This is a genomic window from Patescibacteria group bacterium, from assembly GCA_018817715.1.
Lineage (GTDB): Bacteria > Patescibacteriota > Patescibacteriia > Veblenbacterales > UBA10138 > JAHITT01.
This window is the reverse complement of the sequence record JAHITT010000004.1, coordinates 115,344-173,014: the sequence shown is the minus strand read 5'-3', so window position 1 is coordinate 173,014 and position 57,671 is coordinate 115,344. Positions and strand designations below refer to the sequence as shown.

The window sequence follows — 57,671 nt, the reverse complement described above, 5'->3', positions numbered from 1 at the left end:
TTAAATGTTTACTAATAGTATTAACCCTTTTACCGTTTGATTACAGCGGTTTGTTCAAAAATAAAAGGCCGATTTTCCGACCGTTTCACCAAGCGGTTTAAAGTAAACAAGTGAACTATAACATAACATTTTTAAGGCTTTAGGTCAAAGTAACCAAACAAGAATTAGAATTAAAGGGTGCGAATTATTAATTGTCATCATAAGACGGTTTAACTCAATTTGTAATTTCTGATTTTATTTTTTTGTCTTGTCTTAAGTGGTTTTAAGATGCTAGCATTATATCAGCCTTAAGTAGTTAACAGCTTATAGTTTTTATGGCTAAGTATGATCATCAACTAGTTGAAGACAAGTGGCAGAAAATCTGGCAAACTAATAATTATTATCAGGCGGACAACAGTTCAGTTAAACCCAAAAAGTATATTTTGGATATGTTCCCTTATCCGTCTGGAGCCGGTTTGCATGTTGGGCACGTGGAAAGTTATACGGCGGCTGATATTATTAGCCGTTATTTTCGACTTAAAGGTTTTGAAGTCTTGCATCCGATGGGTTGGGATTCTTTTGGTTTGCCGGCCGAAAATTACGCTATTAAAAAAAAGATTCATCCTAAGTTAGTAACGGAACAAAATATTAATCGTTTTCGTCAGCAGTTAAAGCGTTTGGGTTGTTCTTATGATTGGTCCAGGGAAGTTGCTACTTCTGATCCTCAGTATTACCGCTGGACACAATGGATTTTTTTAAAACTTTTTGCCCAGCAATTAGCCTATCAGGCGGTCGTGCCGATTAATTGGTGTCCTTCTTGTCAGACTGGTTTGGCCAATGAGGAAGTAATTGATGGTGCTTGTGAACGTTGTCAGACAATTATTATAAAAAAACAAAAAAAACAGTGGCTGTTAAAAATTACCGATTATGCCGATCGCTTGTTGGCCGATTTAGATTCTTTGACCTGGCCAACAAAAATAAAAACTATGCAGGCCAATTGGATTGGTCGTTCAGTCGGGGCTTATATTAAATTTAAATTAGTAGATGATGATTTTTTTATTTCAGTTTTTTCTACTAGGTCAGATACTTTATTTGGAGTTACTTATTTGGTAGTAGCTCCGGAATATGCTCAATTGGATAAATTAATAAAATTGGAACAACGGAGTGAGGTTGGGCGTTATGTGGAAAAAGTAAAAACCGTTAGTGAGTATGATCGGGCTGATTTTAAAAGAAAAAAAACCGGAGTTTTTACGGGTAGTTATGCTATTAATCCAGCCACTAATGAACCAGTGCCTATTTGGGTAGCGGATTATGTTTTAGCTTCTTATGGTACTGGAGCAGTTATGGCTGTGCCGGCTCATGATGAAAGAGATTTTGCTTTTGCTCAAAAATTTGGTTTACCAGAAAGAGTAGTCATTGTGCCAGATTCTTCAGTGCGTCAAGCTGCCCGCAAGGCTTATTTAGGTGAGGGTCGCCTGGTTGACTCTGGACAATTTACTCGTTTATCTTCCGAGCAGGCTAGAAAGCAAATAACTGATTGGTTAAAAAAACAAAATTTAGGTCAACCAGCTGTTAATTATAAACTTAAAGATTGGTTATTTTCTCGTCAGCGTTATTGGGGTGAACCTATTCCTATAATTCATTGTTTATCTTGCGGAGCCGTACCAGTGCCAGTTGAGGATTTACCAGTAACTTTGCCCGAGGTAGAATTTTATCAGCCGTCGGGTACTGGCGAATCGCCTTTGGCCACAATTACTGACTGGGTTGAGACAGTTTGCCCTAAATGTGGTAAGTCAGCTAAACGGGAAACAGATACCATGCCGCAATGGGCGGGCTCTTCTTGGTATTGGTTAAGATTTTGTGATCCTAATAATTCTCAGGAGCTTTTTGATTCCCAAGCAGTTTCTAAGTGGGCGCCAGTTGATATTTATGTAGGTGGTGCTGAGCACGCCGTTTTGCATTTATTATATGCTAGGTTCTGGCATAAAGTTTTGTATGATCAGGGTTTGGTTAATCATCAAGAACCTTTTTTACGTCTAGTAAATCAAGGAATAATTTTAGCGGCTGATGGACGTAAAATGTCTAAAAGTTTTGATAATGTTGTTAACCCTGATGAAGTCATTGAACAATGGGGCGCTGATTGTTTACGTTTGTTTGAAATGTTTTTAGGTCCTTTGGAGGATGCTAAACCTTGGCAAGAACGGGGAATTGTTGGTTTAAGAAGATTTTTAGAAAAGATTTGGAACTTGGGCAATAATTTATTGCCTAAAGAAATAGTGCCAACAGATTTAGCGGATCAATCAGCCGAATTCAAGTGGCAATTGAATTTAACCATAAAGAAAACAACCGAAGATATAGAGTCGTTTCGTTTTAATACAGCTATTAGTGGTTTAATGGAGTTTACTAATTATTTAACAGAAGATAAAAATAATTTATTAAACAATCGTTTGGAAGGTTTTAAAAATCTTTTGATTTTGCTTTATCCGTTGGCACCGCATATTACCAGTGAATTATGGCAATTGAGTCAGAGTCAGTTTAAGTGGGTTGGTTCTTTGGCTGAGCAGGTGTGGCCAACCTATCAGGCAGCTGCTTTACAAACATTAACCACGGTTTTAGCCATTCAGGTTAATGGTAAATTAAGAGGGCAATTAAATTGTTCCGTTAGTTTATCTAAAGAAGAAATAATTAATCAGGCTAAGGTTTTGCCGGGTGTACAAAAATATTTAGCCAACCAAACAATCAAAAAAACAATTTATGTGGCTGATAAAATAGTAAATTTTGTAATTGATTAATGGTTGAGGGTTAAATTTATGGAATTTTTTTCCAAAACTGATTTAGATATACTTAAGCTGGTGAGTTTATTTAAAAAAGGGCAAGTGGTGGCTGGTCCAACAGAAACAGCTTACGGTTTATTGGCCGATGCCACCAATCAAGCAGCTCTTAAAAAAATTTTTTATATTAAAGGTCGTCCCGCCCATAAACCCTGTCCAGTGGTCGTGGCGACTTTGGCCATGGCCAAAAAATGGGCTGATTTTGATAGTTTGTCTTTAAAATTAGCTCAAGCTTTTTGGCCAGGACCTTTAACTTTGGTTTTACCCACCCAGCAGTCTTTTTGGCCAGCTCGGCTGTTAGCTGGTCAAGCAGAAATTGGTTTGCGTTTAACTAGTTCCTCTTGGTTACGTAAATTATCTGGAAGCTTAGGTCGTCCTGTAACCGCCACTTCAGCTAATTTGTCGGGACAACCTGTTTTATATGATTATAAGGAAGTAGCTAAACAGTTGGCGCCTAATAATTTAAAGTATTTAGTCGCTAGTCGACGTTTACCAATTAGGCCAGTTTCCACGGTAGTTAGAGTACGTAAAGGTCACTTACGAGTTTTAAGGAGGGGGGCTATTTCCTTAGCCAGAATAGAGGATGTGATAAGATATAAGTAACTAAAATTTTAATTCCCAATATTAAATTACAAATTTACAATCAATACTTAATAGCCAAATTAATTAATTTGGTAGTAAGTAGTTCGGGAATTTATTTATAGCTGTAGATTATTTAAGTTTTAAGGTTTAGGATTTTACTTTTATTATGCTTCATCAATTTGCTTTAAGTTTTGGTCGTTTATTTCCTAAACGTTTAGCCAGGCAGGTTAAGGAACTTTATTTGGCTACTATTTTACAATCATTGGCTTTGGCCATGATTATTATTTTTGAACCGATTTATTTGTGGCAACAAGGACTGGGGCTTAAAGGAATATTGATTTTTTATCTAGCGGTTTATGTTTTATATGTTTTGATTATGCCGCTGGGAGCCAAACTGGCCAATCGTTTTGGCTATGAAACATCAATTGCTTTATCAACTGTTAGTCAAGCAATTTATTTATTGACTTTGTTTCTGTCGGCTTGGTCTTGGTGGTGGTTGGTTATTACGGTGGTGGCTTATGCCGGACAAAAGAGTTTATATTGGCCGGCTTATCATGCAGATTTTGCCCATAATTCCGATTCTGCTGAACAAGGTAAGGAATTGAGTGGGTTGTCGGTTTGTATAGCCTTGGTTTATGTACTGGGTCCTTTATTGGCCGGTTTGTTGTTAACCTTTTTTTCTTGGTTGTGGCTTTTTATAATTGGTAGTTTTATTTTATTGTTGTCTAATTGGCCCCTGTTGCGTACTAAAGAGATTTTTAAACCAACGGATTTTTCTTATTGGGATACTTATAAACAAGTTTTTGGTCGGCAAAATTGGCGGCGTTTATTAGCTTATATTGGGTTTGGTGAAGAGCTTATTGTTATGGTGCTTTGGCCGGTTTTTATAGCTGTTGTTTTAGTTAATTATGCGGAAATCGGTGCGGTGGTAGCCGCTTCGACGTTAGTTATGGCTTTAGTTACTTTGTATATTGGTAAATTAAGTGACGAGCAAGATGCGGGAAAAGTTTTACGTTTATCGGTGTTAGTTTATTTTTTAAGCTGGTTGGGTCGACTGGCCACCCGTTTACCTTTTTCGGTTTTTGTGGTGGATGCTTGGTCGAGGGTGTCTAAAAATGCTGTGATTATTCCTTTAATGTCTATTACTTATCGTCGATCAAAACTGACTTCGGTTATGGCCGGAGGTGTTTTTTTTGAAATGAGTTTATCGGTTGGCAAAATCGTAGCCGCCTTAATACTTTTAGCGATTTTTAGTTTTGGTGAATCTTGGACAGCCGCTTGGTTAACTGGCGCCGCTATGTCATTACTTTATTTGCTGTTAAAGTAGTTTGTGTTTTAAATTTTTTATTCCATTATGTTACCTGATAATTTGTTAAAGTGGACTAAAGTTTTGATTGCTAAATATCAACTTAAACCTGGTCGTCGTTTGGGACAACATTTTTTAATTGATCGGTCGGTTATTGAAGAAGTTTTAACAGTGGCTGATTTAAAACCCAATCAAGCGGTTTTAGAAGTTGGTGGCGGTTTCGGCACTTTAACTTTATTTTTGTTAGAGAAGAAAGTTAATTTGACAGTTGTGGAATTAGATAAAAAATTAGCAAGCATTTTAGAGGGTTATAAAAAATTTAGTACTAACTTTAAGGTAGTAGAGGCTGATATATTAAAAATTAGTGATACTGAATTAAAACAAGCTCTTAATTTATCAATTAACCAGTCTTGGTTTTTATTGGCTAATTTACCTTACGAAATATCCGGTGCCTTTTTACGTCGATTTTTGTCAGGTAGTTTTAAACCCAGTAGGATGGTTTTGCTTTTACAAAAGGAAGTGGCGGATAGATTAGCAGCCAAACCTGGCCAATTAAGCTTGTTGGGTTTGCAAGCTCAACTTAATGCCCAGGTACAAGTGTTTAAGAAAGTTACCCCAGCCGCATTTTTACCGCCACCCAAAGTGGGATCAGCTGTGGTTAGGCTGGATATTAAATCTGCTGAGGACAAGACTAAATTATTAGCCGGTTTATCAGAAGATTTTTTTTGGCGAGTAGCTAAAACAGCTTTTACTACCAAACGTAAGCAATTAGTAGGTAGTTTAAGCGCTGGTTTAGCTTTAGATAGAGCTTTTATCACTCAAGCTCTTCATAAAGTTAATTTAAAAACAACTGCTCGCCCTCAAGAATTATCTTTGGAGCAGTGGATTGGGCTATCTAAGGAGTTAGTTATTCGGTTTTTATAAAACATTTTTTTACTCTTGAAGCTGGATTTTTGTTTTTGAAGGCTTTTGACATTTGGGTGTTGATGTGATATAATTCAGATATCTTTTAGAGTATTTTTTGTTTTGAGATTTAGCTAATTCCAAATCTTTTCAAAAAATTATTTTTTAAAACAATGGCCGAGCAAGATATTTCCGAAATAAACGGGCCGACTGGGCATAATTGGGGTTTGGCCACCATAGCTTTATTGGCAGTAGTTTTCGGAGTTTGGCAGATTAGTAATTCAATAAAATTGCCCTTTGCACCCAAAATTTACAATGACGATAGTCAAATGACAGTAGCTAATGAAACGGTTTTACGGGCTAGTGATACGGATGGTGATGGTTTGTCTGATTATGAGGAAATAAATTTTTACCGGACTAGTCTTTATTTAAAAGATACTGATTCAGATGGTTTAGATGACAAAGCGGAAGTGGATAATGGTAGTGATCCTAATTGTCCTCAAGGTCAGGATTGTTTAAAATTTGTGGCTCCAGTTAGCCAATCAGAAACCGCTGGTTATGATGTTGAAGCAGCGCCCAGTCCCGAGGAAATTAGGCAAATGCTTAAGAATAACGGCGCCACTGATGAAATGTTGGCTAAATATAATGACCAAACATTAATTAATATTTATCAGCAAGTGGCTGGTGAAAATAAAGCAACTACAGGGTCAGCCGGAGCTTTAGATACCAGTCTTCAGTTAACGGATCAAGAAAAAGAGCTTTTACAAAAAATGTCCGGTGCTGAATTAAGGCAGTTTTTAATAGCTGGCGGCGCCGATGCTAAGGAATTAGATATAATAGATGACACTACTTTGCAGGCTACGGTTAAACAGTTATTTGGTTTTTAATTAAATTAAACCATGTTTAAACACTCCCTTTGGGAAACACTCAAAAAAATAGCAACAATTTTTGCCATAATTTTTGTTTTGTTGGGAGGTTTTACCTTAACAGCTCGGCCTGCTCAGGCGATTCCAGTATCAGATATTTTGGGTGCCCCAATAAAATTAGCTAATTTTATTTGGGAAAAGGTTCAGTCAGCTGTTAGTTGGACTTTGGAACATGGGGCAGCTATTGGTTTTAGGAATGCTGCCCGGACTTTTACGCAAAAAATAGCTTATGATGCGGCTGTAATGTTGGCTTCGGGTGGTACTGGTCAAACTCCGCTTTTTACTTGGAAAAATTTAGGGCAATCAGTTAAGGATGCTGGTGATGCGGCGGCGGGAGATTTTTTAGATGGTATAACCAGTGGCGACGCCTGGGGTAATTTTAATGTTTGTCAGCCAAGTGGCCCGGGCGCTCCTTCGGTTAAGTTAATTATTGGCTTAACAGCTTTTCAAGAGCAAAAACCGCCAGTACCTAAGTGTACCTTAAGCCAATTAAGAAATAATTGGGACAAAGCTTTGAATGATCCAATAGAGCGTAAGAATTTTTTAAAGAATTTTAAAGTTTCTTTAGATCCCAAGCAACATGATTTGGGTGTATCCTTAAATATTCAGCAAAATTTAATTAAAGATGTTAATACTAAAAAAGAACTGGCTAAATTAGAGCAAACATCTAATCAGGGTTACAAAGATATAGTTCAATCTATTACTGGTTTTATTAAAACACCGGCTCGTAGTGTGGCTAATACTAAGGACTGGTCGTTTCAGCAAGCTTTGGCCGAGCCTTTAGTGTTTACTGGCGATATTATGGCTGATGCTTTGGGAACTTTTACTAATACCTTAGCCGCCCGTTTATTAAAAAGATTAATGGAAGGAGAAATACCTAATCCGGCTTCTATTGGTAAGGGTTCAATTTTTGCCGCTGAATTCGGTAGCGGTACTGATTACGCCACAAAAATTAATACTTTAATTGCTATGCCGCAGATAGTTGGTGGTGAAGCAATTGATGTCATAAGTGAATTTTCCAATTGTCCACAAAATCAGGATTATGCAGCGCTTAATAATTGTACAATTGATTCCAAGTTCGAAAGAGCCTTACGTCAGGCTCAAGAAGGTAAAGCAGTAACGGTTCAGGAAGCCGTGGACGCTGGATTGCTTAATGGTAATTGGGTGTTTAAATTGGACAGGCCGCGTAATATTAGAACACCGGATGCTTGGTATCTTTCAGATATTAAAAAATTACGTTTGGCCAGGATTTTGCCTTTGGGTTGGGAATTGGCTACGCAAAAAGTTGGCTCACGGGGTGTTACCTTGAATGAAGTCTTATCTAATTTTGGCCAACCTTATTTAAATAACGACGTTAATCAAACCAACCCTTATTATCATTTAATAGATCCTAATTGGATTATTAAAGCCCCTTTGGCCCAGTGTCGTTTGCAAGGCTCCGGGCAAATATTGGAACAACAGGGTTCTAATCGTCAGGATATTTGTGTGGATACGCAGAACTGTGTGGTGGAAAATCCTGATGGAACTTGCGCTTCTTGGGGTTATTGTACTAAAGAAAAAAATGTTTGGCGTTTAGGTGGCGACAGTTGTGAATTCCCCAGGGATTCTGGTCAGGCGCCTTTTGCTTCTTGCCAAACTTTTTCTTCTAGCGGTGGCGGTTCGGCTTCTTACTTAACTAATTCTTTAGCCAGTTTTAATGATGGTAATTGTACTGGTGCAACTGGTTGTAAGTGGTATTCCACGGCTTTTAATTCTTTGGATACTTCTTTAGGCCGGTATGATTTAAATAGTCGTTTGTATGCCAAGAATATAGATCGTTATTCTTGTTCGTCTAATGACGAAGGTTGTACGGCTTTACTTCGTTTAAGTAATATTTCAACTAGTTTAACTGCTGCCGGGGCTAATCCGGTGGAAAAAGTGGTTAATCAGGTGACAAGTCAGTCAGGTCAGGATTATTCAACCTATGCCACAACAGCTGAAGTTTATTTAAAACAGGCGCCCGATTATTTAAAGTGTTATGACAATGATTTAAAAAATGATTCCCCAGAGTGTGCTAAATATATAGGTTGGTGTGCGGCTGGTGAAGTTGGTTGTGAGCTTTATACACCGTTGGATGGCACACCGGCCGTGCCCGGTCAACCGCATCCGGATTATACTTGTCCGGGGGAGTGCGTGGGTTATCAGGCTTATGAACAACAGCCAACCAAGCTTAATCCGTCAGATAAATCAGTTAAATATTTTATAACAAAAACTGCTCAAACTTGTCCGGCTGAGGCGGTGGGTTGTAGTGAGTTTACTAATGTTGGTTTAGGTGAACAAAAAGAATATTTTACCGAACTTAGGCAGTGTGTTCAGCCGGGGGAGGGTGATAGGACATATTATACTTGGGTTGGTTCAGATTTAACTGGTTATCAACTTAAGGCTTGGCAATTAAAATTCGAGGCCACCGGCCCAGTAACTACGGATAATTCAGGAGATTGTCGGTTAAGTGGTAGTTGGCCAACCAGTAATCCAGATTGTAAACAATTATACGCTTCTGATGGCCAGGTTTATTATCGTTTGGCTTCTAAAACAGTTACCGCTTCCAGTAGTTGTACACGTTATCGAAAAACCGAAGGCAATCAAGTTGATTGTTTAGCCACAGGGGGTAATTGGGAAAATAACGCTTGTTATTATCGAGCTATACCACAGGAGGGTAAAAAATGTTCTGTGCAATATAATGGTTGCCGTGAGTATAAAGGCCCTAATGCTAATAGTGTAAAATTAGTTTTTCCTTTATCTACTTTTGGCGATAAGGATTCCACAGCTCGTGTAACTTATGATGCAGCACCTTCTAGTGGCTGGTATTCAGGTACGCCATCTAACGAGTCTACTTCAGCTTTTGGACATTCCTATGATTCGGGTACGGATGGAGCAATTTATAAAGATGTCGTTGGTTCGGCAGTTTTAGGCCAACAGTATTTAGTGTCTGTTTGGGCCAAAAAAAGCAGTTTGGGTTTGGCGGAGACTAGCAGTCAAGTTCCGGCAGTTACTTTAACAACCAACTTGCCGGCTAAAGTTAGCTGGTCTAACCAATTGGTTAATTCTTTAATTAAGGCCAATAAATTAGCTTGGCAAAATTTATTTGGCAATTGGACTTTTATTAGCGAAGCCATTGCTCAAACCGCCACCGTAGCTTTGCAGGCTAGTCCGTCGGTTTTTGATAATACTGGTTTTGCTAATGCTTTTTCTACCAATTTAAGCTGGTCAGCCTCCACTACAGCCACGGACGCTATTACTGTTAATATTCCTGGTGTTTTAAGTACTTCTTTTAAGGCCGACAGTCGTTGTTTTTATGCCGGTTCTAAGACCGATAATCCTTGTACTAATAATGATGCTTGTCGTGATTTAACGCCGGCTTGTGTGCCGCAGGATTTTAAATGTACTAGCGGTTTAAATATAAATAAAACTTGTTCGCCGACAGACAATAATTTTTGTCAGCAACCCACAGCTACTTGTAATTCTGTTGATTATAAATGTGTAGGTGGGCCTTATAACGATAGCGCTTGTAATATAGCTAATGGTAATAGTGACTGTCGGAATACCACCGCCACCTGTGTGGATAATAAGTGTTCCAATAATAATGCCATTGCTTGCGTAGGAACCGATACTACTCCTTGTCGTAGTACTACGGCTCTTTGTCAAGCAACTAAAAAGATTTGTTCTAACGAAAATACCAAAATTTGTTCTTTGGATAGCGACTGTCGTTATCCTAGTGCCCAATGTTTATCCACTGTTAGTAAATGTGATTCTGGTTTTAAGTCTGGTCAGGTTTGTGGTGTTAAAGATGATTGTATAGATAAGACACCGGTTTGTCAGTCAGCTCCCACTGGACCCAAATCAGGTACCATTAATGTTAATTTACCCACGCAAAGTTTTAGCGATGGTTATACTTTACCGATTTCTAAAACTTATGATTTAACAGTAGTTTATAATGGTACAACGACTGTTAATCGGCAGGCGCCAGTTCAAGTAAATAACCCACCAGGTAAATTTAATATTACAGTACCGGTCGACGGTTCTAGTAATCAGGTTTTAAGCCCAACTATTCAATGGACGAGTTCTTTACGGGCTAACAAGTATGATATTTCTATAACTGGTGGTACAGCTTATAGTACTACAACTACAGCTACCAGTTTTACTGTACCTGGTAATATTTTATCAGCCAATACTAATTATACAGTTAGGGTAATAGCTAAAAATGATAGTTCTAAAACAGAAGAAAAAACTATTACTTTTACTACCGGTTCTTTGGCTGCTAAACCGTTTGATATTTATTCACCAGCCGATGATCCAACCACACCTGAGGACGAAAAAAAGAGCATGCCCTTACCCTTTACTGTTGCTTGGGGAGCTTCCAGCGACGCTGTTAATTATTTAGTAATTATTGAACAACCTTATGGCACGCCAGTTATTTGGCGCGCTTTAGCCAAAACGGAATTGACTATGCCGGTTAATGTTGGAGCAATTAAATTAGGTCAGGCTACTAAAATTAGGGTGGTGGCTTACAATAGCGCTGGCACGCCAACGGAAAGAGCTATTGAATTTATTACTCAGGTGCCACCGCAGGCTTTTGCTACGGTAGATCCGCACGGCAGTCAGGACAATTACGCTAAAGTGAATACTAATAATCCGGTTTTGACTTGGCAGCGGGCCAATTATGCTGATAAGTATGATGTTCAATTGATGCACTATGACGATAAATCAACTTTAGCTGATGGTTGGCAAGAAATTGGCCGAAAAAATGATGTTGATAGATTTACTTTAAGTTTGCCCGTGGCTGGGTTAGCAGCAAGTGATTTTATCGGTTTAGAGCCAGGCCGTACTTATGCTTGGCGAGTAACGGCTAAAAATTTGGCTGGTCAAACAATTAGTGATGGGGGTAAATTTTCTTACTTTTTAGTAGATACTTTTGTTGCCCAGGCGGGTTCTGGCACTGGTTTCTTTTCTTTACCTAAAGATGTTGGTTCTAATAAAAATATTCAATTACCAATTGCGCCTACTGGTTTAACCGCCAGTTTAGCGATTTGTTCGGGCGATTGTCCTAGCGGTCAATATAAGGCTACTTTAAATTGGCAAGATAGTAGTGATAATGAAACTGGTTTTACTGTTTATCGGGGCGATAATGGTCGGGCCGTTAAACTTATTCAAGTATTGCCCAATGCCGGCGCGGTTAGTTTTCCGGATTTAGGAGTAGATCCTGTTGATGGTCAAAACAAAGGTTTAAGTTTGGATGGTCGGTTTGTTTATCAGGTTAGGGCTTATAATAGTGGTGGTGAATCCAAAGGTTTAACAACTGTTGTTAGTACCCCACGTACACCTACTACCCCCCCTGGCACTGGGTCGGGTGATCCTGTGGTCACCAACCAAGGCACGGTTTATTTAAAAATGACTTTGAATGGTCAGCCAGTGGCTGGTGGTGGAGCTTACAGTTTAAATAACAATACGGCTGGTAGTAATATTCCCATAACTGGTTTAGTAATACGTTCCAATCAGCCATCAGGAGATTTTAATTTTATTTGGCGTTCAGGTAATCCAGTAGGCACTAGTGGTGCCACAGTTTATTCCGTAGAAGCTAATCCCGGTGGTAGCCAGACTTGTATTGGTAATGATTGTGGACCAGTTAATGGTATTTTGACTGACAACGGATCTTTAACTTATACAGTTAATTATGTTAGTGCGGCCGAATCCAGTTTGAATCCTCAAGCAACTATTAATTTTAATTTACCAGCTTCCGAACTAACTAATGATTGGCAACTTTATACTATTGGACCAGTTACTTTACCAACCAGTGCCAATATTAGCCAAGGTGTCAGGGTGCAATTGGCCGCGGCCGGTGTAAGATTTGTGGCTGATAATATTGCTGTGCAAGAAGTTGGTGACCGGTTCTTTTTGAAAAAAGATTCTTGGACTACGCCGACAAGCTGTCAGCCTAACGGCGATCAATTAAAATATTTAGGTTGCCGATCTTATAAAGATAGGCAGAATCGAGCCTATTCTTTTACTGGTTTTTCTAAATTGTGCCGTCAAGAAGCTGTTGGTTGTGAAGCTTTGGTCGACACTAAAAATTCTCTAAGTCCTCAATTGCAAACAGTTACCGTAGGCGGGCAGACTGTCACCACAGCTAAAGATCAGGTGGTTTACCGTATTTATGATCGGACTAAACAGTGTTCGGCACAAATGCAATCTTGCCAAAGATTGGGTGAACCGAGTTTTACGGCTGCTGGATTTTTGCAGGGTTGGTCAGATAAATTTATGCGTTTAGATCCGGATAATTTTGCCGCTGGACCAACTTCACCTCTTTGTTCTAAAGAACAAGATCGTTGTCAGGAATATAAAGCTGGTAATAGTACTTATTATTTTAAAGATCCTGGTTCTAGAACTTGTGAATATAAACAACTTCGGGCTGGCCAATCTTATGATTGGTACAAGACTGGCACAACCGAGCCTTGTAATCTTTTGATTAATGGTAGTTTTGAAAATTTTGCCGGTATAAGTGGCCTGAAGGGTTCTGGTCAAATAAACGATAATACTCAAGATTATTTTGTCGGCTGGGAAAGAAATGGCGCCGGTCAAGAAGATGGTAAGGGTCAGTTATACGCTCAAGGATCCTTAAACGGTCAATATTGGGGTGGTAGTTTGCTTAAGGTTAAAGCCACTTCAGATCAGCAATATTCTGGCGTTTGGTCCTCCCATGTGACAGTGGAACCTAAAAACCAAGAAAGATTATTCTTAGTTTCCGCTCAAATTTATTTACCCAAGGAAGAAGTTCTGCAGGGTAGTTGGTCTTTGTCTAGGCACGCTTATCCCAAAGTCGGTACGGGTTGCGGTGGGGGTACTTGTCATCATTATGAGATGGTGGCTGGTAATCCAACAATTGTAGTCACTGATCCTAAAGGAGTTTGGCTCAATCGAACTTATATTATAAAAACTAAGCCTAATATTGATACCTTATCAGTTGGTTTAATAACTAACGAAGGTAGTTTACGTCAAACTAGCACTGTTTATGTGGATGATGTTCGTTTATTAGAATTGCCTAATAGTTTAACTAATGATCAAGCTAAGGAGTTTTTGGCTGTGCCTTATGCTTATACTTGTCCAGCTGAAGCTTCGTCTTGCAAAGCTTTCCAGGACAATACTTTAACCAACCGGACTTATTATTATTTGGATAATGGTAAATTGGATCGTTCCACTTGCGGTGGTAAAGTTGGTGAAAAAGATGGTTGTTTGTTAGTAACCGATTTGTCACTGGGTGGCGATTTAGCTTGGTCTGCTCCTTTAACTTATGAACAAAGTCGTAGCCAAGATAATGCTCAGGTAGCACCCTTAGCGCCTCGTGGGGTTTGTTCTAGTGAGCCTAGTCGTTCTTGTCAAAAAACTGCTGATTGTTTAGGTGACAATGTTTATTGTTCGTTTACTCAAGGTCAACAACCTAGTGCTAATACTATCTTAAAAGTTCAGCGTGATCGGGTTTGTGCTGAGTGGTTAAGTTGTCAGACTAGCACGACCATTACCGATTCGGCTGGCAAGCCTCGGGAATTATGTTATTCTTTGGGTCGTTGTAATCAGGCTAGTAGTGGCAATGCGGCTGGCGGTTGTGGTAATTGGTTAGAACCGCAGTCAGAACAGCATCCTTTGGATGAAGCGGATTATATCGGGCGGAACACCACTTGGGCTGGCCAGGATTACACTGGCTATTCTATACCAGGTTTGTGTTCTTTAGATGCTATTAATTCCAGTTCAGCTTGTGCAGTTTCTTTGGCTAGCACCAAAGCTTGTCGCTTATATCCCGAGCCCGACGCCCCCTTCCCAGCTAATGTGGCTACTTGGAATTCAGAAAGCAAAGAAGCTAAATTAATGAGCCGGGCGCCTGGTTATAAAGACGCTAATGTTTGTCAGCCAAGTACTGATCCAGATGAAAATTGTGAGTGCGCTTATCAACGGGCGGTTTATAAGAATGGTGAAACTAGGTTTTATAATTATCGTAGCCAGCCTACTGACCCGATTAATCCGGTAGGTGAGGTTTGTGCTGGTTCTTTATCTGGCAGCGAACCTTGTCTAGAAGCCAAGCAGGAGCAAAGCGCCTTAAAACAAATAACTTTTGCTCAAGGGTTAAAGGGTTATTGTTTAGAAAAAGATTCAGCTCGCAAAATAAATAACGGCGCCGATGACGCTTGTTTAACTTGGCTACCGATAGATGTGGTACAAGGTGAAGTTTCTATTTATGATGATAGGCCTAAAGCCGGTTTTGTGTCACCAGGTAATCAGGCTATGTATTATTGTGCCGCTGCTCGTGGTTTGGCTCAGACAACTTCTAAGCAGAGTCAGCTTTATTATTTGGATAATCCTCAGCCGATTACTTTTCTTCCCGAGAACGCTCGGTCGGTTCAGGGTGTACCATTAGCGCCTAGTGATGTGGTAACTGGCCCAACTACTGATTGTTTATATAGTCCGAATGCTAGCACGGCTTGGGATGGTAAAGATAAGGTGTGTCCCAATGTAGGTGGTCAGTCATTTAGCCTTTTCGGCTTAACGGGAATTTTTTCTCCAGCTAAGACTGGTCAACCTTTTGCACCATTAATAATTTCCGGTAAAGTGGATTATGAAATGTCTTTTGCTTTAAGTTTGGGCGGTTTGGAAAAACAACTGGGTGGTTTAGATGCCATTGAGAGTATAGAAATTGAAGGTCATTTTAGAAAATACGGTCAAACCGATAGTAATAATAAACGCTCACGTTTAATTGTTAGTCGTTATAAATTAAGCGATCAGGTAAATCGTTACAGTTGTGATAGTGATGGTAAGGGTTTGTGTTCTATGACTGCTGTTTTTAATCCTAATGATCCGGATAAGTATTTAACTTTGCGGATTAATGATAAAGATCCAGGTGGGGCGGCCGATTTTTATATAGTTCTTAAATATACCTTGCGAGAGTGGTGTGATGTGGTGGCCCAAGTAGTCAGTTCTAATCCTAATGATGTTATTAATAACAAGGCTCAAACTAATCGGGTTAATGAATTAAGTAATTATGTGGTGCCCCAGGTTGGTTATACTTATGCTACCGCCGGTAGTAAAGCTAATCATTATTTAAATGCACCTTTTGGCGCTTTTGTACCATCTTCCACTACTTTTGAATACACAGGACATTTAGGTCCGGAATTGGAACCGACCAGGGTAATACCAGTAGCTCAATATCAACCTTTAATTAGTAATGAAATTCAGCCTTATGCCCCGGGTGTTTATGGTTGTAGTGGCGCCGGTGGGGGCAGTTGTAGTGGTTGGATGTGTTTAGCTGGTGTGCCAGATAAAGATAATCCTAATATAACAATAAACAAAGATAAATCGTTGTGTGATCCAGCGGCCACTGGCGAAAACAGATTCTGTGGCTATTATGATCCAACGGTTCATTGTGATTCTTCGACTGGCCAACCTTGTCCCACTCAGAAAACTCCTTTTATGTGTACGGGTACCAGCCCAGCCTTAAGTTTGCCAACGAGTAGTATTGGCGGAGTTAATTTAATAAAGAATTTGTTTGTTAAGTTTTACAATACTTTTAATTGGGATACTGCCACAGCCAAATATAAAGCCTTGCCTAAAGATCCTATAACTTTTACTATTCCGATATTTAATATTCCCATAACTTTACCAGGTGGTAGTTTTGATTTAAGCAATCAGACTATTCCGGGCGTAGTGGAACCGCAAGCCCCTGTTATAGCGGGTGTGTCTTTTGATGCTAAAGGTAAAACCATGGGTCAAGATGCTGGTGCTAAAGTAACCGTGTCTTATTCTGGTACCAGTCATACTAGTGAGGATATTATGGGTCAAAGTCCTTTGCCGATTACTTTATCTTTTTATGGTTATAACCCCAATGGTAATCAAATGCCTATCAGATTTGTGGGTGTAGATTGGGGTATTAATGGTGCTTTGGGTAAATCTAGAAATATTGAAGTGGAAGCTTCTTTAAGAAATCATAAACCTATCTGTCAGTCACCCAAGGTTTGTATTGGTACACCCACACCTTGCACTACGGACAAACAATGTGCAAGCGGTAAGACTTGTCTTAACAATCCAGCTTTTAACTTTGGTGATAGTCCCGAAGCTTGTGTGGCCGATCAGGATAATCAAGTAGGTTATTTCTTTTATACTACTACTTATACTTGTAGTGGTAAAAATAATTTAAATTGGGATAGTACTTTGCAGGCTTGTGTTTATAAACCCGGTGTAGCTTTGCGGGACAACTGGGGTTGGTGGGCTAAGGATAATGGACAATATGAAGATAAATTGCCTAGCATTAATACTGGTTTTAATTGGTCAGCTCGGGCTGATTATTATCCTAAACGAATTATTGTTAAGCCCAAGAATTAGAAATTATTTAATTAGTTTCAAAAATAACGCCACTTAAGTGGCGTTATTTATTATTTAGTTTTACTTAGGACGTCTTTTTTGCACTGACGAGAAATGGTGTCCAAAAATAGGAGGGTCGGTTTTAAATATTTGCTTGGAGGAGTTGTTTTGTGGTCAGGGTATTTAGAGGAGTGTTTTTCTTGCTTAAAATATAAAATTATGGTATAATTAAGGTAATAGTGCCTGTCTTTTTTAGTTAAAACTGTGGTATGATAAAAGTGGTTAAGTTAGGCTTTTTAACTTAAAATTTAAGTTTAAAAACTTTAAACTAATTTATGAACCTAGCAAAGGTTTTTACTAAAATAAGCTTAAAAAAAACCGGTTTTTTGCTGGGTTTGGTTTTAATTTTGGGTTTAGGACTTTTTTTGCCAACAACTGCCTCAGCTAATTTTGGTAGCTGGTTAGGACAGAATTTAATACTGCCTTTGGCCGAATTTATTGGTGGTTTAACCGTTACTTTAATTGGCATTTTAATTGGCATAGTTCAATATAATGATTTTATAAATGCTCCGGCCGTAGCTAAGGGCTGGGTAATTATTAGGGATCTAGCCAACATGTTTGTTATCGTGGTGATGTTGGTTATAGCTTTTGCCACAGTTTTTCGCATAGAAGAGTATCAATATAAAAAACTATTAAGTAAACTTTTAATAATGTCGGTGCTGGTTAATTTTTCCAAAATGTTAACCGGTTTTTTTATTGATTTTGCTCAGGTGGTCATGTTGACTTTTGTTAATGGTTTTAAAGAAGCGGCCGCTGGCAATTTGGTGAATGGTTTTCATTTGTCGGAAATGTTTGAATTCTCTAAAAGCAAGACCATTGAAGGAGCTACTCCGAATGAAAACAGTTTTTTTGTGGCCAGTATTTTAGCTCTTATCAGTATAACTGTGGCTATGGTGGTGGTGGCTATTTATTTAGTGGTTTTTTTGGTGCGAATAGCTTTTTTGTGGCTGTTAACTATTATGTCTCCTTTGGCTTTTTTGTTAGCAGCTTTTCCTGGGCAAGCTAAAAAATATTCTTCAGAATGGTGGGAGTATTTTGGTAAATATTTGTCAGCTGGTCCGATTTTAGCTTTTTTTCTATGGTTGGCTTTGTCCATGATGCAAACCTCTAATAATGTTTTGGATTCTTTTGTCGGTCAGAGTGGAAGTGATTATTCTTTTAAAGATGTGCCAGGGGTGGCTATAACCGGCATTGGTCAATCAGAGATTTTACTGTCTTTTATAATTAATATTGTTATTTTGTTGGGTGGTTTGTGGATGACACAAAAATTAGGTGTGGCGGGTGGTAAATTAGCCGGTAGCGCCTTGGCTAAAATGCAGAGTATAGGTTCGTCTATAGTTAAATCGCCGTTTACAGTGGCTAAGGGGGTGGCTGGTTTAGCTGGTAAAGGAGCCAAGGAATTGGGTAGTTATTTGTGGTCAGAAGCTTCCGCTCGTTTAGGTGTACAAGGTTCAATTGAAAAATGGAAGCATGGTTGGGAAGCGGGTAAGCATAAGCGTGAAGAATCACGAGATACTATTCGTCAAAGTGTTTATTCTAAACGTCGGGAAAAAGGCAGTTTTTGGCAAGTATTGGGCTCGCCCGAGCATTTATTTGAACATCAGTGGAATTGGCGTACCTTGGGTAAGGTGGCTACGGGGCATATGGATGAAGTAACAGGTAAAAAAGCTGCTGAACATTATCAACAGCAACAAGAAAAATTGGAGCAAGCTAAGGCATTAGAAGAGCAGTTAAAAATGCGAGATAAAGGAGGTTCTTATAGGGGAGAATTATTAGGAGGTCAAAAATTATTTGAGGAAGAATTGAAGGTTTTTGATGATGATTATAAAATGATTGAGGATGGTCGAAATATTAAACAGGCTCACGTTCATCTCGAATCTTTAAAAAAGGAAATGGCTAATTTTCAAGGGCAAGGTAAGGTCAGTCAGGCTATGGAAAAACAAGAGGAGGCGGATGAGTTATCTAAGTTAATAGATATCATGAGTACTGATTCGGGAAAAGAAAAATTATTACAGAATAATAGGTTGAAATTTTCACAAGCACGAAAAAAATTAGATGATATAAATAAAAAATTGTTATTACCTAATAGTGAATTGGCTGATTTAAAAAACAATGAGCTAAAAGATGATATAGATAAATTATTAATTGAGGCTGATAATTTAGGTCCAGACAAATTAACAAAACAACAAAGACACAGTAGAAAAAAGGAAATTGATAAATTAGAGGAACAAAAAAAAGATGTTATTAAAGATAGAGAAAACCGTCGAACTCAAGAGAAGGTTAAAGGCAGAACACCGCAAGAAATTAATGAATTATTAAAAAAGGATAATGATTTATTAAGAAGAATTGATGAAGATTTGAAAAACTTGAGAAGAAATGACCAACTTACTAAAAAAGAAAAAGACGAGAATATTAAACAAGCATCTATATTAAGGAAAGAGGCGGAAAAGTTGCAAGAAAACTTTAAATCTTCGGCAGTTGGTGCGGGTGAATTAGATGAGCTTAATAGACAAATTAAACAATTAAAAGACGAAGCGGGTGTCTTAGGTAAAAGTGCAGAAAAATTTAGCCCATCAACTGATTATGGTATTAGGCGCGATCAACGTTTGGCTATTAATAAAGAAAAGGGTGATATGACGACAGATAACTGGGAAGAATTATTTAAAATATTTGAAGATGCTGTTCATGTGGGTGATTCTAATCGAGCGGCAGCAGCTGCCTTGAAAGCTACAGAATATGGAAATGAGAATGAATTTTTTAATATGTATGGTTATGATTCAGATGCTGGTGGGTTAAAACAATTTGTTGAGGATATATTTATTAAAAAATTAGGTATGGCTAGGGAGCAAGCTTTGTCCGTCGCTAGTGATATAGCTTATACCGGAGAAGGTGTACAGCACTGGGGTGTAGCTAGGGCTGTTAATGTAAAAAATGGTCGTTTAGAATGGGCTGATGAAGATGAGAGAATGATTGAATGTTTAGCTGAAGTTAGAAAACAGGATTTTGAAAACTTTAGCCGTCGAGCAAATCGTTTGGCTTATGGGCGTGAAGTAATTGAGTATGGTAATTTGCCAGCTGACGCTAGTCGCGAAGAAAAAGCCAAATATTATAGAGAACATCGTAATAGAAAATTCGAATTGAACGATTTTGGTAAAGCTTATATTTTAGAAAATTATTCAAAATATCCTGATATGATGGGTCGAGGTCGTTTTAATGTTAACCTAGCTACTAAAGTTGGTTCTAATAATAATTTAGAAAATTTAGATAATTTAGCCCAAAAAACAGGTATTATTGCTAGAAGTCAGTATGGTCAATTTAAATCAATTATGGGTCGTGTTCGAAATTATGGTACAGGTATGCATGACGAATTTGATGATATTAAAAAAATATTAAAAATCAAATAATACTGTACTAGACTATGGTTACACAAAATATTATAAAGAATATTCCCTTAAGAGACCAACAATTTTTTGAAAGATTGTCTGATTATGCTAACTGGTTGATTGTCCAAGACGATATTGGAACCTCTTATGAATTTTTAAAAAAAATAAAATCAGCTGTGGAACAAGATAAGTCGTTAGATCAATTAACCAAAAATAATTATAATAAAATTATTTGGTTATTGCATGGAGAGTGTTTACCTTTTTTGAATAATGATGAGGTACTAGAATTTTTTCGTCAGGGTTTATCAGTAGTATTAGGAAGTAATGAAATTGATTTATTGGCTAAATTAGAAGCCAAGCTTTTAAGAATTTTAATACACGAAGATAGAGATATTTTAAAGAAAAATTTAAAAGAGGTTTTAGTTAATAGTAGAGCTATTTTTGTGGAAAGTCACGGAGCAAGCGGTTCTTTGCGTACAGTTGGTGATTGGCTTAAAGATTATATTTCAGTGGTTGGTGTGGAGATATCGGATTCTCTTAAGAGGGAGCAATATATGTCCCAAAGAGAATCTTTAAAGAAATTAGACCCAGCTGTTAAAGAGGAGGTAAGAAAGTTATTAGTCTTGTTTGATTATTTAGGGCATTCTTCTTTGACCCCAGAAGGTTTAGAAGAAAAAGGTAGTTTTATAGAAAATGATAAAAAAATAATTTTAGACAAAGGTCAAGTTAGAGAAATACAAGAAGCTGATGCTGGTCCTATAATAAGTAAAATATTACCTAAGAAAGAGTTGAAAGAAGTAAAAATAGAAACATCTAATACTCCTCAAGTTTTAAAATCATCAGCTCCTGCTTTTTTGTTTGACGAGGCTGATGAAAAAGAAGCTGATAAATACCGAGATCAAACTAACGAAACAAAGCAGACCCCAAAAGTACCCCTAGAAGAGAGGCTAAGGGATTTTGCTAAGGAAGTAATAGTTAAGAATAATTTGAGTTTTAAAGATGAAGTAAATGCTCGGCGCTTTGAATTATTGTTTGTTTCTAGGCTTAAAGAGGTGCGTAATCAAGTAGAGGTTAAGGAATCATTAATGAAGTTGGTAACTGTTGGTGGGTTAGGTCTAAGTGAACCAGTAGCCGATAAAGTAGCCGGTATAATCGAAAAAGCTAAAAAGGATTTTGAATCGCCAATTGTTGATCGTCAATCGTTAAAGATAAATAATAAGCCGGCTAAAATTTCAACTGGCAAACAAGAGATAGATAAATTAATCGCCGCTGAATTGCCAGTAGTTTTACCAGCCAAGCCAGTAGCTTTACCTGTGGTTAAAAAGGTGGAGTCGCCTCAGGCTTCTATAGTTAGGCCGGAAATTACAGTAAAACCAAAAATAGAATTTGTTAAAAAAGAAGATGTTAAGTTAGATCGGCAAAAAGTTTTACAAGAATTAGCCAGGTCGGCTGCCGTTTCTGTTGGTTCGGCTAGTCCGGTTAGTAATAAAAATTCTTCTATTAAATCCGATCAGCCAGTTATTTTAACTAAACCTAAACCGCAACTTACTGATGTTAAAGCGCCGTCTAGACTTTTAGGTCCTTTAGAAGAATTAAAGACCTTGACCTTAGTGGATTTTCGGCGTTTGTCTGTTAAGCCTACAGAGGCTTTGCGTAAGATACAAACTAAAATAGAATTAATTGGTGAAACTTCCATAGCTAAAAAAATTGAAGCTATTCGTTCTTGGCAGGCCTCCGAGGTTTATCGTAATTATTTAGATTTAGGCCGTCTAAGTATTGAGCATGGTAAATCAATCAGTCAAATTATTTCCGAGCAATCGCTGGTTGGCCAAATTTATTTAACAGAAGAAGAGTTCCAGGCGGTAGTGGATTTTAATGAAAAATTAAGGTTCTAGAATTTATGAAACAGTTTGTGGTACCACAATTTATAGACATTGAGGACAAAATTTTTGGTCCGATAACCAGTCGACAATTTATTATATTAATGATTGGTGGTTTTTTGGTGTTTGCTGAATTTAAGCTATTTGATTTTGCTTTATTTTTATTGTTGGGAATTATAACAGCTGGTTTATCTATTATTTTCTCTTTTGTTAAAGTTAATGGTATGCCCGTTCATTATTTTTTATTGAATTTATTCCAAGGTATTAAACAACCCAAAGAGAGAATATGGCGGAAAGAAATAAATGAGGAAGATTTAAAAAAGGCTGTTCGTCGGCCAGTGGTTATGCCGGCTAAAGTTAGCCTTTCCAGCAAACAACCTTTTAATAAGTCGCGCTTACAGGAATTAGTTTTAATGGTAGATACCGGCGGGGCTTATAATCCGGAAGAAGATATTAATCAATAATTATTTATGGCTACTAAAAAAGAATTATCAGGTAAAAAATCCCAACTGGCTTCCACGGTTTCTCATTTAGCTATTCAAGAAATCAGAGAAGATGCCGTTGTTCTTAAAGATGGTACTTTAAGGGCGGTTTTGCTTTGCTCTTCAGTTAACTTTGTTTTAAAAAGTGAACAAGAGCAAGAGGCCATTATTCAAGGTTATGTTCAATTTTTAAATTCTTTAGAATTTCCTTTACAAATTGTTATCCAATCTCGCCGATTAAATATTGATGGTTATTTGGACAAATTAGGTGGCCTACTAAAACAACAAACTAATGAATTATTGCGTGTTCAAATGACAGATTATATTGGTTATATTAAAGAGTTGATTGGTTTGGGGGATATTATGACTAAGCGTTTTTATGTGGTGGTACCTTATAATCCAGGAGCTGATAAAAGTCGTGGTTTTTGGCAAAGATTGGTAGCAATATTTTCGGCGGCTAAATCCATCCAACTTTCTCGGGAGCGTTTTGTTCATTATTTAGAATCTTTAGAGCAAAGAGTTTATTCGGTGTCGGGTGGTTTGTCTTCTTTGGGACTTAAGAGCGTTCGTTTGGACACTCAAGGCTTAGTAGAACTTTATTATACTAGTTATAATCCAGAATTATCTCAACAGCAAAAATTGGTTAATATGGATAAATTGGAAGTGGAAGCAGAATAGAGTTTATTCATAATTTTTGACTCTGAATTTATTATTTTATGGCTATTTCTATACACCAAGCAAAAAAAGAATTACAAGACCAAGAGCAGTTGGAACAAGCTGGTTCGTCTATGACCGTATCTTCAGAAAAGGAATTGATTGAAGCGGAAAAAGTATTGCGCGAGGGTTCGGTTAAAATAAAAGAACTTATTGCTCCGGCAGCTTTTAAGGTAACGCCTAATCACATAGAGTTAAACGGACAGTTTTTACGTACCATTTTTGTAATGGCTTATCCTCGGTATATTTCTTTAGGTTGGTTTGTGCCGGTAGTTAATCTTAATGTTACTTTGGATGTGGGTATGTATTTTTATATGATACCGTCCGAAGTAATTTTAAAACAACTTAGGAATAAAGTTGGTGCCCTAGAAGCGCAAATGATGGCTGATCGGGAAAAAGGAGCGCCTAGGGATCCGGTTCGGGAGACAGCTTTACAGGATATTGAACAATTAAGGGATAATTTGACTCAAGGATCAGAAAGGTTTTTTCAATATGCTTTATATGTAACTTTGTATGCGTCTACCCTAAAAGAGTTAGACAAAATAACTCAACAAGTGGAAGGTTTGTTTGGTTCTAAGTTGGTTTATTCTCGGCGGGCTTTGTGGCAAGCGGAGCAGGGTTTTAATTCAACCTTGCCTTTGGGTATGGATGAATTGCAGGTTTATTTTAATATGAATTCTTCGCCGGTCGCTTCATCCTTTCCTTTTATGTCGGCCGAATTAACTAGCGACGATGGTATATTATATGGCATCAATCGGCATAATAATTCTTTGATTCTATTTGATCGTTTTAGTTTGCAAAACGCTAACTCAGTAGTTTTTGCCACTTCAGGTGCGGGTAAAAGTTATGCTGTTAAATTAGAAGTTTTGCGTTCTTTAATGATGGGCACGGATGTTATTATTATTGACCCAGAAATGGAATACAAACATTTATCAGCGGCCGTAGGTGGTAGTTATGTTAATATTTCTCTTAATTCTGAAGCCAAGATTAATCCTTTTGATTTACCTCGGCCGGTGGGTGATGTTAAGGCTGGTGATATTATTCGTTCGGCTGTTATAACCTTAAAAGGTTTAATGCGTTTAATGTTGGGTAATTTAACTCATCAAGAAGATTCTTTGATAGACCGAGCATTGCTGGAAACTTACGCTAAAAAAGATATTACCATTTCTTCTGATTTATCTCAGGTAGAACCGCCAGTTATGTCGGATTTTCAGGAAGTTTTGGCCGGTATGGAAGGTGGAGAAAGTTTAGTATTAAGAATTAAAAAATATACCGAAGGCACTTTTTCTGGATTATTTAATAGTCCGACCACTGTGGATATGAAGAACCAATTGGTGGTTTTTTCGGTCCGAGATTTGGAAGATGAGTTAAGACCGATCGCTATTTATACCATAGTTAATTATATTTGGAACGTGGTTCGTTCGGAAATGAAAAAGCGAGTTTTGGTAATTGATGAAGCTTGGTGGTTAATGCAGAACGAAGATAGCGCCAAGTTTATTTTTGCTTTAGTTAAACGTTGCCGTAAGTATTATTTGGGTGTTACAACTATTACCCAAGATGTTAATGACTTTTTAAATTCACCTTATGGTCAGGCCATAGTAACTAACTCTTCTTTACAGTTACTGCTTAAACAATCATCGGCGGCCATAGATAAAATCGCTTCTGTTTTCTTATTGACGGAAGGGGAAAAATATTTGCTTTTGGAGTGTGGTGTGGGTGAAGGAATATTTTTTGCTGGCGCTAAGCATGCCGCTATTAAAATAGTGGCTTCTTATACCGAAGATCAATTAATAACTTCCGATCCTAGGCAATTGTTGGAAATAGAGCAGGCTAAAAAAGATTTTGAACAAAGCCTGCAAGAACCGGAAATAGGATAGATAATTAGTTTGAAGATTTGATATTTATAATTTAGGATTTTTAATTAGCACCCTTACTATTTAGCCTTCAGTTTTATGTACCTCTCTCGCCGTCACCTAATCATCATCATAAGTTCAATTGTTGTTTTATTAATAGTGGTTGCTATTTTGTGGCAATTTAAGGGTCAAGAGTCCCCTAAAATGCCTGGTAACCAGGAAATTACCGAGTTAGACGATAGTCTTTCGGCCATTACTAATAATAATTCTACAATTGAACTACCTTTAGATAATTTAGAGGCAACGAGTTCAGCGGATAGTCAGCAGTATGCCAGACAAGCCAAGGCACGTTTATTTGTTGAGAAATTTGGTTCTTATTCAACTGACAACCCTTTTGCCAATTTAATTAGTGTGGCTGATTTAACTACCCCAGCTTATCAAAGTTATTTGAATTCTTTGCTTAACCAGGAGTTAACCGATGTTTTTTATAGTGTGGCTACTAGGGCTTTGGCAGTGGAAGTATTAGCTAGCCAAACAAATCAAGCTACAGTTTTGGTTAGTACTCAGCGTCAGGAAAGTAAAGCACGCGATGGTGAAGCAACTATAAAATATCAAGCTATTGAACTAAAAATGATTTTAATTAATAATGATTGGTTAGTAAATGGCGCCGAGTGGCAGTAAAAAATAAAAAGCACAAATTAAAACTAAAAATTGTGTCATTCGGAGCGAAACGAAGAATCAGGTAATTTCAGGATGACATAAAAGAATATTAAATTTAAGTTGTGGTTTTGAATTTTATTAGGATTTAGAAATTAGTAATTAGGGTTTTTATAAATTATGCCCGACCAACCAGAACAAAAAGAGCAAGAAATGCAACAACAATACCAGGAACAACTGGAAATGGCTAGGCGTCAACAAGTGTTAAAACAGGCACAAAATTTGGGCCAGCAAGCTGCTTTAGGTGAAGCTAAGACACAAGCAGTTCAGAAAATTAAGGCAAAGATTAAGAAGAGAATAATGATTTGGTTAATTAGTGTCGTGGCTTCTATATTAGGCAATCCTATAACTTGGGTGATTTTAGGGGTTTTAATTGTTATTATTGTGTCGGCTTGGTGTTTAGATAATACTTTTCAGTGCGTGTCCACTTTTGGTTTAAAGGCAGTATCAACTCCTTTTGTTGGTATGGAGGCGGCAATTGAGGCAATTGCTAAGTAGTTTTTATTTTATGATTATTTTACAAAGATTTTTTTTAATAAAGCCATCAAAAGTATTATTATTTTTCTTTTTTAGTTTGGTTTTATTTTTTATTTTTAGTTATAGCGCCAAAGCGGCGGCTGGAGATTTTGTTCAGCAACGTTGTTGGTTTGAAGATAATTGTAAAGAGGGCAAAGGCTTATGGGAAAAAGATCCTTCTGTTTTGCCGGGTGGTTGTGCCGCTAATCCGACTAATATCAGTTGTCAAAATTGTGATGAAGTTGGCGGTCAGGCCACGGCTCGTTGTTTTGCCCCCAGCCCCTCTATACCCTTACAAGTAGGTATACCGGGAGTTAGTGAAAAATTTTGTTCCAGTTATACTTTAGGCGAGGAGCCAACTTCTTGTTCTACTGATCAAGATTGTCAGCAAAAAGGTTTGGGTTTTTGCCGACCAGGGATTACTGGTGGTTTTCCTGGTTATTTGGCAGCCTTTTATAAATTTTTTATTGGTTTTTTGGCTGTAGCTGCTGTGGTTATGATAATGTGGGGCGGTTTTAAACGTATTGCCGCGGCCGGTAGTGCTGAAACCATAAAGAATGCCAATTCTACTATTATTAGTGCTATTGTCGGTTTAGTAATCGCTTTAATGTCTTATTCTTTACTGCAACTGGTTAACCCGGCTTTGGTTAAAAATACCTTGCCGGGCATAGAAATGGTTAAGCCGGAAATATTTGGTTTTTGCCCTGCATACCAAGAAGCCAAATCTTTGTATAATGCCGGGTACACTTATTATGAATGTGTCGGTGGTTCATTTGATAGACTACCTTGTTTTAAAGATGAAGATTGTAAGCCAGCGGCTGGTGAAACAAAAAATGGTACCTGTGTGGAACGGCAAGGCAAAAATTCCCCTAGTAGCAGTTGTGGTAAAAAATTGGTTTTGAGTACTGGTGAATGTACTGGTTTGGAATGTCAGGAAACAGGTCAGGGTTGTTTTAAAAATTCTTCTCGGGAGGGTTTTCCTTATGCTTGCAGTAGCTATATGTTAAAGGGTAAGTTAGTGGGTATAGAAGTAAACAGGTTAGATGCTTTATTAATCTGCAATAACGGTGATAAAGTAGGTTTTGATTGTGGCATGATGAAACCGAATGGTACTATTAGTGATACTATGGATGTGGAAAATAATGGTTATTATACTTTGACGGGTTGTTGGAGTGGTTTGACTTTAAAGAATACCAATCATTGTGCAGCAGCGGGCGGGGTTAAGGGTTTGGCTTTGTTGGTGGAAAGGGAATCGGACGGTTGTGATGATTGGTATGCTATAGATGCTTCAACTTGTGGTACTATAAGTAAGAAAATTTTGGACAATAACGGGATAGGTGTAACGCGTTGGCATAGTGGCTATCCGATTTGTGCTTTAGATTTATTAGCGGATGATATTGATTATACGAAGGTTAGTGCTGATAAATTATTCCAGCCGTTTGATAGTAATGGTAAAATGCAACCAATCGCTTGCGATTTAAATATTACAGACACAGAATTTCCTGATAGATAAAATATTATGTGGCAATTTTTAAAAAGTAAAAAATTTTGGATTGGTGTATTAATAGTTGTGGCTATTGGTTTAATAGTTTGGTTTTTGTATTTATTATGGCGGCCCAAAGTTCAACCATCGGTTATTACGCCAGGCGGTCAAACTAATTTTCCCATAACTGGACCGGGTAGCGGTACAACAACCGAGCCTGGTACCGGTACTTTGCCTGGAGCCGATACAGTAACTCCAGGTGGGCCAGGAACAGGTTTGGATCAAGGGGGTGCCGAAGCTTTACCTTTGGTTACGACTGATCCAGTGGTTAAACCAGACACAGCTTCTGGGCGCCTTAGGTATTATAATCCGCAGGATTGTAAATTTTATGAAATAGATGCCAGTGGTGTTAAAAGGGTGATTAATCAAACAGATTATTGTAGCGTGCAAAATGTTACTTGGTCTAAAGATAGCGATAAGGCTGTTTTAGAATTTCCCGATGGTGCTAATATTGTGTATGATTTTAAATCAAAAAAACAATATACCTTGCCTAAAGAAATGGCTGAATTTTCTTTTTCGCCAGATAGTGGCCAAATCGCCGGTAAATATTTGGCTGATAGCGTTAATGATCGTTGGGTGGTAAAAATAAACAGCGATGGATCCGGGTTAACTGGCATAGAACCTATGGGTGAAAACGCCAGCAAGGTAGAAGTTGCTTGGTCGCCCAATAATCAGGTGGTGGCTTTATCGAGAACCGGTACCGATAATACAGCCTTTTCTCAGCAAGTATTATTAATTGGTTTTAATCAGGAAAATTTTAAGGGTTTATATGTAGATGGTCGAGGTTTTAATTCTAAGTGGTCACCCGATGGTCAAAAATTATTATATTCTGTTTATAGTGATAAAACGGATTTTAAACCAGCTTTATGGTTAGTAAACGCTAGTACGGATAATGTGGGAACCAATAAACGTCAGTTAAATATTGCTACTTGGGCCGATAGGTGTACCTTGACTGGTTCAGCAGCTTATTGCACAGCTCCACAAGAAATGCCCCAGGGAGCCGGTTTGGTACCAGAATTAGCCACAGGTCAGCCAGATAATATTTGGCGAGTAGATTTGGGCACAGGTTCGGCCATTCTTTTAGCTAGTCCGGTAAACGAGCGGGGTGAGGGAATGAGTGTCGGTGAGGTAACTGTTTCTAAAGATGGTCAGTGGCTTTATTTTACGGATTCAGCTACTAGACAGTTAAGAAGTATTAAGTTGAACAATTAGTGTTATTTTAAATAGGTTAAATATTAACAAATAAACCTATGGAGGGGTTTAACAATTTAATAAAATCTCAAATCCTAATTTCTAAATCTTAAATAATACCCAAAATGCCAAGGTATGATTTAGAAAACAGGACAGCTGCCTTTGGTATAGCTGTGATAAAGTTTGTTAAAACTTTACCTAATAATACCGTTATTAAGCCGATTATAAGTCAATTAATAAGGTCAGCTCGCAAATTATGGCAAGAAGCTAAGGAATTAAACTTAATCTTTAACTCCATAATAATTAAGCTTAAAAACAAAGAGATGTTAAAAGATAAGTAAGTTTGGAAATTGTGATTTGGGATTTATTTAGGATTTAAGTTTTAATATTTTATGTTAAAAAAAATTTCTTTCTGGTTTGGTTTATTAGCGGTGGTTTTGTTGGTCGTGATTTTTTTTAATTTAAAAGAGCAATCAAAAATAATTAATCCAGTTTTGGAACAGCCGACAGAAAAAGTTCAACCTAAAAATCCTAGTGAGGTGACTATTTTTCCAGCTGACCCAGTAAGAGGAGTAAAAAATGGAGCCAAACTAACGATTGTTCAGTTTAGCGATTTTACTTGTCCTTATTGTGCTCAAATGGCTGTTTTATTGTCTGTGATGGTTGCCCAAAATAAAGATAGAGTTAGTTTAGTTTGGAAAGATTTTCCTTTGGCCGAACACGAGCAGTCTTTGCCGGCTGCTAAAGCGGCTCAGTGTGCCTCGCTGCAGGGTAAATTTTGGGATTATCATGATAAACTTTTTCAAAATCAATCTAGTTTAAGTGATTTCGTGTATGAATCAATCGCTAATGATTTAAAATTAAATATGCCTAAATTTTTAACTTGCTTGAGTAATAACGAAACTTTGCCATTAATTCAAAGGAATATTATGGAAGGTCGGTCGGTTGGTTTAGATGGTACACCTTATTATATAATTAATGGTCGGGTGCATAGTGGCATTTTAACACAAACGGAACTAAATGATTTGTTAAGTGGTTATTAATATGAAACAGAAAGTTGTTTATTTATTATTGATTGTCAGTTGGTTAGTTGCTTGGCCGACTTTTGTTTTAGCTCAATCGGATCCGACTTCTAAAGCTGTTCAGGCTTGTCAGGCAGAAGGTTATGAACTAGGTTTTAGCTCACCTGTTACCTCGGCTTGTCAAAAAAATGAAGCTGGTGTAGATGTTTGTGGTTATGGTTCGGCTAATGCCGTAGACTGTAATGGTTGTTCTATTTCAGCTATCTCTGGTAAAGCTTGTTGCCAAAAAGACATAGGTCAGGGTTCCAAAGTTTATAAATGTGTTAGTTTTAATACTTTTAATGAAACAGTGCCGGATGCTACAGCTGTTAGTACTAATATTGATTGTGTAAGTCCTGGAGAATTTAAATCTCCGTCACTTTGGGAGGGATTGTTAGGTCTAGTTGGGGCGGCTTGTAGTAATTTAAATTGTTGTAGTCCATCTACTTGTCAAGAGATATATGGTGATAATGGAGTAGTGTTGCAATTAGGTTGTGTGATGCCAGCTGACAGTTATAATACTACACAAAACCAAAGCCAAGAATCTAAAACAACAGAATTCGTTCCGCAAGTTACTATACCGGGTACGATTTTTACTGCTGGTAAACCTGTGGTAGTAACAGGGAATACTTTAGGTCAATATATAGCGGATTTTTATAAATTTTTTACTGGTTTAATAGCTGTTATAGCCGTGGTTATGATAATGTGGGGCGGTTTTAAACGTATTGCCGCGGCTGGTAGCGCCGAAACTATCAAAAACGCCAATTCTACTATTATTAGCGCTATTGTTGGTTTAGTAATTGCTTTAATGTCTTATTCTTTACTGCAATTAATTAATCCGGCTTTGGTTGAATTTAAGGATTTAAAATTGGAAACAATTACCAGAGAGGATACTATTATAGCCAAAACTGGTTCAGACAGTGATGCGGCGGCAAGCAATCAAAATAAATGCGCCAATGAAGATAATTTAACAGCTATAGAAACCAAAAAATTTGGCGCGGTTTATGCCAGCGACCCTAGGCTTAATAAGGAGGCTTATCAAAAATTATTGGAAGTACAAAACATATTAAAAACACAATATAATAAAACCTTACAAATCAATTCAGCACATCGAAGTTTGGCTACGCAAACTAAACTGTTTAATGAAGGTATAGCTAAACATGGTGCGGATAAGGTTCGAAGTTTTGTGGCCTATCCTAGTTGTGCCGCACCTCATTTAACCGGCGGGGCAGTGGATGTTTGTCTGCAAGGACAAAGTTGTCCTTATATTAGTTCGGCTTTTGCCCGGCCGTCTATTAATTTAGTACCCAATGATGTTTGGACTGATATATCTTTATTACAGCAAGTTATGTCAGAAGTTGGTTGGGTTAGATATTGTGGTGAATGGTGGCATTTTGAATGGGGTACAGCCCGCTGGCAGGCTGGTAAAGATAAACCAGCTGGCAGTGATAAATGTACATAATTTAAATAAATGGCGGCTAAAACAACGATTATTTATACTTGTTCTAATTGTGATGCCCAACAGGCTACCTGGTTGGGCCGTTGTTCTGAATGTGGCCAGTTCGGTACCATTGCCAGCCAACCAGAAACCATAATTAAATCTCAATCAATTTCCTCTCTTAAAACAACCAAAGCGGCCGGCGTAACTTCTTTAAGACTTGGTAGCAATTTATCTTTAAAGCGTTTTGTTTCTGGTTTAAATGAAGTGGATAGAGTTTTAGGTGGTGGTTTAGTGGAAGGAGGAGTTACTTTATTAACTGGTGAGCCGGGAGCGGGTAAATCTACTCTACTTTTAGCTTTGGCTGATAGTTGTAGCCAACCAGTTTTATATGCTTCGGGCGAAGAAGCTTTAGAACAAATTGAGCAAAGAGCTAGGCGGCTTAAAGTTAAAGGTGATAAATTAGGTTTTACTGCAGAAACAAATATTCAGGCTATTGCCCAAGCGGTTCGGCAAAATTCTGTAAAATTATTAATAATAGATTCTTTACAAACGGTGGTTTCGGAGGATTCATTAGTCGGTTCCAGTTCGCCTAATCAATTAAAAAGTATTTTGAGTGATTTAGTAGCTTTGGCCAAGGAAACCAAAACAGCTGTTATGGTAATTGGTCATGTTATAAAATCTGGCCAGGCGGCTGGGCCTAAAACAATTGAGCATTTGGTAGATGTGGTGTTAAGTTTAGAAAGTTTAGATAAGCAGTCGGTTAAAATTTTACGGGCGACTAAAAATAGATTTGGTTCCACTGATGAAGTAGGGGTTTTTCAAATGGAGGAAGGAGGCTTAATAGAAGTAAACAATCCCTCAGCTTTATTTTTAGACGATCGGCACGCTGGTGCTGGTTCTTGTATTACAGCCCTGCAGCAAGGTTCGCGCAGTTTGTTGGTGGAAGTGCAAGCTTTGGTGACTAGAGTAACTAAATTGAATTACCCCAAAAGAGCTACAACTGGTTATGATAGTGCCCGTTTACAATTGTTAATAGCTGTTTTAGAAGAAAAAGTTGGTCTTAAATTTGGTTATAATGATGTTTATGTTAATTTAGCTGGAGGTTTAAAAAGTCGAGAACCAGCTTTGGATTTAGCGGTTTGTTTAGCTGTTATATCAGCTCGGCAAAAAAAACCACTGGCTAAAGATTTAGTGGTTTTTGGCGAGGTGGGTTTAGGCGGGGAAATAAGAGCAGTTAATAATATGCCTAAAAGATTACAGGAGAGCGCTCGTTTGGGTTTTAAACAAGTTCTTTGTTCAAAATTGCCTAATAATATAAAGTTTCCCAAGGTATTAGAAATTTCCGTGGTTGGCAATTTGTTTGAGGTAATGGATTGGTTATAAAGGATAATAAATTAGAGTTAAGAATTACGAATTAAGAATCACGAATAAAAGCTTCGTTTTTATCCCGTGTCCGCCAACTGGCGGAGTGGGATGATGATTAAAGCAATCAGAGTCACGATTTTTAGCTAATACTTCCATACTTGCGAGTATGGAAGTATTAGTGGTTTATAAAAAAGAAAACCGGACACCTTACGGGGTGGCCGGCTGTGATTATGGGGGGTAATTTACGTAATTTAAAACTGATAAATTACTTAATTACTCACAATTTTAGGGGAGTGCTACTTGATAATGGATTATAGCTGAATCAACGTCTCCTTCAGCTATAAGATCTTTGGTTAATGCTAAACGTCTGATAGATTTTTCGATATGACATTTTTCGAGTAAAATACCATCTTTTGCTAATTTTTCCAGAATTCGTATGTCATCAATGATGAATTTATTTTTTTGTTTAACTTGTTTTTCAATAAATTCTTTCAAAGATATTTCTTTTTCTTCTGGTGTAATTATTAGAAGATTTTTATTTATGTTTATTGGTATTTCTTTGGGCCCACCATTCATTAAGTAGCCTATTCTAAATTTTTCCATTTTTTCTCCAGGTTTTACATTATAGTGATTGATTAAAATTGTGAGTAATGTTTTTTAACTTGAATTAAACATTTTTCCTCCATTTCGTTTGTGAATGTTGTTTATTTTGAAATACAAACAGGGTAAGCTGCGCAGCACGTTGGTGGAGGAAGCCACCGACACGTGTTTATACCCTGCTTGCACAAATTGTTAAAGAGTTTATTTATTTTAATATAACATTGTATCACAGTTTAAGCAATTTGTCAATAGTTGGATAGATTAGAATTAAGAATTAAGGGAAATTCTTTGATACTGGGAAGTATGGAAGTATTTGTAAAAAGTCATAATTCTAAGTATTAGACGTTAGGATTTTTAATTTTAAAAAATAATTTTTAGATTCTGGAATTATTCTAAATGGGTATTTTCTTGTTTAATTTTAAGTTTAAGTTCAGGCCAGGTTTGTAAAGTTGCATCTAAAGAAATAGTTTGTAAGACTGCTTGGCGGACTATTTTAATAATTTCACTGTTAACCAGTTCCCAGTATTTTAATTTAATAAAACCGGATTGAGTAGCCCCCAAAAGACTGCCCGGGCCTCGGGTTTTTAAATCAAATTCAGCCAAATCAAAACCATTGGGGTATTTAATCATGGCGGTTAGACGTTCATTTTTAGCATTATTAGTTATTAATAAGCAATGGCTGTCTAGGTTAGATCGGCCAATTCGACCGCGTAGTTGGTGTAGCTGGGCCAGGCCGAACCTTTCGGCGTTTTCTATGGCCATAACAGTAGCTTCGGGTATATCTAAACCAACCTCCACCACCGAGGTGGCCACCAATATAGGCGTGTGGCCGTTTTTAAAATTTGTTAAAGCTTGCTGTTTAGCAGCACTATTCAAACGGCCATGCAATAAGCCTAATTTTATATTAGGAAAAATTTCTTTTTGTAATCTGGTGTGTTCTTGATTAGCTGCCGTAGCGTTTAATAAATCACTTTCTTCCACCAAAGGACAAATAATAAAAACCTTGTTACCTAAGGCAATTTCTTTTTCAATCAGTTGGTAGGCTTCTTTTTTTTGTCGGTCGGTAATTATTTTGGTGATAATAGCCTTACGGCCGGGTGGTAATTTTTTTATTAAAGATATAGCTAAATCGCCATACAGCGCCAAACTTAAGGAGCGGGGAATTGGGGTGGCAGTTAAAGACAGGAAATGCGGGGCAAGTGTTTTGTTTTTAGTGGTTAAAATTTGTCTTTGGTTAACACCAAAACGGTGTTGTTCATCTACAATAACCAGGCCTAATTGCGGTATTTTTATAGCCGGTTTCAATAAAGTATGGGTGCCGATAATAATATTTATTTTTCCGTCAGCCAATAGTTTTTTTAGATTAACCTTACTTATTTTATTGTCATTATTTGTTAAACTTTGTCCTTGGGTTAGTAGAGCTAAAGAAATATCAAAATCAGCCAGCATTTTTTTTAAGGTGTTAAAATGTTGATTGGCTAATACCTCGGTCGGTGCTAATAAAGCAGTTTGGTAGTTGTTAAGGAAACAATTTAAAGCGGCTAAGCCGGCTACCACTGTTTTACCCGAGCCAACATCACCTTGTAATAAGCGGAACATGGGACTATCTTTTTCTAAATCTTTTATTATTTCCCAGGCAGCTATTTTTTGGTCACTAGTTAACTGGTAGGGTAATTTGTTAACGAAATTTTTTAAGGCTGGTTGAAAGGGCATAGGCGGCGCTTCTTTTTGCTCCCTTTTAATTTTGGCTAAATTATTTTGTAAACTGGTTAAATACAATTCATCAAAGACTAGCCGTCGCCTGGCTTGGCTTAAGGATATTTTGTCAGATGGAAAATGGAGCTCTGTAAGCATTTTAGAATGGTGGAGCAGCTTAAATTTATTTTTTATTTCTGTTGGTAGCCAATCTGTTAAACTCGGCGTATAAGGCAGGATTTGTTTTATTAATTGCCTAAAAGTATGGTGGGTTAGGCCATCGCTTAAAGGATAATAAGGTATTAAATGGTTTGCAGTAGTGGTTTTTTGAGAGGATGATTTTTCATAATGAGGTTGTTCTAATTGCTGGCCATAAGTGGTGGCTTTTAATTGGCCAGATAACCAAATTTCTTCACCTGGTTTTAAATTTTTAGCTAAATAAGGTTGATTAAACCAAATAGCTTTTATAGTGCCGCTACCGTCATTTAATAAGGCTTGGGTTAAAGTTAATCGTCGTGGCCAGAGCCGTTGGGTTTTTATGGTTTGAATTTTACCTTTAATAGTTATTTTTTCATTAGGTTTTAAATCTTTAATTTTTTTAATATTGGAAAAATCTTCATATCTGGTTGGTAGGTGCCATAATAAGTCTTGAGCAGTATTAAGCCCAAGTTTGTTTAATTTTTTTAGTAGAACCGGGCCTACGCCCTTAAAATCAGTTAAAGATTTGGCTAAATTATTCATAAATACATTATGGCTGTTATTTTTGTAAAAGCCAATTAAATAAAAAACAAACAATATACATTGTCTGGTTTTAAAATAGTTTTCTGGTGCAGTATTCTTGAATTAGTCCGAACGCATTTCGCCGCCGCAGGTGGCGAGGAAGTCCTCCGCGAAAATTCGGAAAGGCGGTGGAGCCACACCGCTGACAATTTCAAGTTTTTCCTTGGCGGCAAATTCTTTGAAAAAATGAAAATAGATCAAATGTTATCCTCGTTGATCCATCCATGCACGCCAATTAAATTCTTTGCCGTTCAAATAGGTTTTGACTTCGCTGATGTTAGTAAACTGCTTTGCTGTAAAAATAATTTGTGCTTCAACACGCGGATCATTGCATTCATTAGAAACAAGATCACCTTCAAGATAAACCATTGCTACATTACCACGGATTTCTGCCTTGATGAAACGCAGTGGCTTGAAGACATCGGCAGGCCTGTTTTCATAAGTGATAGTTCGTTCCTTCGCTTGGTCTGCGATTGGATTGGCAAGTTCCTTTCCTGCAAAGCGCACAGTGGCTCCAGTGGCAAAAAGTTCTTTGTAAGCGGCGGCGAGTGGTTGAGTTGTTGCCGTAACTTCTTTACTGACGTAAACAACTTTATCGCCACAACCAATCAGTTCTCCTGTTTCGTAAGCCTTCTTCATGGCATTTTGGTCATAACCTACTTTGTCCCCAAAGCCAACCGAGCCGCCCATATCAATGAAAGGAACTTGTATCACCGATTTTTTACTAATAGGAGTGTCCGTAGATGTGGTCTGATCGGTTACGTTTTGAGTCGGCGTTACTGATTTTTTAGAAAAAACAAAATATCCACCAACAGCGACAATGCCAACAACAATTACAATCAAAACAATGTTTGCAAATCCTTTTTGAGTATTCATATTAAAATTCTTGATTAATTTTCGACTTTATGATTAAAAACTTTTCTTCCCCCAAAATTGAATACAAATTAGTCGCCGAGCGAAGCGAGGCGAACCAAAACTCTTTGACTTTTCCTACGTGGTGCCCTCGGTAGGAATCGAACCTACATCACAAGCTCCGCAAGCTCGCGTTCTATCCATTGAACTACGAGGGCAAAATAAATAACATGGTGAATAAATGATGATTAATTACATAATTTATACCCTTGTCAGCCAGAGGCTGATCCGCCTTGGGCGGAAACTACGAGGGCAAAATTGACGCTATAATACTATCAAAGATCTATTATTTACAACTAAAAGCTTCACCAGTATAGGTGAAGCTTGGGGAAAAATCAAGGTTTTAGGATTATTGTAATTTAAGGAGTTTGGCCAAGGCTTCAGAGGTTGGTTCGTCTTCTTTAGATAAATCTTCGTTTAAAAATTTTTTAAGTTCAGTTCGGACTTTTAAAGGATTGGTTTTGTTTAAGGGTATAGACAATCTGGGATCAAAGAGATTTTTTGGTAAGACATAAAGGTTGTCTATAGTTGGTGGTTGATAAGCTATCCAAAATTCATTTAGTTCCGACCAACGCCAAAATTTTTTACCAACCGCTAAACCCTTGTTAGTTATTTGGCATTTTAAATGGCGAGGTTGCCTTTTGGTTTCATTAACGAATAAAATAGCGCCCATTAGGAGTATTAAGGCAAATAAGAAATTACCTGTTAAAACGGCGTATAAGAGCAGTAGCAGGCTGATAACGCCGGCTAACCACCACCAACGTCGGCTACGTATAATAGGGTTAAATTCTTTAAAAGACCAACTGATTTGTTCGGTACCCAGATTAGTCTGGGGTTCCAAATTAAGGTTAATAGGCATATAATTAGTATATCATTTAGATGTCAGCAAATAAAGTAGCTGGCAATTGCTAGATTATTGGGTAAATTTATAATTAACAAATATTATCATGATAGATAAAAGATTTTTTAAAAAATTAAAAACGAATTATCAAAGAACTCAAATTAAAAGGCGTTGGTTAACCGGTTTGGCTAGCGAAGCCCAGCATTTAAGCAAGCAGTCTATTTTTGTTGCTCAGCGCGGGGATTTGGCTTTGTCTGTTAGTTTATTAACTAAGGCGACTGGTTATTTAAAAAAAATTCAGCCAATCTTTAAAAAATTTCAAGATTTAGAAAATTTAGGAGTTTATCGAGCGGCTTTGGAAGAATATGTGGAGGCTAAATTATTTTTGGATATACTTAAACACCAACCTATTTCGTCTTTGCCGCAGTTTAATATTTCTCCGGAAATTTATTTAGGTGCTGTAAGTGATGCAATTGGGGAAACCGTTCGTTTAGCTGTTAAGTATGCCGCTCAATCAAAAGTTGCCGAGGTAAAATCTTTACAAATTTTAGCCACGAATTTAACTGGCTGGTTGGCGGAATTTAATTTAACTGGACCCTTAAGAAGTAAATTTGATCAAGCTAAACGTCATTTAATCAGATTGGAAGAAATAAATTACGATTTGGCTATTAAGAAGAATTATGAAGCTAATTAAGGGTTTGGTGGTACCGGGTTTTAAAGAGGGTAGAAAGTTGGGTTATCCTACAGCTAATTTAAAATTATTTGTTAAAACGGTTCGACCAAAACCGGGAATTTACGCCTGTCGTGTTAAACGGTCCACTGGTTTAAAATATGAGGCTATTTTAGTTAGTGGTGTTTACAAAGAGGCAACTGGTCAGCCACGTTTGGAAGTTTATTTGTTGGATTGGCAAGGTAATTTATATGGTGAGAAATTGACTATCGAATTATTTGATAAAATGCGAGATTTGGTTGTTATAACAAATAAAGCTAATTTAAAAAAAATAATCCAAGCCGATATTAAAGCAGCTAAATTATTTTTTAAATCACTAGCCTCTATTTCTAAGTAGTTAGAGGTTTAAATGTTTGAAGAAAGGTTTTTTATAGTCAGTCGATAAACACTCCATAAAAGCATGGCTACTGTTACTGGGCCAACGCCACCTGGTACGGGAGTTAGAAAGATTGGTTTGTTTAAAGGGTTGTTGGGGTCAACATCACCTAGAAGATGACTATTTATTTTAGTAGTGCCGACATCAATAATTATGGCTTCGTCTTTAAAATCATTAATTGTTAAGTAATGTGGTTGGCCCAGGGCGCTAATTACTAAATCAGCTTGGGCTAAAATATTATCAGTTTTATTTTTTAGTAGATTGACTTTTAAACCCATATTAATTAAGGCTTTTTCCAAGGGTTGGCCGAATTGGGGACTGTTGACTAATAAACAGGCTTGCCCGCCGTTTAAGTTTTTTTTGCTTAGGTTGATTAATTTAATTATACCTTCTATCAAACCCGGTATAAATTGGTTTTGACCGTTTAGAAATTTTTGAATATTTATTGGCTGAAAACCATCAGCATCTTTAGAGGGCTTAATAGTTTGGATGATGATTGATTCATCCAGATGTTTAGGTAGGGGTAATTGAACTAAGATGGCATCGATATCAGGTTGTTGATTAAAATCTTGTATAAGTTTAAGTAAAGTTGGTTGGTTTGTTTTGGTTGGTAACATAACCTTGGTTACTCTAAGACCAGTTTTGGTAGCGGCTTTAGCTTTTAAATTAACATAAAGATGAGAAGCTGGGTCGTCGCCTATTAATAAAACGGCCAAATGTGGTGGCCGGGGTAGCTGACTAACCTGCTGGCTTAGTTCTTTTAATAGATTATTAGCCAGTTTTTTTCCATCCAGACAGAAGGTCATATTTATTTAAGCTCTGGGTAGAGCGGGAACTGAGTACTTAATTCTTTTACTTGTTTTTTAATAATTGTAAGAGAAGATTCATTTTGCCAGCTTTTTAAAGTTTGGCTTATTAAATAGCCAATAGTGGTCATTTCTAACTCTTTAAAACCACGACTAGTTAGGGCGGGTGTGCCTAAACGTATGCCTGAAGGGTCTAAAGGAGATCTAGAGTCATAAGGTATTAAGTTTTTATTAACAGTAATACCCACTGAATCAAGCACTGTTTCGGCTTGTTGACCAGTTAAACCTTGGTTATTAAGATTAATTAGGATTAGGTGATTATCTGTCCCGCCGGTAATTAACTCTAAACCGTTTTTAATTAAACTATTAGCCAGCGCTTGGGCATTTTTAACTATTTGGTGACCATAATTTTGGAAATCAGGCAATAAAGCTTCTTGTAGGGCTACAGCAATGGCAGCGGTTTGTTGATTATGAGGCCCACCTTGTAGGCCGGGGATAATAGCTGAATCTATCAGTTCGGCTAAATTTTTTTTACTTTTAGGTCTATATAAGTCGTGCCAGCGATCTTGCTTGTTAGGTATTAATATTAAAGCACCTCGTGGCCCACGTAGTGTTTTGTGGGTAGTAGTCATTACTACATCGGCATAAGGTACGGGTGAGGGGTGATCACCACTAATAATAAGGCCGCTAATATGGGAAACATCAGCCAGTAAGTAAGCTTTAACTTCATCAGCAATTTTTCTAAAAGCGGCAAAGTCTATTTGTCTGGGATAAGCTGTGGCCCCACAGACTATTAATTTAGGTTTATAAGTTAGGGCAGCTTGCCTAATTAAATCATAATCCAATAAGTGAGTTTGTGGGTTAAGGTTGTAGCCTAAAGGTTTATAGTATTTTCCCGAGAAATTTAGTTTATAACCATGGGTTAAATGTCCTCCCTGATTAAGCTCTAAACCCATTACTTTGTCGCCCGGTTTAAGTAAGGCAAAATAAACTGCTTGATTAGCTGGTGAACCAGAGTAAGCTTGGACATTGGCGTGTTGTACGCCAAATAATTGACAAGCTCTTTGTCTGGCTAAATTTTCTATTTGGTCAATATAGTGGTTGCCGCCATAGTAACGTTTTCCCGGATAGCCTTCGGAATATTTGTTAGTTAAAACAGAGCCTAAAGCTTCCATAACAGCTAGTGAAGTAAAGTTTTCTGATGGTATCATTTGTAAATCAGCTTGCTGTCTAGCAAGTTCTGATTTTATTAAATCAGCCATGGGTTTATCTTGAGAAGAGAGGTATTCTAGCATGGCTTTATGTTAGCTTTACTTAGTATTTTTGTCTATTTTTTGTTTAAGGGATAGTGTAGAAAAGTTATCCACAATTTTACTATTTGACCCAGTATTTTTTATGTGTTAATGTGTTAATACATTGGTACAAAAAATAAGGTGGAATTTTTAAGAATAATTTTTAAAGATATGAAAAAGAATAAAACTTGGAACAATTTAAATAGTCAGGATCTTTTTAAGGCTATTACTAGTCTTAAAACAACCGAGGAAGCTAAACGTTTTTTTAGGGATTTATGCACGCCCGAAGAATTGATTGATATGACTGATAGATGGCAGGCAGCTAAATTATTAGCTAAAGACGTAGATTATCGGCAGGTGGCTGATAAATTAGGTATGAGCACTACCACGGTAGGCCGGGTGGCTACTTGGCTTCGTCGGGGTATGGGCGGTTATCAATTAGTTTTGGATCGTTTAACAAAGGCTAACCATCACACTATTTTGTCTCGTCGGGAGAGGTAAGTAGTTTTTGTTTTAATCTTTTTACCCCTCTCGCTGAGAGGGTTTTTTGTTCTTTAAAAATTTAAAGGGCTACCCCGGCCTAATCGGGGAAAAAATAAACGGAGGAACTAATGCCAAAAACAAAAGGACGCCAAGGGTTTTCCCTAGGTGGTCAAGGTCCACACTTATAGGCCAAGCGGGTAAAACATACCCGCTTGGATAGTTAATTTTTTATTTTATGAAAATTCTAAAAGATTATATTAAGGTAAATAAAACAAATGATAATTTGTTTTATTTACAGCGTTGGCGGATTATTTCCGGACAGCCAGGCCCTAAAATAGTTATTATTGCGCTTCAGCACGGTGCCGAAGTTTCTTCCTTTTTTCTGTTAGAAAAATTGCTCTGTTATTTTCGGCAGTTTCCTTTATTAAAGGGTTCTTTGGTTATTTTACCAGCAGTAAATGTTTTAGGCTTATTAAAAAAACAAAGGCAGGAGCCTTTTACTGGTTTGGATATTAATCGTCAGTACCCTGGTAATCAAGATAATCGTGCTACCAAAATAGCTTATGTGGTAGCTAAAGAATGTCAGTCAGCAGAGTTAGTTATTGATTTGCATAACTTTACCAGTCGTCGGTCGGTTTTTACTGGAGTGATGGTTAAAAGTAATCGGTTAGTGGAGGATAAAGCCAAGCAAGTATTAAGATTGTTCGATCCAGAATTAATCTGGTATATAAATTCTAGCCAATCATCCGATAAGGAACAGGCTGGCGCCTTGACTGTTTGGTTGGGTCAACAGAATAAATTGGCTATCGCTTTGGAATTACCACCGCCAATAGTTTTGACAGAAGGTTTTTTGAATTCTTTGTTGGAAAGGTTTTTAGTGGTTTTTGAATTTTATGGTTTGTTAACTGTTGACCTTTTAAAATGTGTGACAGTAAAGCGATCAATTTCAGTATATACTAGCCGGCTGATTAGAATGAAGGTTAATGGTTGGTTTTGGCCAACAAAAGAACCGCTGGATAAATTGAAGAGCGCGGATAAAATAGGAGATCAAGTTAGTTTAGTTGATTTTAAGAAAAAATCCTTGCGGGGCTTACCTGGTGTTTTATTAACTATTGCCTATCCCGGGTTTATAATGGCTGGTAAAAAAGTTGCTACGATTGGTAAGAAAATAGGATATCTAAAATAAAAAATAGGAGTTTAAAATGTTAAACAAAAACAAATTTATCGAATTATTTAATAGTGGTTTAACTTATCGTTATCCTTTTGTAGATTGGCAATTATTAAGCCACCGATCCGGTGCTAAATATCCATCTTTATTCAAAGAGGTCCATGTAAAAGGAAGAAAGTATGTAGATGAGTTAATTCAACCCTTGCTTTGTCCAATAAAATTAAAAATGAAAGAAGTTGAACAACTTGAAGGGTTAGCTAAATTATGGCCTAAGATTATTACCCGCCAGTTAGATTTAGCTCAAGCTGGCTGGTTAACTGATAATAGTCTGGAAATTTATGGATTAGATGGAATATTATCTGGCGAAGAAGAAGATTGTTTACTGGATGCTGGCTATAATCAACCTTTGTCTCCCTTTATCCGTCTGGATTTAATAAGGACTACTCAAGGATTTAAAGTGGTAGATATAAATTCAACCAGACCAGCTGGGGTAGGTGATAATATTATTTTGAGTGAAGCCTATGGACGATCTGGGGACCACCATCAATTCTGTCTTAAGGAGGAATTTGTTAGTACTTTTAAGGCTGCTTATTTATCTTGGAGTAATCAGAATAATTATCAACGATCAGCTAAGATTGCTATATTGTTAGATTCCGTGGCTGGTGATTGGCATAATTTTGTTAATTTAAAAAAAGTTCTTCTGGATCAATCATGGGTAGAGGGGGTTGATATTTTTACTGGTTGGTTTGATTTTATAGGTCTTGGTTATAATTGTTTGTTAAGAGGTAGAATTAAACAAGGGCATAGTTGGTATAATGATTTATTGCAGTTGCCTCGTCATAAGATATGTTTAATAAGTCCCTTAGGTCGACGTTTTATTGGTAATAAAAAATGGTTTTTTGCTTGGCAACATTTTTTATTAGGAAGTTTGTTTAAAGAAGATTTAGGATTTGATTATCAATTGTTAGTAGATAGTTGTTGTGAAGTAGGTTTGTTGCGGTCAGGTGGTTTGATAATGTTTACCCAAGAGACTAAACACTTTAGCCAATTAATAAGGCAAGAGTGGATTTTAAAATCGCCAGCAGGTTCTAGTGGTCGAGGTATAATAATTGGTGAGTTCGTCAGTCAAAAAAACTGGAATAGTATTTTTAGTCAGCCTGAGATGATTGGCAGTGTAGTACAAAAATACGAACCGGTTAAAGAAAAAGTAGTTTTAGCGGATAAGGCCGGTAAACCAAGTGAAGCAGAGCTTTTTACCAAGTACGGAGCTTTTTTGTTTAATGGGCGGTTAGCCGGATTAGAGGTTATGGCTCGTGGCACACCTTTAGTTCATGGCGCTCGAAATACTTATTTATCAACAGTTATTTTTGATTAGATTAAAAAAGAATAATCCAAAAGCCTCACCTAAGTGAGGCTTTTTTACTTGTTAAAGTCGGTTTAAAGCATTATAATGATGTTATAATTGTTAGAATTATTTTTTATGATAAAAGGTTTTAAAGTGTTTATTTGCGGTATTTTTTTTATAGGTTTATTTTTTGTTTTGACTCAATCTGTTTCGGCCGATAACTCTTCGGATCAATTGGGGGCAACCGAGATTGTTAATGGTAATTATTATGTTACAGGTTCCACTGTGGAGGTAATTGGTCAAGTGCTAAGCGATGTTTTTGTTTTTGGTGGTACAGTAGAAATTTTGGGTCCAGTAGGTGGGGATGTGTTGGTGGCTGGTGGCAATGTTAGAATACAAGGTCCGGTACAGGGTAATGTAAGAGTGGTGGGTGGTACAGTGGAAATTTCTAGTCAAGTGTCTAAAAATGTTTTGGCTGGGGCTGGTACTTTAAGGTTAATGCCGGGCAGTGTAGTTTTGGGACACTTAACAGCTGCCGCTGGTACTTTGGAAATGGCTGGCACAATAGAAGGTAGTGTTAAAGCGGCTGGCGGTTTAATTAATTTATCAGGTATTGTTAAAGGTCCGGCTGAATATTGGTTAGGTAAAGATGGTCAATTTAAAATAAGTTCCGGAGCGGTAATGGCCGATCAAATTACTTATCATAGCTATAACCAAGCTGTTATAGCTGAAGGTGCCCAATTAAGTTACCCTTTACAGTTTATACCAATCTCAGAAAAAAATTCTGCTAAACCAGCCGTTTGGTGGAATTGGCTGGTGGCAATTTTTAGCGCCTTGGTTTTAGGTATGGTGTTGTTTAGTTGGTGGCCAAAAACTTTGCAAGCCACAGCTGAGGTTATTATAAAAAGACCGTGGGTTAGTTTGGGTTGGGGAGCGGTTTGGGCAGTTTTTGTTCCTTTGTTATCTATAATTTTTTTAATCACAGTAATCGGTTGGCCACTGGCTGTCTTGCTGGTAATTTTTTATATTGCTGGTTTTATTGTTGTGCCGGTTTTAGCTGGTTTAGTTTTGATTAATTTATTAAAAATCAATGGCTTGTTTAGTAAATTTTTTGGTAAATGGCCGGGTTTAGTGCTGCTTTTTGTCGGTATTATTTTATATGAAATAATTGCCCAAGTACCTTATTTAGGTATGGTTTTTGTTATTTTGGCCGCTTTGGCCGTTTGGGGAGCTTTGTGGCAGATAGTTCGTTTAAGTTTTAATAAATAGTTAATTTATGTCACAGTGGTCAGAAACCATTTTTAAATCCTATGATGTTAGAGGTCTTTACCCTTCAGAAATAAACGAAGCAGCGGCTGAAGCGATTGGATTAGCCATAGCTAATTTAGTTAAAACTGGCCGGGTGGTAGTAGGTCGGGATATGAGGTTATCATCGCCTCAATTGCACGAAGCTTTGATAAAAGGTTTAATAGCTGGTGGCCTAGAGGTAGATGATTTAGAAATGGTGCCAATTGATGCGGTTTATTTTGCTGTCGGTACTTATGGTTACCAAGCTGGTGTTATGGTAACAGCATCACATAATCCAGCTGATTATAACGGTTTTAAAGTGGTTGGTCAGGGAGTTAGTTGGATAAGAGGGCGGGATTTAAAAAAATTGGTAGCAGAAAGAAAGCCAGCTAGAACATCTGGTAGTTTTAATCAGCGAAATATTTGGCCAGAATATTTAGAACATGTTTGGTCCTTTATTGATATAAATAAATTAAAACCTTTAAAAATAGTAATCGATGCTGGTAATGGTTTAGCTGGTAAGGTTATACCTTTATTGATGAAGAATTTACCCTGCCGAGTAGAGTCGTTATTTTTTGAGTTGGATGGTTCTTTTCCTAACCGCCCGTCTAATCCTTTAATGCCAGGTGCAGCCGACGAAGCTAAGGCCAAGGTATTGGCTAGTCAGGCTGATTTAGGAATAATGTTTGATGGTGACACGGACAGGGTTTTTTTAATTGATGAGTTGGGTAATTTTGTGCCAGCCGATGTAACCTTGCTTTTACTAGCCAAACAGTTTATTAATCGTCAACCTGGTGCGGGTATAGCTTATAATTTGATTTGTTCTCGGGCCGTGCCGGAGTTTATAGCCAAATGGGGAGGTCGACCAATTCGCAGTGCGGTTGGTTATGTGAATGTCGGTACAGCTATGAAAGAACAGCAAGGGGTAATGGGTGGAGAATTGTCAGCTCATTATTCTTTTAAAGATAATTTTTATGCTGATTCGGGATTTATTGCCGCTTTATTGATTTTAGAATTGTTATCGTTGGAAGATAAACCCTTGTCCCTTTTAGTTAAAGAGTACAAACCATATGCCAAATCTCCAGAAATTAATTTAGCAGTCAGTAATACCCAATTTGTTTTACAAGAGTTTAAAAAGAAATATCACTTAGCTACTATAGAGGAATTAGACGGCGTAACAGTATCTTATGATGATTGGTGGTGCAATATGCGCCCTTCTAATACAGAACCGCTTTTAAGGATTACTATAGAAGCCGATACTGAACAGTTGTTGGTTGAGAAGAAAAAAGAAGTAGTAGATTTTGTTAAAGAGATTTTATAAATTATGATTGGTTTATTTGATTCTGGTATTGGTGGTTTAACAGTGGTACGGGCTTTACAACGTTTATTGCCCGATGTTTCTTTAGTTTATTTTGGTGATACGGCCCGGACACCTTATGGTAATAAAAGTGCCCAGGTAGTTAAAGGCTATGGCTTGGAAGCTTCTAAGTTTTTATTAGAAAAAGGAGCTACTGTTTTGGTAGTGGCTTGTAATACTGTTTCAGCAGTGGGGATAGAGGAAATTAGGCAAACTTGGCCTAAGGTACCAATTTTTGAAGTAATTAGTCCAGTAGTGGAAAAAATTAAGCTAAGTAATTTTAAAAAGGTGGGTATTATGGGAACGCGGGCGACTATTAACAGTCAAGCTTATCAAACAAAGTTAAACCAGGCATCTATTAAAGTGCAAGCTTGTGCTGCTCCCTTATTAGTTCCTTTAGTAGAAGAAAATTACATAAATACGCCAGCTACTAAAAGAATTGTTAAAAATTATTTATTACCTTTTAAACAAGCTCAAGTGGAGGCTTTGGTTTTAGCTTGTACTCATTATCCTTTACTTAAAAAAATTATTCGCGCCCGCTTGCCTAAAAAAATGAAGATTTTAGATCCAGCGGATGAAACAGCTAGGGTAGTGGTTGCGTGGTTAAAAAATAATCCAAATTTTTCTCAAAAATTAAATAACAATCAAAGTCATTATTATGTATCCGACTTAACGCCCCATTTTCAAAAAGTGGCCGAACAGTGGTTGGGTAAAAAAATTAATTTAGAAAAAGTGGATTTGATAAATTAAAATTACTATGATTTATTTGCCAGTGGCCTTATTTTATTTTATAGTAGCTTTTCTTTTGGCGATTTTAGAAATACAAATAGAAGGACGTTATGGTTGGGCCAGTCGTTTGCCAACTTGGCGACCCGAACCAGGTAGTTTGGTGAGTCGATTATTTGGTCGGATTATGGGTGGTAAACCGGCTACGGGTTACCATTTAATTTTGTTTAGTTTTGTGCTGTTGCTTTTTCATTGGCCTTATGTTTATGGTTGGCCATTAACTTTATCTAATTGGCTTAGAACGATTTCTTTATTTTTTAGTGTGGTAGTGTTGTGGGATTTTTTGTGGTTTGTGCTTAATCCGGCTTATCCTTTAAAATTTTTTCAAAAAGAAACCGTTGCTTGGCATAAGAAATGGTGGGGGCGGATACCTTTGGATTATATTTTTGGTTTGAGTGTTTCTTTAGTTGTTTTGGTACCACTATTATTTTTAGGCTACGGTGTAGAACCCTTAGGTTGGTGGTTAATTAATAATAGTTTGTTTGGTTTATTAACCTGTTTGGTGGTAATTTTATCTGTTTGGCGACGTTTAAATAAATTTTAAAAAGTGACTGTTGGTGTTTTTTTTATTATACTAAGTTTATTATGTCTATAATTGCTTTTACAGATTGTGAAGGTTGGGAACAAGATTACCTAGCCAAATCTTTGCCAGAACAAGATTTTATTTTATTAGATCACTTTTTATCACCAGCTGATTATGATAAATTGGCTAAGGTTGAAGTATTGGCGCCTTTTGTTTCTTCGCCGGTTAGTAAAGAAGTTGTGGCAAGTTTAACCAATTTAAAATTTATTGCTACGCGTTCTACGGGTTTTGATCATATAGATTTGTCTGCCACCTTTCACCAGGGGATTAAAGTAAGCAACGTGCCTTATTACGGAGAAAACACCGTGGCTGAACATACTTGGGCTTTAATTTTAGCTTTGTCTCGAAAAATATTTCAATCTTATGAGCATACAGAAAAGGGTAATTTTTCTACCCAGGGTTTAAGAGGTTTTGATTTAAAGGATAAAATCTTGGGATTAATTGGTTGTGGCCATATTGGTAGTCATGTGGCGCAAATAGCTAAAGGTTTTGGTATGAAGGTTTTGGTTTATGATATTCACCCGAATGATAGTTTAGCTAAAGAAAAAGGTTTTGATTATGTATCTTTAGCTGCCTTACTTAAAGAATCAGATGTTATTAGCTTACATACGCCTTATAATAGTAAAACGCATCATTTGCTTAATAAAGAGAATATAAAACTTATTAAACCAGGAGCAGTTTTGGTTAATACCGCCAGGGGTGGTTTAATTCAGACCGAAGCTTTAGTTCAAGCTTTAGAAAAAGGGATTTTATCTGGCGCTGGTTTGGATGTTTTAGAAGAGGAAATTTATTTAAAAGAACATGGTTTAAAAGTGTCGCCGGAATTTTGTCTTAATCATGATTTTAAAACTATTTTGTTAAATAATAAATTGATTGAACGCGACGACGTTATTATTACACCTCATAATGCTTTTAACAGTCAGGAGGCGGTGCGCCGGATAATGGATACCACTATTGAAAATATAAAAGGTTATTTGTCTGGACAAATAATAAATGAGATTAAGTATGAAAATAAATAAGCCACCCTCTAAGCAACCATTACCTGCCAAAGCGGAACTGGTGTTTAAAGGTAAGATTTTTGATGTTTATCAATGGGAAGAAATAGGTTACGATGGCCAACCAATGGTTTTTGAAAAGTTAAAACGACCGGATACAGCCGCTATTATTGCTGTAACGGACGAGGGAAAAATAATTTTAACCAAGCAGGAACAACCGGCTCGCTTAGAGCCGTTTATTGGGTTAATTGGTGGGCGAGTGGATGAAGGTGAAACACCTTTGGAAGCGGCTAATAGAGAATTATTAGAAGAGGCCGGGTTTGTTTGTACTGATTGGCAGTTATTACGATCCGAACAACCAGTTAGTAAAATAGAATGGGCTATTTATTATTTTGTGGCTCGAGGTTGTCGTCGGGTGGCTAAACAAAATTTGGATAGTGGTGAAAAGATAGAACTTATAGAAACAGGTTATGATGAATTTAAAAAAATGGTTTTAGATAAGGAATTTGATTATGGTTCTTTACGTACGATTTTTTTGGAAGCTGAGTTGGATAAAAATAAAGCTGACGAATTAAGAAAGATTTTGGTAGGAAAATAATTTTGCGGTTAATATCCAAAAGAACGTCCAGTAAAAGGACGTTCTTTTTTAGAGGATATTTTTTATTTAAGCTAGACCCATTTTATCTTTTACATCAGCTAAGGTTTTTTGGGCAATTAAGCGAGCCTTGTCTCGACCAGCCAGCAGTATATTTCTAACTTCTTGGGGTTTAGCTGCTAATTCAGCTCGTTTAGCCTGAATAGGCTCTAGAGTTTTTATTATAGTTTCAGCTAATAATGGTTTGAATTCTGAATATTTAAGTTCACCAGATTGATATTGGTCTTCCAGTTCATTTTTTAGTTTTTTATCATCGGATAATATCTTAAATAATTGAAGCAGGTTACGCCCGCCACTTTTTTCTCCAATTGGGCCACCCCCATCGGTTATAGCTTTGGCGACTTTTTTGCGGATTAATTCCGGGGCGTCATTTAAAGCTATATAATGGTTAGGACCCAAGCTTTTGGACATTTTTTTGTTTGGTTCCAACAGAGACATAACTCTAGGCAGAACAGCTTCATAAGCTTTTGGTTCTTTAAAATAATCTCCAAAGGCACTATTGAATCTTTTGGTCAGCAGCCTGGTTAATTCTAAATGCTGGTATTGGTCTTCGCCGACTGGTATGAGTTCAGCCTGATAAAGTAAAATATCAGCTGCCATGAGAATTGGGTAATTAAGCAAGCCGGCGTTAATAGCCGCTGAAGGCTGTTCAGTTTTATCTTTAAATTGGGTCATTCTTTCCAATTCATTTAAGGGTGTAATGGTATTTAGAATCCAAGCCAGTTCCGTGTGTTCGGGGACATGTGATTGAACAAAAATTACACATTGTTCAGGGTCCAAACCAGCGGCTAAATAATCCAAAGCTACACCCAGTACTTTATTAGGCATGGTTTTAGGATCATAAGGTACGGTAATAGCGTGATAATCAACTATACTAAAAAAACAACGATTATCCTTTTGTAGATTGGCGAAATTTTTTAAGGCGCCTAAATAATTACCTAAATGCAATTCACCTGAAGGTTGAATGCCGGAGAATATTACTTTATTTTTAGGAAACATATATAATTTATTATCTTTAAACTTCAATTAAAATAGGTAGTATCATTGGTCGGCGTTGTATTTTTTGGAACAGGAATTGTCCCAAGTCATTACGCATTTTATCTCTCAGATAAATATCATTGGTACTGGTTTGGGCTTCATTGAGTTTCATTATTTGTTTGATTTTTTCTCTGGTTTCGTCAATCAATTTTTTATTATCTTTCATGTAAACGAAGCCGCGGGAAATAATATCAGGCGAGCCGACCAGTTTGCCGGTTTTATTGTCGACCATTACTACTAATACTACCATACCATCACCAGCTAGTATTTGCCTATCTCGCAATACTACGTGGGAAATATCACCAACACCTAAACCATCAACAAAGATGTATTCAATGGGAATTTTTTGATTTTGGATTTTAAAACCGTTTTGGCTAATTTCGCCAATATGGCCATTATCTAAAATAAAAATGTTTTGTGGAGGAAAGCCTATGGACATGGCTACTTTAGCCCCTTCACGTAGTAAATAATGATTAGCATAAACCGGCAAAAGGTATTTGGGTTTTATTTGCCTAATTAGCAATTTAATATCTTCAATTAAGGCATGTCCGCCGCCATGTACATCCATAATTTCTTTATGGATTACGTCGGCTCCTTGGCGGTAGAGGATATCTTTTAGCCTTTGAATAGTTCTTTCGTTACCGGGAATAACTGAAGAGGAAAAAACAATGGTGTCGGACTTTTCTACTTTGACTTGTCGATGATCGCCGTTAGCTATACGCATTAAGACAGCTCGATCTTCACCTTGAGCGCCAGTACAAACTATCAGCACTTTATTAGGTGGATAATCATGAATTCTTTTGATGTCTATAATAGTGCTGGTTTTGAATTTTAAATAACCTATTTTTCGGGCTATCTCTACATTCATTTTCATGGAAAAGCCGTCCAGAGCGACTTTTTTCCCTAATTCATCGGCTATGGCGATAATTTGCCCAACTCTTTCTATCATTGAGGCAAAGGTGGCTATAATCATCCGGCCAGGCGCTCGCATCATTATTTGTTTGATATTTTTATAGACTTCTATTTCTGGAAGTTGATGACCTTCTTTAGTTGAGCCTAAACTTTCCATCATTAGGATAGAGGGGGTGCTACGTGTATTCCAGCGTGCTAAATGAGAAAAATCAGTTTGCTGTCCAGTAGTAGTGTTAAAATCATAACGCCAATCACCTGGATGAATTACGTTGCCTACGGGGGTTTGAATAACTACGCCAATAGCATCCATAATACTGTGGGTAACGTCGAAGAAATTTACCCGAATTCGTCCCATAGTTAACTGTTCGTTGGCGGATTTTATTTCATAAGCTCTTAATCGATCAGCTAATTTGGATTCTTCTAGTCTTTTTCTTATTAAGTGTAGAGTTAATTTACTGGCGTAAACTGGTGGCCAGCCTAGTTTAGGTAACAAGTGTGGTGCAGCGCCAATATGGTCTAAGTGTCCATGACTAAAAATAACGCCCCGGATATTTTTTTCTTTACCTTTTAGATATCTAGTGTCGGGGATTATATAATCAATACCCGGCATATCTTCTTCGGGGAATTGTAGTCCCATATCTAAAATAACTATGTCTGAACCGTATTCAAACACTGTCATGTTACGACCAACTTCTTCTTGCCCGCCTAGGGGTATTATTTTTAGTTTAGCTTCGCCAGTTTGATTGGCCGGCATTATTTTAGGAAACTGGCCAGTCTCTTTCGGGTCGGTTATTTTTTGACTTTGACTTCTAGCAGAAGCTTGAGCATTAAATTTGCCGCGAGACTGAAGTCCACGGGAACGACCGAATTTCGGTCTATTTATTTTTTCTTTAATCATATTAATTTATTAGATAACAGGAATTTTATTAAATAATTCCCGCTTAAAACATTTTGAATAATTTATTAGATGTTGTGGCTGTTAAGCCAGTACATGAATTTATTAATCTCGCGCAAATGGTGGGCGTGGAGGGACTCGAACCCTCACAGGTTTTAACCTATACGCTCCTGAAGCGTACGCGTATACCAGTTCCGCCACACGCCCACCATTTGGGCGAGTAATTTAAGATTTATTGTCGATTGGTTTTTACGTACCAATTTTCACTTTGGTAAAAACGATCGGCTGGTTGACTTATTAATTCATTAGCCAAACCTTGGAGTTTTTTACCTATGACGTAATGATAATCCTTACTGTAAAGGAAGACGGCGGGAAGGTCTTCGTTTAAGATGTTTTGGAATTGGATGTAAAGTTTATTTTGTTCAGCTTTATCAAAAGTTTGTCTAGCTTGATTGAGCAGTTGATCGGCTTGTCGGTTTTGCCAGAGAGCTAAATTAAGTCCTGGTGTGGAAATTTGGGAAGAGTGCCAAAAAGGATAGGGATCGGGATCTAGGCCCATAACTTCTCCAGCTAGTAAGGCTTGATAATTTCTGGTGTTAATAATATCTTTTTGTAAGCGCCAAGCAGGTACAGCATCTAAATTAACTATTAATCCCAAAGATTCCCATTGTTCTTTAATCATTTCTGCCACTCTTAAGTCTTCTTCTTGATCAATTAAGGTTAGGGTTATAATAAAATCTTTACCATCTTTGGTTTGATAAAGTCCGCTGTCGTCCTGTTTTTTTAAACCAGCTTTAATTAATAATTCATTAGCTTTTTGGAAATCATAGTTTATGTTGCTTGAGGCGGTTAATATTTTTAAGTCTCCCCAAGTAAAAGGCCCATGACTTGGTTTAGCTTGATTATTTAAGATTTCTTGAATAATAGGCAAACGATTAGTACCGTAAGTTAAGGCCAATCTGACATTTTTATCTTTTAACAAACTGTGTTGTTGTTGATTAAAAAAAATAGCATTGTACTGAGGTAGGGTAATATCTAAGATTTGATATTTTTGGGAGCTAAAGTTATTTTTTTGCGAACTCAGGCCACCCAATCCATCAATGTCTCCCTGGCGTAAGGCTTCGCTGGCCGCTACTGAGTCGCTGTAAAAATTAAAATGGAGCTCTTTAAGATAAGGTGTTTTGGTGTGAGTATAAGGATTGGCTTCCAGATTGTAATTTAATAAATTACCTTGTTTATCTTTAGCTAAAGATTTAAAACGCCAAGGGCCAGAGCTAATTGGTTTTAGGTTAGCTTCGGCTAAAAGCCATCTTTCGGGAGCAATATTTTGCCAAAGATGAACAGGTATTATACCTAAAGTTAAAGCGTCTAAAAAAGGTTGGTAAGGTTCTTTTAGTTTAAAATTGATATAACCATCTTCGGTTAAATTTATTTCTACATTTTGAAAGCTGCCAGATTTGGGACTGTTTAAAGTTTTATCTTGAACGCTTAAATAAGTAAAATAAATATCTTCATTGGTTATTGGTTGACCATCAGACCAGAATAATTTTTCTTTTAATTTTATTTGATAAATTGTTTTATCTGGACTGAGAGTCCAATCAGCTGCCAGGTCATTTTCTAGTTGGCCCTGGTTAGAATATTTAAACAAACCCCGATGAGTTAATTTGGCTAGGTCTAACTCAGCTTGACTGCTGGCTAGTAAAGGATTAGTTGTCCTGGGATAACCGATTAAACCTTCGGTGTATTGTCCACCAGCCGCTGGAATTACTATAGTCTGACGGGCGTAAGCGCGCCAAACTAAGGCTAGGCCGCTAATTAAACAAAGTATTAATAAACTTATAGCCACCCGCCATTCACGGTTGGAAAGAATTTTTGGCAGAAATTTAAATTGCCGCCAACTAGGTAAGCGGTTGTCGTCTGCTTTTTTCATGGTTGTTAAAACAGAGTGCTCTCTTTGCCCATACAGTCGATCGCGCAGTTTATTTAATCGTCGAACTATTTGTTGGTTCGTTGATTTTAGGCTAAATTTTAGATTACTGATAGATAGCACTTTATGAATTAAGTAATGACCAAACAGCCAGAATAAAGAAAATAGTCGCTAAGACAATGGTAGCGTAGAATAATCCTTTTTCTACACCTCTTTTAGTTCGGTAAACATTGCCTTCACCACCAAAGACTCCGCCCAGTCCAGCACCGCGATTTTGTAAAAGCACAGCCACAATCAGCAGTAATGAAATTACTAATTGAGCGATTTGTAAGTAATAAGAATTCATTTTAAAACAAAAAACCTTTTGTAAGGTGTGTTAATTTATCAATATGATATAGTTTTATGTACCTAGCAGTTTGATATTTTTCAGCATACCAGACCAAGCTTATTTTGTCAATACCTTAAACTATAGTATGAATCAACCTAATTATTTAAAAGATTTAAATAAAGAACAATTAGCGGCTGTAACTTCTCCCTTAGGACCGACTTTGGTTTTGGCTGGAGCTGGTAGTGGTAAAACCAGAACTATAATTCATCGTTTAGCTTATTTAATAGATAGTTTATCGGTTAAACCCGAACAAATTATTGCCGTGACTTTTACCAATAAGGCGGCTCAAGAGATGAAAGTTAGAACGGCAGACTTATTATCAAAAACAGTTTTAGGTAAGGGTTTATTAATTGGCACTTTTCATTCAATTAGTGCTCGTTTTTTGCGTCGCCATGCTTCTTTATTAGATTATAGTAATAAATTTTCTATTTATGATCAAGCCGATCAATTAAGTTTGATTAGGTCTATTTTAAAAGATTTATCTTGGTCACCGCGCCAGGTTTCACCCGGGGCGGTCTTGGCCAATATTTCACGAGCCAAGGCAGATTTAATTACTCCGATTGACTATCAAGAAGTTAAAGTTAATGATCAATTTTCTAAAATGGTATCTCAAGTTTATGTTTTATATCAAACCGCTCTAAAAAAAAATCAGGCCATGGATTTTGATGACCTGTTAAGCCAGCAGGTTTATTTGTGGCAAAACCACCCGGCTTTACTTAAAAAATATCAAACAACTTGGCCTTATATTTTAGTTGATGAATATCAGGATACTAATCGGGCCCAATATGTTTGGACTAAGTTATTAGCCGGCAATCAAGCCAATCTTTATGCTGTGGGTGACGATTGGCAGTCCATTTATTCTTGGCGGGGAGCTGATTTTGGAAATATTTTACGTTTTCAAAAAGATTATCCAACCGCTAAAACTTACAAATTGGAACAAAATTATCGTTCTAGCCAATCCATAATTTCTTTATCTAACTCAGTTATGGTTAAAGCTGAAAATAAAAGTGATAAAAAGTTATGGACAAAAAATAATTTAGGTCGTCCAGTACAAATTGTGGAGTTATATGATGAATCGGTGGAGGCTGATTGGGTAACCGGTGAAATAATAGGCCTAAGTAATCAGCAGGAATCTTTAAAAGAAAAAAATAATCAAGTGGAGCTTACTTATCTTAGTGGTGATTCAGATGATAGTTTATCTAAAGTAAGTCAGGGTTGGCGTTATTACGGTACAGGTCAAGAACTTAGCGGTTTGGCTATTTTATATAGGACTAATGCTCAAAGTCGGGCTTTAGAAGAAGCTTGTCTTAAAAAAGGGTTACCTTATCATTTGGTGGGTGGTGTAAGATTTTATGAACGGCGTGAAGTTAAAGATATTTTGTCTTACCTTAGATTGTTACTTAACCCTTGGGATAGTGCTAGTTGGCAAAGAGCTATTTTGTCTCCTAGTCGAGGGTTAGGCTTGGCCACAATAGATAAAGTAGTGGTCACAGCTCAAGATAAAAAAATATCTTTGTTAGATAAGTCACTTTTGGAACAATTAAATTTACCAACCAGTAAAAAGCAGTTAGTGGTAGAATTTATGGATTTATATCAGCGTTGGTTAAATATTTTACCAGGTATTTCAGTAGAGAAATTAATAGACGAAGTGACGGTTAGGAGTGGTTTAAAAAAACAATTATTGGATGGTACTAGCGAAGGGGAGGCTCGTTTTGAAAACATTGAAGAATTAAAAACCGTGGCTACTGAGAGAGCTCCTGGGCAAGGGATGGAGGCTTTAGAAAAATTTTTAACTGATGTGGCTTTGTGGCAAGATCAAGATAAACTTACAGCTAGTCAGGGTGGGTTAACTTTAATGACTCTACATAGCGCTAAGGGGTTGGAGTTTGATACGGTATTTTTGACTGGTTTGGAAGAGGGTTTGTTTCCTCATTCTTCCAGTTTTAACGATCCCAAGGAATTAGAAGAAGAAAGAAGGTTGTGTTATGTGGGTTTAACTCGGGCGCGTAAAATGGTTTATTGCACTTATACCACTAATCGACGTTTGTTCGGTTCAGTAATGGTGGGGCTGCCTTCCAGATTTTTAAATGATTTCCCTAAAGAGTTGGTGGAGTTTAACTTACCGTCACCTTTTTAATAAAAAATAAACTGGTTTTAAAAAACTTAAAACCAGTTTAAACTTATGTTAGGCTTGGGCCGAGGTGGTTAACCTTTTGACCCAGTTATTTTTAGCTACTTTTTTTAGGAGTAGCCCGATTACTGTGGCTATTGTGGCTACGGGAATTACTATTTTTATGATTTTCATGGTTGGCCTTTTTGTTTTTAAAAAAAAGTTTTACTTTTTGAGTTAATAAACTCGGATCAGAATATAGATCAGCCGCCTGTATGGCTGCCAGGCACTGGGAGTCAGTAATTATGTCGGATGCTTGTATAGGATGATGAGCTATGATTATTATTTTTTTGCCAGACTCCTTAAGATGTGGCACAAGTTCTGACATAATTTTTCCTTCTTCTTCTTTAATTTTTAATCCGTTAAACTTTATTGATTTGTGGGATTTTTTAAATCCAAACATTAAAGAAGAAGTAACTATTAAATCATATCCGTTTTGAGATTCTTTGAGTGTATTATCGAAGCTGTTAGTTTTAGTTATTTTTAAACCACAAGCTTCAAGATCGTCAATAACTCTTTGAATATGGGATGGTTCAA

The 57,671-nt window shown here is 37.1% G+C and carries 43 protein-coding genes and 2 tRNA genes (1 of these 45 only partly in view); 31 read left to right on the top strand and 14 right to left on the bottom strand.

Features of this window, described 5'->3' with window-relative positions; translation table 11 throughout:
• The first annotated feature begins 314 nt into the window (after positions 1-314).
• From leuS to radA, 19 genes are all read left to right on the top strand, one after another.
• Complete coding sequence (gene leuS / locus KKC17_02320; GenBank protein MBU1039047.1) at positions 315-2,771, top strand: leucine--tRNA ligase; 2,457 nt, start codon at positions 315-317, stop codon at positions 2,769-2,771.
• Positions 2,772-2,789: 18 nt separating this feature from the next.
• Positions 2,790-3,413 (top strand): threonylcarbamoyl-AMP synthase, encoded by a 624-nt coding sequence (locus tag KKC17_02315; protein MBU1039046.1) that lies wholly within the window; start codon positions 2,790-2,792, stop codon positions 3,411-3,413.
• Positions 3,414-3,558: 145 nt separating this feature from the next.
• Positions 3,559-4,719: an MFS transporter gene (locus KKC17_02310; protein MBU1039045.1), complete on the top strand. Its 1,161-nt coding sequence runs from the start codon at positions 3,559-3,561 to the stop codon at positions 4,717-4,719.
• Positions 4,720-4,746: 27 nt separating this feature from the next.
• Positions 4,747-5,622: a ribosomal RNA small subunit methyltransferase A gene (rsmA, locus tag KKC17_02305; protein ID MBU1039044.1), complete on the top strand. Its 876-nt coding sequence runs from the start codon at positions 4,747-4,749 to the stop codon at positions 5,620-5,622.
• 152 nt (positions 5,623-5,774) lie between these two features.
• Entirely contained in the window at positions 5,775-6,488 is a 714-nt protein-coding gene (locus tag KKC17_02300; protein ID MBU1039043.1) for a thrombospondin type 3 repeat-containing protein, read from the top strand.
• Positions 6,489-6,500: 12 nt separating this feature from the next.
• Positions 6,501-16,928 carry a hypothetical protein gene (locus tag KKC17_02295; GenBank protein ID MBU1039042.1) on the top strand — a complete coding sequence of 3,476 codons (10,428 nt, stop codon included), beginning with the start codon at positions 6,501-6,503 and terminating at the stop codon, positions 16,926-16,928.
• Between the two features lie 314 nt (positions 16,929-17,242).
• Positions 17,243-20,371, top strand: a complete 3,129-nt coding sequence (locus tag KKC17_02290) for a hypothetical protein (protein ID MBU1039041.1) — start codon at positions 17,243-17,245, stop codon at positions 20,369-20,371.
• A 14-nt stretch (positions 20,372-20,385) separates the two neighbouring features.
• Positions 20,386-22,245 carry a hypothetical protein gene (locus KKC17_02285; GenBank protein MBU1039040.1) on the top strand — a complete coding sequence of 620 codons (1,860 nt, stop codon included), beginning with the start codon at positions 20,386-20,388 and terminating at the stop codon, positions 22,243-22,245.
• A gap of 5 nt (positions 22,246-22,250) precedes the next feature.
• Positions 22,251-22,694, top strand: coding sequence for a PrgI family protein (locus tag KKC17_02280; protein MBU1039039.1), 444 nt, complete (start codon positions 22,251-22,253; stop codon positions 22,692-22,694).
• Between the two features lie 6 nt (positions 22,695-22,700).
• Positions 22,701-23,390 (top strand): hypothetical protein, encoded by a 690-nt coding sequence (locus KKC17_02275; protein ID MBU1039038.1) that lies wholly within the window; start codon positions 22,701-22,703, stop codon positions 23,388-23,390.
• Positions 23,391-23,428: 38 nt separating this feature from the next.
• Positions 23,429-25,303, top strand: coding sequence for a DUF87 domain-containing protein (locus KKC17_02270; protein MBU1039037.1), 1,875 nt, complete (start codon positions 23,429-23,431; stop codon positions 25,301-25,303).
• Between the two features lie 75 nt (positions 25,304-25,378).
• Complete coding sequence (locus tag KKC17_02265) at positions 25,379-25,960, top strand: hypothetical protein (GenBank protein MBU1039036.1); 582 nt, start codon at positions 25,379-25,381, stop codon at positions 25,958-25,960.
• A 156-nt stretch (positions 25,961-26,116) separates the two neighbouring features.
• Positions 26,117-26,494 carry a hypothetical protein gene (locus KKC17_02260; protein MBU1039035.1) on the top strand — a complete coding sequence of 126 codons (378 nt, stop codon included), beginning with the start codon at positions 26,117-26,119 and terminating at the stop codon, positions 26,492-26,494.
• Positions 26,495-26,504: 10 nt separating this feature from the next.
• The gene (locus KKC17_02255) at positions 26,505-28,025 is read left to right on the top strand and encodes a pilin (GenBank protein MBU1039034.1); all 1,521 of its coding nucleotides are present in this window, start codon (positions 26,505-26,507) and stop codon (positions 28,023-28,025) included.
• Between the two features lie 6 nt (positions 28,026-28,031).
• Positions 28,032-29,267 (top strand): hypothetical protein, encoded by a 1,236-nt coding sequence (locus KKC17_02250; protein ID MBU1039033.1) that lies wholly within the window; start codon positions 28,032-28,034, stop codon positions 29,265-29,267.
• A gap of 104 nt (positions 29,268-29,371) precedes the next feature.
• The gene (locus KKC17_02245) at positions 29,372-29,587 is read left to right on the top strand and encodes a hypothetical protein (protein MBU1039032.1); all 216 of its coding nucleotides are present in this window, start codon (positions 29,372-29,374) and stop codon (positions 29,585-29,587) included.
• Positions 29,588-29,638: 51 nt separating this feature from the next.
• Positions 29,639-30,289 (top strand): thioredoxin domain-containing protein, encoded by a 651-nt coding sequence (locus KKC17_02240; GenBank protein MBU1039031.1) that lies wholly within the window; start codon positions 29,639-29,641, stop codon positions 30,287-30,289.
• Between the two features lies 1 nt (position 30,290).
• Complete coding sequence (locus KKC17_02235) at positions 30,291-31,769, top strand: D-alanyl-D-alanine carboxypeptidase family protein (protein ID MBU1039030.1); 1,479 nt, start codon at positions 30,291-30,293, stop codon at positions 31,767-31,769.
• 9 nt (positions 31,770-31,778) lie between these two features.
• Positions 31,779-33,131 carry a DNA repair protein RadA gene (gene radA, locus KKC17_02230; protein MBU1039029.1) on the top strand — a complete coding sequence of 451 codons (1,353 nt, stop codon included), beginning with the start codon at positions 31,779-31,781 and terminating at the stop codon, positions 33,129-33,131.
• A 267-nt stretch (positions 33,132-33,398) separates the two neighbouring features.
• Here the strand turns inward: radA and KKC17_02225 are convergent, their stop codons facing one another.
• From KKC17_02225 to KKC17_02200, 6 genes are all read right to left on the bottom strand, one after another.
• Entirely contained in the window at positions 33,399-33,716 is a 318-nt protein-coding gene (locus tag KKC17_02225; GenBank protein ID MBU1039028.1) for a hypothetical protein, read from the bottom strand.
• 384 nt (positions 33,717-34,100) lie between these two features.
• Complete coding sequence (recG, locus tag KKC17_02220; protein MBU1039027.1) at positions 34,101-36,149, bottom strand: ATP-dependent DNA helicase RecG; 2,049 nt, start codon at positions 36,147-36,149, stop codon at positions 34,101-34,103.
• Positions 36,150-36,251: 102 nt separating this feature from the next.
• Positions 36,252-36,389 (bottom strand): hypothetical protein, encoded by a 138-nt coding sequence (locus tag KKC17_02215; GenBank protein ID MBU1039026.1) that lies wholly within the window; start codon positions 36,387-36,389, stop codon positions 36,252-36,254.
• 3 nt (positions 36,390-36,392) lie between these two features.
• Positions 36,393-37,064: a GerMN domain-containing protein gene (locus KKC17_02210; GenBank protein MBU1039025.1), complete on the bottom strand. Its 672-nt coding sequence runs from the start codon at positions 37,062-37,064 to the stop codon at positions 36,393-36,395.
• Between the two features lie 119 nt (positions 37,065-37,183).
• Positions 37,184-37,258 (bottom strand) — tRNA-Arg (locus tag KKC17_02205).
• A 191-nt stretch (positions 37,259-37,449) separates the two neighbouring features.
• Positions 37,450-37,959, bottom strand: a complete 510-nt coding sequence (locus KKC17_02200) for a hypothetical protein (GenBank protein MBU1039024.1) — start codon at positions 37,957-37,959, stop codon at positions 37,450-37,452.
• A gap of 88 nt (positions 37,960-38,047) precedes the next feature.
• Here KKC17_02200 and KKC17_02195 point away from each other — a divergent pair, with 88 nt between their 5' ends.
• The gene (locus KKC17_02195; protein MBU1039023.1) at positions 38,048-38,635 is read left to right on the top strand and encodes a hypothetical protein; all 588 of its coding nucleotides are present in this window, start codon (positions 38,048-38,050) and stop codon (positions 38,633-38,635) included.
• Positions 38,622-39,008, top strand: coding sequence for a riboflavin kinase (locus KKC17_02190; GenBank protein MBU1039022.1), 387 nt, complete (start codon positions 38,622-38,624; stop codon positions 39,006-39,008). Before KKC17_02195 ends, KKC17_02190 begins: the two co-directional genes overlap by 14 nt.
• 8 nt (positions 39,009-39,016) lie before the next feature.
• Here the strand turns inward: KKC17_02190 and KKC17_02185 are convergent, their stop codons facing one another.
• On the bottom strand, positions 39,017-39,853 hold the full coding sequence (locus tag KKC17_02185) for a bifunctional 5,10-methylenetetrahydrofolate dehydrogenase/5,10-methenyltetrahydrofolate cyclohydrolase (protein MBU1039021.1): 837 nt from the start codon (positions 39,851-39,853) through the stop codon (positions 39,017-39,019).
• 2 nt (positions 39,854-39,855) lie between these two features.
• Positions 39,856-41,148, bottom strand: coding sequence for a serine hydroxymethyltransferase (locus KKC17_02180; GenBank protein MBU1039020.1), 1,293 nt, complete (start codon positions 41,146-41,148; stop codon positions 39,856-39,858).
• 168 nt (positions 41,149-41,316) lie between these two features.
• Here KKC17_02180 and KKC17_02175 point away from each other — a divergent pair, with 168 nt between their 5' ends.
• From KKC17_02175 to KKC17_02135, 9 genes are all read left to right on the top strand, one after another.
• On the top strand, positions 41,317-41,646 hold the full coding sequence (locus tag KKC17_02175; protein MBU1039019.1) for a hypothetical protein: 330 nt from the start codon (positions 41,317-41,319) through the stop codon (positions 41,644-41,646).
• A gap of 217 nt (positions 41,647-41,863) precedes the next feature.
• Entirely contained in the window at positions 41,864-42,814 is a 951-nt protein-coding gene (locus tag KKC17_02170) for a succinylglutamate desuccinylase/aspartoacylase family protein (protein MBU1039018.1), read from the top strand.
• Between the two features lie 16 nt (positions 42,815-42,830).
• On the top strand, positions 42,831-44,171 hold the full coding sequence (locus KKC17_02165; protein MBU1039017.1) for a hypothetical protein: 1,341 nt from the start codon (positions 42,831-42,833) through the stop codon (positions 44,169-44,171).
• Between the two features lie 105 nt (positions 44,172-44,276).
• Positions 44,277-45,410: a hypothetical protein gene (locus KKC17_02160; protein ID MBU1039016.1), complete on the top strand. Its 1,134-nt coding sequence runs from the start codon at positions 44,277-44,279 to the stop codon at positions 45,408-45,410.
• 7 nt (positions 45,411-45,417) lie between these two features.
• Complete coding sequence (locus KKC17_02155; protein ID MBU1039015.1) at positions 45,418-46,749, top strand: phosphomannomutase/phosphoglucomutase; 1,332 nt, start codon at positions 45,418-45,420, stop codon at positions 46,747-46,749.
• 3 nt (positions 46,750-46,752) lie between these two features.
• Entirely contained in the window at positions 46,753-47,535 is a 783-nt protein-coding gene (gene murI, locus KKC17_02150) for a glutamate racemase (protein MBU1039014.1), read from the top strand.
• A gap of 7 nt (positions 47,536-47,542) precedes the next feature.
• On the top strand, positions 47,543-48,115 hold the full coding sequence (locus KKC17_02145; protein MBU1039013.1) for a hypothetical protein: 573 nt from the start codon (positions 47,543-47,545) through the stop codon (positions 48,113-48,115).
• 41 nt (positions 48,116-48,156) lie between these two features.
• Positions 48,157-49,173: a hydroxyacid dehydrogenase gene (locus tag KKC17_02140; GenBank protein MBU1039012.1), complete on the top strand. Its 1,017-nt coding sequence runs from the start codon at positions 48,157-48,159 to the stop codon at positions 49,171-49,173.
• Positions 49,160-49,747 carry an NUDIX hydrolase gene (locus tag KKC17_02135; protein ID MBU1039011.1) on the top strand — a complete coding sequence of 196 codons (588 nt, stop codon included), beginning with the start codon at positions 49,160-49,162 and terminating at the stop codon, positions 49,745-49,747. Before KKC17_02140 ends, KKC17_02135 begins: the two co-directional genes overlap by 14 nt.
• Positions 49,748-49,813: 66 nt before the next feature.
• On the opposite strand, the gene trpS is transcribed toward KKC17_02135, so the two are convergent.
• From trpS to secG, 5 genes are all read right to left on the bottom strand, one after another.
• Positions 49,814-50,803 carry a tryptophan--tRNA ligase gene (gene trpS / locus KKC17_02130; GenBank protein ID MBU1039010.1) on the bottom strand — a complete coding sequence of 330 codons (990 nt, stop codon included), beginning with the start codon at positions 50,801-50,803 and terminating at the stop codon, positions 49,814-49,816.
• A gap of 16 nt (positions 50,804-50,819) precedes the next feature.
• Entirely contained in the window at positions 50,820-52,652 is a 1,833-nt protein-coding gene (locus KKC17_02125; GenBank protein ID MBU1039009.1) for a ribonuclease J, read from the bottom strand.
• 117 nt (positions 52,653-52,769) lie between these two features.
• A tRNA-Leu gene (locus tag KKC17_02120) sits at positions 52,770-52,856 on the bottom strand.
• A gap of 25 nt (positions 52,857-52,881) precedes the next feature.
• On the bottom strand, positions 52,882-54,579 hold the full coding sequence (locus tag KKC17_02115) for a hypothetical protein (GenBank protein MBU1039008.1): 1,698 nt from the start codon (positions 54,577-54,579) through the stop codon (positions 52,882-52,884).
• Between the two features lie 121 nt (positions 54,580-54,700).
• Positions 54,701-54,922 (bottom strand): preprotein translocase subunit SecG, encoded by a 222-nt coding sequence (secG, locus tag KKC17_02110; protein MBU1039007.1) that lies wholly within the window; start codon positions 54,920-54,922, stop codon positions 54,701-54,703.
• A 127-nt stretch (positions 54,923-55,049) separates the two neighbouring features.
• On the opposite strand from secG, the gene KKC17_02105 reads away from it, so the two are divergent.
• Positions 55,050-57,101, top strand: coding sequence for a UvrD-helicase domain-containing protein (locus KKC17_02105; protein MBU1039006.1), 2,052 nt, complete (start codon positions 55,050-55,052; stop codon positions 57,099-57,101).
• A 91-nt stretch (positions 57,102-57,192) separates the two neighbouring features.
• On the opposite strand, the gene KKC17_02100 is transcribed toward KKC17_02105, so the two are convergent.
• Positions 57,193-57,671 carry the 3' portion of a hypothetical protein gene (locus tag KKC17_02100; GenBank protein ID MBU1039005.1) on the bottom strand. 43 nt of this gene lie beyond the right edge of the window, so 479 of the gene's 522 nt are visible here — the last part of the coding sequence; its start codon lies beyond the right edge, outside the window; it ends in the stop codon at positions 57,193-57,195.

Coding starts and splice junctions, on each gene's coding strand:
- leuS (MBU1039047.1), top strand. CDS start 315: ATGGCTAAGTATGATCATCAACTAGTTGAAGACAAGTGGCAGAAAATC.
- KKC17_02315 (MBU1039046.1), top strand. CDS start 2,790: ATGGAATTTTTTTCCAAAACTGATTTAGATATACTTAAGCTGGTGAGT.
- KKC17_02310 (MBU1039045.1), top strand. CDS start 3,559: ATGCTTCATCAATTTGCTTTAAGTTTTGGTCGTTTATTTCCTAAACGT.
- rsmA (MBU1039044.1), top strand. CDS start 4,747: ATGTTACCTGATAATTTGTTAAAGTGGACTAAAGTTTTGATTGCTAAA.
- KKC17_02300 (MBU1039043.1), top strand. CDS start 5,775: ATGGCCGAGCAAGATATTTCCGAAATAAACGGGCCGACTGGGCATAAT.
- KKC17_02295 (MBU1039042.1), top strand. CDS start 6,501: ATGTTTAAACACTCCCTTTGGGAAACACTCAAAAAAATAGCAACAATT.
- KKC17_02290 (MBU1039041.1), top strand. CDS start 17,243: ATGAACCTAGCAAAGGTTTTTACTAAAATAAGCTTAAAAAAAACCGGT.
- KKC17_02285 (MBU1039040.1), top strand. CDS start 20,386: ATGGTTACACAAAATATTATAAAGAATATTCCCTTAAGAGACCAACAA.
- KKC17_02280 (MBU1039039.1), top strand. CDS start 22,251: ATGAAACAGTTTGTGGTACCACAATTTATAGACATTGAGGACAAAATT.
- KKC17_02275 (MBU1039038.1), top strand. CDS start 22,701: ATGGCTACTAAAAAAGAATTATCAGGTAAAAAATCCCAACTGGCTTCC.
- KKC17_02270 (MBU1039037.1), top strand. CDS start 23,429: ATGGCTATTTCTATACACCAAGCAAAAAAAGAATTACAAGACCAAGAG.
- KKC17_02265 (MBU1039036.1), top strand. CDS start 25,379: ATGTACCTCTCTCGCCGTCACCTAATCATCATCATAAGTTCAATTGTT.
- KKC17_02260 (MBU1039035.1), top strand. CDS start 26,117: ATGCCCGACCAACCAGAACAAAAAGAGCAAGAAATGCAACAACAATAC.
- KKC17_02255 (MBU1039034.1), top strand. CDS start 26,505: ATGATTATTTTACAAAGATTTTTTTTAATAAAGCCATCAAAAGTATTA.
- KKC17_02250 (MBU1039033.1), top strand. CDS start 28,032: ATGTGGCAATTTTTAAAAAGTAAAAAATTTTGGATTGGTGTATTAATA.
- KKC17_02245 (MBU1039032.1), top strand. CDS start 29,372: ATGCCAAGGTATGATTTAGAAAACAGGACAGCTGCCTTTGGTATAGCT.
- KKC17_02240 (MBU1039031.1), top strand. CDS start 29,639: ATGTTAAAAAAAATTTCTTTCTGGTTTGGTTTATTAGCGGTGGTTTTG.
- KKC17_02235 (MBU1039030.1), top strand. CDS start 30,291: ATGAAACAGAAAGTTGTTTATTTATTATTGATTGTCAGTTGGTTAGTT.
- radA (MBU1039029.1), top strand. CDS start 31,779: ATGGCGGCTAAAACAACGATTATTTATACTTGTTCTAATTGTGATGCC.
- KKC17_02225 (MBU1039028.1), bottom strand. CDS start 33,716: ATGGAAAAATTTAGAATAGGCTACTTAATGAATGGTGGGCCCAAAGAA.
- recG (MBU1039027.1), bottom strand. CDS start 36,149: ATGAATAATTTAGCCAAATCTTTAACTGATTTTAAGGGCGTAGGCCCG.
- KKC17_02210 (MBU1039025.1), bottom strand. CDS start 37,064: ATGAATACTCAAAAAGGATTTGCAAACATTGTTTTGATTGTAATTGTT.
- KKC17_02200 (MBU1039024.1), bottom strand. CDS start 37,959: ATGCCTATTAACCTTAATTTGGAACCCCAGACTAATCTGGGTACCGAA.
- KKC17_02195 (MBU1039023.1), top strand. CDS start 38,048: ATGATAGATAAAAGATTTTTTAAAAAATTAAAAACGAATTATCAAAGA.
- KKC17_02190 (MBU1039022.1), top strand. CDS start 38,622: ATGAAGCTAATTAAGGGTTTGGTGGTACCGGGTTTTAAAGAGGGTAGA.
- KKC17_02185 (MBU1039021.1), bottom strand. CDS start 39,853: ATGACCTTCTGTCTGGATGGAAAAAAACTGGCTAATAATCTATTAAAA.
- KKC17_02180 (MBU1039020.1), bottom strand. CDS start 41,148: ATGCTAGAATACCTCTCTTCTCAAGATAAACCCATGGCTGATTTAATA.
- KKC17_02175 (MBU1039019.1), top strand. CDS start 41,317: ATGAAAAAGAATAAAACTTGGAACAATTTAAATAGTCAGGATCTTTTT.
- KKC17_02170 (MBU1039018.1), top strand. CDS start 41,864: ATGAAAATTCTAAAAGATTATATTAAGGTAAATAAAACAAATGATAAT.
- KKC17_02165 (MBU1039017.1), top strand. CDS start 42,831: ATGTTAAACAAAAACAAATTTATCGAATTATTTAATAGTGGTTTAACT.
- KKC17_02160 (MBU1039016.1), top strand. CDS start 44,277: ATGATAAAAGGTTTTAAAGTGTTTATTTGCGGTATTTTTTTTATAGGT.
- KKC17_02155 (MBU1039015.1), top strand. CDS start 45,418: ATGTCACAGTGGTCAGAAACCATTTTTAAATCCTATGATGTTAGAGGT.
- murI (MBU1039014.1), top strand. CDS start 46,753: ATGATTGGTTTATTTGATTCTGGTATTGGTGGTTTAACAGTGGTACGG.
- KKC17_02145 (MBU1039013.1), top strand. CDS start 47,543: ATGATTTATTTGCCAGTGGCCTTATTTTATTTTATAGTAGCTTTTCTT.
- KKC17_02140 (MBU1039012.1), top strand. CDS start 48,157: ATGTCTATAATTGCTTTTACAGATTGTGAAGGTTGGGAACAAGATTAC.
- KKC17_02135 (MBU1039011.1), top strand. CDS start 49,160: ATGAAAATAAATAAGCCACCCTCTAAGCAACCATTACCTGCCAAAGCG.
- trpS (MBU1039010.1), bottom strand. CDS start 50,803: ATGTTTCCTAAAAATAAAGTAATATTCTCCGGCATTCAACCTTCAGGT.
- KKC17_02125 (MBU1039009.1), bottom strand. CDS start 52,652: ATGATTAAAGAAAAAATAAATAGACCGAAATTCGGTCGTTCCCGTGGA.
- KKC17_02115 (MBU1039008.1), bottom strand. CDS start 54,579: ATGAAAAAAGCAGACGACAACCGCTTACCTAGTTGGCGGCAATTTAAA.
- secG (MBU1039007.1), bottom strand. CDS start 54,922: ATGAATTCTTATTACTTACAAATCGCTCAATTAGTAATTTCATTACTG.
- KKC17_02105 (MBU1039006.1), top strand. CDS start 55,050: ATGAATCAACCTAATTATTTAAAAGATTTAAATAAAGAACAATTAGCG.